Raw genomic sequence first — 56,102 nt, 5'->3', positions numbered from 1 at the left:
TATCAAAGGCGATGCCGCCGATACCATCAACCCCGGTCAGCATGCCCAGGGCAAGGAAGATCACCAGAATGGGGATGCCCAGTCTGGATGAGAAAGAGCTGAGCAGAATGCTCGATGCGACCAGCACGGAACCGATGATAAACAGACTGTAGACAATAGTGTGGTTCAAACCCGATCTCCTGAGATATGACAGTGCGGTGCAGCGACTGGTGACAAATATCCATGCTATCTCTGAAAGATAATGTTTTATCAAGGAGTTGTCATTGTGAAAATGATCATTATACGAATTGCTTAACAGCATATGGAATCAGATTAATGTGAAGAATGAGGGGGTTGGCAGGCAAGCGGCAGAAAACAGACTGTTTTAGCAGGTTATTCGGAAGATAAAAAAAGCCGGCGATGAGCCGGCTTAGTGCATCAGGCTTCCGTTGCCTGTTTATGGAACAGCGATCGGAACACCGGGTAGATATCTTCCGGCTCACGAATGTGTTCGATAGCAAAGTTATCGAACGTCGACTGCAGATGCTCATACTCGCGCCACAGCGTCTGATGCGCACGGCGGGTAATCTCGATATAACTGTAATAACGCACCACCGGCAGAATATGCTTCGCCAGAATCTCGTGACAGAGCGGTGAATCGTCGGCCCAGTTATCGCCATCCGACGCCTGCGCAGCATAGATGTTCCACTGCGCCGGGTCATAGCGCTCTTTCACCACCTCATCCATGAGTTTCAGCGCACTCGAAACGATGGTGCCACCGGTCTCCTGAGAGTAGAAGAACTCCTGTTCATCCACCTCTTTAGCCTGCGTGTGATGACGAATATAAACCACATCGACATTCTTGTAGGTGCGGCTCAGGAACAGGTAAAGCAGGATATAGAAGCGTTTCGCCATATCCTTGGTGGCCTGATCCATGGATCCGGATACATCCATCAGACAGAACATCACTGCCTGGCTGGAAGGCTCCGGCCGTTTCTCAAAGTTTTTGTAGCGCAGGTCGAAGGTGTCGATAAAAGGCACCCGATCGATACGCGCCCGCAACTCGGCGATCTCTTTGCGCAGCCGCTCCTCCTCCAGAAGCTGAGCCGGTTCAGAGTTCTCAATCTCCAGCAGCGTTTCTTCCAGTTCGTGCAGCATCCGGCGTTTACCCGCCGTCATCGCCGTACGACGCGCCAGCGAGTTCTGCAGCGAACGTACGACGCTGATATTGGCAGGCACACCGTTGGAGGTGAAGCCGGCACGGTGGGTCTTATACTCATTCAACTGGCGATGCTGGTTCCGGCGCAGGTTAGGCAGGGCGAGATCTTCAAACAGCAGGTCCAGGTACTCATCTTTCGATATCTGAAAGACAAACTCATCCTGACCTTCACCATCCTGACTGGCATTACCCTGGCCACTGCCGCCGCCACCGCCACCCTGCGGTCGCTCGACCCGGTCATTCTGCACAAAATGGTCGTTGCCCGGATGGACCCGATGGCGGTTGCCGCCGCGTCCCTGATGGAAAATTGGCTCATTGATGTCGTCAATCGGGATAGAGACAGACTCACCGCTGCTTACATCGGTCACCGAGCGTTTATTGATGGCCTCGGAGATCGACTGCTTAATTTGCGACTTATAACGGCGCAAGAAGCGCTGGCGGTTTACCGCGCTCTTGTTTTTGCCGTTGAGTCGGCGATCGATGAAATAGGCCATGGTATTCCCCCAAACTACATTGTAAGCAGGCCGGGCGAACCCGACCTTGTCAGACCGGTATCACTTACCGGCAAGCTTACAGACTCTTATCAGGACGATTTACGCACACGCAAATACCATTCACACAGCAGGCGAACCTGTTTGCGGGTATAGCCTTTTTCCATCATGCGATCGACAAAATCATCATGTTTTTTCTGCTCATCGGTAGAGGTCTTGGTATTAAACGAGATCACCGGCAGCAACTCTTCCGTATTCGAGAACATTTTCTTCTCGATCACGGTGCGTAATTTCTCGTAACTGGTCCAGTTCGGGTTGCGACCGTTATTGTGTGCCCTGGCGCGCAGCACGAAGTTGACGATCTCATTACGGAAATCTTTCGGGTTACTGATGCCAGCGGGCTTCTCGATTTTCTCCAGTTCCGCGTTGAGCGATTCACGATCAAACAGCTGTCCGGTATCGGGATCGCGATACTCCTGATCCTGAATCCAGAAGTCGGCATAGGTCACATAGCGGTCAAAGATGTTCTGACCATACTCAGAGTAAGACTCCAGATAGGCGGTCTGAATCTCTTTGCCGATAAACTCAGCATATTTGGGGATCAGATAGCCTTTGAGGTGCTCAAGGTATTTCTCAGCCTGATCCTGTGGGAACTGTTCGCGCTCAATCTGCTGCTCCAGTACATAGAACAGGTGCACCGGGTTGGCCGCCACTTCGGCGTGGTCAAAGTTAAATACCCGCGACAGAATCTTAAAGGCAAAGCGGGTTGAAAGGCCGTTCATCCCCTCATCCACACCGGCGTAATCATGATACTCCTGCCAGGACTTTGCCTTAGGGTCGGTATCTTTCAGGCTTTCACCATCGTAGACCCGCATTTTGGAATAGATGCTGGAGTTATCCGGATCCTTGAGACGTGACAGGATAGAGAAGCGTGCCAGGGTTTCCAGCGTACCCGGTGCGCAGGGCGAGGTCGCCAGCTCACTGTGATTAAGTAACTTGTCGTAGATTTTGATCTCTTCAGAGACCCGCAGGCAGTAGGGCACCTTGACGATATAGACACGGTCAAGGAACGCCTCATTATTCTTGTTATTACGGAACGTCACCCACTCTGATTCGTTGGAGTGCGCCAGAATAATGCCGTTAAACGGCAGCGCCGAAATCCCCTCGGTGCCATTGTAGTTACCTTCCTGCGTCGCCGTCAGTAACGGATGCAGCACCTTGATAGGCGCTTTGAACATCTCAACGAATTCCATGATCCCCTGGTTGGCACGGCAGAGTGCGCCGGAGTAACCGTAAGCATCAGGATCGTTTTGCGCGTGGTTTTCCAGTTTACGGATATCCACTTTACCCACCAGCGCGGAGATATCCTGGTTGTTCTCATCACCCGGTTCAGTTTTGGCAATCGCCAGCTGTTCCAGGATCGACGGCCAGACTTTCACCACTTTGAAACGCGAGATATCGCCGCCAAAATCGTGCAGTCGCTTAGCGGCCCACGGCGACATAATCGTGCCGAGATAACGGCGCGGCACGCCATACTCTTTTTCGAGAATATGCGCATCTTCCTGCGGATTAAACAGGCAGAGAGGGTGGTCATTAACCGGGCTGCGTTCCCCGTCGGCGCTCAGTACATAGATGGGCACCCGCTGCATCAGCGACTTAAGCCGTTCCGCCAGTGAGGATTTACCGCCACCTACCGGCCCCAGTAAATAGAGGATCTGTTTCTTCTCTTCCAGTCCCTGAGCGGCATGTTTCAGGTAGGAGACGATCTGTTCAATCGCTTCCTCCATGCCGTAAAACTCCTCGAACGCCGGATAGCGTCCCATCACACGATTGGAGAATATTCTGGAAAGGCGTGGCTCCTGAGCAGTATCGACCATTACTGGCTCTCCGATAGCCATTAACAGTCGCTCTGCAGCGTTGGCGTATGCACTGCGATCCTGCTTACAGATGGCAAGAAATTCCTGCAGTGTGAACTCTTCGTCCTTGGCAGCTTCATAACGCTGACGATAGTGATCGAATATATTCATAGCGATGCCCGTCCTTTCGTTTTTAGCACAGGTAAGGAGCGTAATTAGAGGCTTATAGCAGCTCCCGGAAGATATTCTCTGTTGAGTACAGCAACCCTTATGCCAACCTGATCTTTCTTATCGGGATACACAACTTTTATGGTTACTCTGCTCGTACAAAATGTCTGCTGTTACTTCTAACTGTAGATGGCTTCTAGGAAATTTCCTCCACGGGTTTGGGTTAATGAGGGGAAGATCAACTGTACAGCGGGTCTGTTGTGAGATGCGTTCTTATGGGTGATGCTTTAACTTAACGTGTTTTTAACCTTTAATGCCACTTTCATCGATCAGTCACTTAAAGGATTTCGATATAAGTTAATCCAGCCGTGAAAAAACGTTAGACTTCCTGTTTGATTGTTATATTTATGGAATGAATAAATTGTGAACCAATTCAAATTTAAGACGCTTGTTGCACTTCTGCCCTGTTATTTACTGGCCACGCACGCGAATGCCGCACCGCTTTCCATTGGCGCATCGGTCATCTATGCCGATTCACCTTATCGCGGCGGCCAGGACCGGTATATCCCGCTTCCGGTTATCAATTACGAGGGTGAAGACTTCTGGTTCCGCAGCCTGCAGGGCGGCTACTACCTGTGGAAAGATCCTCAGAACCAGCTGTCACTGACGCTGCTGGGGTCACCGCAGGAGTACAAACCCAGCGACAACGACCTGGGCGACATGAAAGGGCTGGATAAACGCCGCATGACGCTGATGGGTGGCGCAACCTATCGTCACACCGCTGACTGGGGGATTGTCCGTACCTCATTACTGGGTGATGTGCTCAATAACAGCAACGGGATGATCTGGGACCTGACATACCTCTATCGCTTCCAGATGGGTGACTTCAGCCTGACGCCGGGCATCGGGGCCACGTGGAACAGCGCCAATCAAAACCGTTATTACTATGGGGTATCCGGGCATGAAAGCGCCCGTACCGGCATCAGCCGTTACAACCCGGATGACAGCTGGTCACCTTATGTGGAACTGAGCGCCAGCTATCAGATTGCGCCGCAGTGGAATGCCAGCGTTATGGGGCGTTATATCCGTTTCGACAGCGAAATCAAAGACAGCCCGATGATTGATAAAAGCGGGCAGGCGTTAATCTGGACGGGTGTCAGCTATACCTTCTGACAACGCACCAAAAGAGGGCATTTATTGCCCTCTGTTCTTTTACAGGGCCTCAGAATGGGGCGGGAGAGCAGAATGCGTAACACGATTAACTTTGCCGGTTTTAGCGATCTGCCGGTGATCGGTCAGGGCACCTGGTATATGGGTGAAAACCCGGCGCAGCGGGCTGATGAAGTCGCTGCATTGCAGGCGGGTCTTGAGTACGGCTTACAGCTTATCGATACTGCAGAAATGTATGCAGATGGCGGAGCTGAAGAGGTGGTCGGACAGGCACTGCTGGGCCGTCGCGACCGGGCGCTGCTGGTCTCCAAAGTTTATCCGTGGAATGCGGGCGAAGTGGATGCCATTGCAGCCTGTGAGCGCAGCCTGCGCCGTCTGCAAACCGATTATCTCGATCTCTACCTGTTGCACTGGCGCGGCAATATTCCGCTGGAAGAGACACTGCGCGCCATGGAACGCCTGCAGCAGCAGGGCAAAATTCGGCACTGGGGCGTATCGAATTTTGACACCGATGATATGGCCGAACTGTGGGATGAAGAGAAGGGCGAGGCCTGCGCGACCAATCAGGTGCTCTATCATCTGGCTTCACGCGGCATTGAATTTGATCTGCTGCCGGCATGTCAGCAGCGTGGCGTACCGGTCATGGCCTACTGTCCGCTGGCCCAGGCCGGACGGCTACGTGACTCACTCTTCACCGATCCGCAGCTGACTCAGATTGCACAGCAGAAGGGCATCAGCGTGGCGCAATTACTGCTGGCCTGGGTGATTCGTCAGCCAGGGGTGATTGCCATTCCTAAAGCCAGTTCAGTGGCCCACGTTCAGGAAAATGCGGCGGCGCTGGAGGTGAAACTGACCGATGAGGATTTGCAGCTCATCGATCGCGCCTGGCCAGCGCCACAGCATAAGTCACCGCTGGATATTGTTTAGCCGTTAACGTTATCGCTGGCTGCGGCTTTCTTTTTGAGGCGGAACGTCGTAGCCAGTCGTGCCGGTTTCTCTCCCGCGCTGCGTAACGGTTTGCTGATACGCGCCGTCTCCACACAGACCATGGTCTTATAGCCCTCATTCGCCATATCCGTCATGCTGCAGGAGAGTTCCACACCCGGATTCCACGTGACAACGTCACTATGATGATGGTGGTACACCTCGATCTGCCGCTCGCCCGCAGTATCATTAATTACTGAGCAATCTTCTGCTGCGGTAAAGATACGGTCGATGCGTCCTGGATAACGCTGTTTGCCGTCGCTGCTGGCCACCTCGCCGTTGTTGACTTTGTCGATATAGCTATTGCCCAGACCCGAGACTTCCACACCGTTGATGTCGCTGACGGTAAAGTAGCTGTGCAGAGCCGCAGTCGCTTCAAAGTCACCATAGGCTTCCAGCTCAATCTCACAATGCTGGCCCAGCCGGAAGCGGGCAATCAGGGTGAATTCATGCGGCCAGAGCTTCAGCGTCTGAGGGTTGCTCTCCAGCACCAGCGTCAGCATGACGCCCTCTTCATTTTCATCATGCGCCGTGAGCTTCCACGGCTGAACCCGCGCAAAGCCGTGTGCCGGTTCGCCCGCCGGGCCGAACCACGGCCAGCAGATCGGAACGCCGCCACGAATCGCCTTACCCGGTGCAAAGAGACTCTTATCACTCAGCCAGAGTACCGGCTTTTCGCCGCTGGGTTGCCAGGCGATGAGGTGCGCGCCCTGAAGCGTAATGGCTGCCCGCACTTTAGGGTGACTCACAACAATGGCGGGGAGTTCACCTATCTGGCGCTGGGTGAGGTAAGGGGAGATCTGCGTGACCACCGGCAGAGAAAACAGTTTATCTTGCATGTTCGATTCCTTCCTGTGCGGATCAAAAAAAGGGCGACCGAAGTCGCCCTTATTCTCAATGATGTCTGACTGCCTTATTTAGCAGAAACCAGTGCAATCAGGTCGAGAACTTTGTTTGAGTAGCCAGTTTCGTTGTCGTACCAGGAAACCAGTTTCACAAAGTTGTCGTTCAGCGCGATACCGGCTTTAGCGTCAAACACTGAAGTCAGGATTTCGCCGTTGAAGTCGGTAGAAACCACGTCATCTTCAACGTAGCCCAGAACGTCTTTCATCTCACCTTCTGCAGCCGCTTTAATTGCAGCACAGATTTCTTTGTAAGAAGCCGCTTTTTCCAGACGCACGGTCAGGTCAACAACGGAAACGTTAGGGGTTGGTACGCGGAATGCCATACCGGTCAGTTTGCCGTTCAGCTCTGGCAGAACTTTACCAACGGCTTTAGCTGCGCCAGTTGATGAAGGAATGATGTTCTGCGATGCGCCGCGGCCGCCGCGCCAGTCTTTATGAGACGGGCCATCAACGGTTTTCTGAGTAGCAGTGGTGGCGTGAACGGTCGTCATCAGACCTTCAACGATGCCAAACTTGTCGTTGATCACTTTTGCCAGCGGTGCCAGGCAGTTAGTGGTACAGGATGCGTTAGACACGATATCCTGGCCATCATATTTGTCGAAGTTTGCACCACGAACAAACATTGGGGTGTCATCTTTAGATGGACCGGTCAGAACGACTTTCTTAGCACCTGCGGTGATGTGTTTACGCGCGGTTTCGTCGGTCAGGAAGATACCGGTTGCTTCAGCAACAACGTCAACGCCTACTTCATCCCACTTCAGGTTGGCCGGATCACGTTCAGCGGTAACACGGATTTTTTTACCGTTAACCACCAGTGCGCCATCCTGAACTTCTACTGTGCCGTCGAAACGACCGTGAGTAGAGTCATACTTCAGCATGTACGCCATGTAATCCGCGTCCAGCAGGTCGTTGATAGCAACGATTTCGATGTCAGAACGCTTTTGAGCAGCACGGAAAACGATGCGACCGATACGGCCGAAACCGTTGATACCTACTTTGATAGTCATATATTCCACCAGCTATTGGTTAGTGAATAAAAGGTTGCCTGTAAAATTACAAAAACCTTACCAGGCGTCAAGCGGAATCGTGTCAATTGTTGCGACAAATCAATTCGCCTGAGAGGAATTATTCGATGCGCAACCGCTTGCGCGCCGCCAATGATATCGCGCTTCGTTGAATCAATCGCCGAATATATAGGGATGCTCCGGATAAAAGGTGATCGATGTCACAAATCCGCTTAGCAGAGAGCAGGCTGAAAGGGTGAGCACAAAAAAAGACCCGGGTTATGTTGATCATTTGTTAGAATAATAGTCGAATTTTTCAGAATGGCACTGCCCGGAATCCTAAAATGGCTAAAGACACCGCACCCGAAGCAAAAATTGCACAGTTGACCGAAATGCAACGCTACGTCACTCAGCAACGCGGAACGGAACCGCCTTACAGCGGCGCACTGCTGCACAACAAGCAGGAAGGGATCTACCACTGTCTGATCTGTGAGGCGCCACTTTTTCTCTCTGAGACGAAGTATGACTCTGGCTGTGGCTGGCCCAGTTTCTACCAGCCGGTCAGTGATGATGCGATTCGCTATATTGAAGATGATTCACACGGTATGCAGCGTATTGAGATCCGCTGTGGCAGCTGCGATGCGCACCTGGGACATGTCTTCCCTGACGGCCCGCAGCCGACCGGCGAACGCTATTGTGTTAACTCCGCCTCGCTGAATTTCACCGACGAGCAGGGCGAACAGACCAAAGGGTAAAGGCGATGAAGGAACAGCTTGAAGCAATGCTTGCATCGATGACGCCTGAAGTCTATCAGCGTCTTGCCACGGCGGTTGAGATTGGTAAGTGGCCGGATGGCGTGGCACTGACTCAGGAGCAGCGCGACAATTGCCTGCAGCTGGTCATGATGTGGCAGGCGCGGCACAACGACGCGCCCCAGCACATGACCATCGGCAAAGGTGGCGAAATGGTGATGAAGTCGAAAAAAGAGCTCAAAGAAGAGTTTGGAATTGACCCTGACGTGACCCGCATCCATCTGCATTAAAAAAAAGCTGGCGTCATGCCAGCTCCATTTTAAATCAGAATCGCGCCCTGAGCGGTCATCTGGGCAAAGGCAATTTCGCTGTCCTCGGGATTCAGATTGACGCCCCGGCAGCCCTCTTTAACCACCTCAACGTGATAACCCAGCTCCAGCGCATCCAGCACGCTATATTTTACGCAGTAATCCGTCGCCAGTCCCAGCATCACCAGATGGGTGATCCCACGCTCACGCAGCCAGCTGTCCAGCTCGGTCTTACGGCGATGGCCATTGTCAAAAAAGGCGCTATAGCTGTCGACATCCTGATCCTGGCCCTTATGGAACGTCGCATCGAACAGTGAGCGATCGAGACCCGGATGAAAATCAGCGCCAGTCGAGCCCTGAATGCCGTGATCGGGCCACCAGATCTGGGCCAGACCATTTAACTCGCCCAGCGTGTAGACCGGCTCGCCGGAAACCGAGGCAAAGCTGCCGTGATTCGCCGGATGCCAGTCCTGCAGTGCCAGTACGCATTCACCGTTTTCACGGAACAGTCGCGCATAACGATTTGCCACCTCGACCGTATGGTCGCCCTCATGGACTGCCATCGGGCCGCCGGGGCAAAAATCGTTCTGAATATCAATAATGATGAGTGCCCGCTTCATTACATATCGCTCCGTTTCAGTCTTCAGTCAGTTCGCCGCGCAAATTCTGCTGCATTCTGGCTCGAATTTGATCGGCCGAAAGATCCTGGCTGAGTAAAAAGTGTAGCTTTGTCAGCGCCGCTTCCACGGTGAGGTCAAATCCGCTGATGACACCAGCATGTTCCAGCGCATTGCCGGTAGCGTATCCGCCCATATTCACTTTGCCGGAAATACACTGGGTGAGGTTTACCACCACGATGCCACGCTCGCTGGCCTGCTGCAATTCTGCCAGAAATTCCTTGTTCTGCGGTGCATTACCCACACCATAGGAGCGCAGGATCAATGCTTTGACTGGCTGACGCAGAAAGTTACGTACAACGTCGGCTGAAATGCCGGGATAGATGGTGACCACGCCAATGGGCTGAGGCGTAATGGTGTGAACCTTCAGTTCGCCCTGACCGGCTGGGGCTGGCGGTGTATTGAGGCGACGAATATGAATGCCCGCTTCCAGCAGCGCAGAGAGGTTGGGCGAAGCAAAGGCGTTGAAGCCGTCTGCATGTGCCTTGGTGGTCCGGTTACCGCGATAGAGCGTGTTATTGAAAAACAGCGACACTTCGCTGATCGGATAGTTGGCCGCCACATAGAGCGAATTTAAGAGATTCTGCTGACCATCTGAACGTAATTCCGCTAACGGAATCTGCGAGCCCGTGACGATAACCGGCTTGGCCAGATTTTCCAGCATAAAGGAGAGTGCTGAGGCGGTAAATGCCATGGTGTCAGTGCCATGCAGGATCACAAAACCATCATAGCGATCGTAGTTCTGACGGATATCTTCTGCGATAGACTGCCAGTCCTGCGGGGTCATGTCGGAAGAGTCGATCAGCGGCTGATACTCATGAATAGTGAAATCAGGCATCTCAGGGCGGTGGAACTCCGGCATGTTAGCCAGCTGTTGCTGCAGGTGTCCGGAGACCGGAATATAACCCTGCGCCGAACGCTGCATACCGATCGTCCCGCCGGTGTAGGCTACGTAGATGTTTTTCTTTTGCATTAGAGAACTCAGACTCGCCATAAAACGCGCAGTATAAGGGGAATAGCGGGGAAAAGCAGCCCGACCAGCGGCCGGGCTGCGAGGTTTATCGCACTTCGCCGCAGTTCAGGCAGAATGCATAACGGTTCTGAGGATCGTTCTGCTTGTCGAACAGACCAGGCTGGGCTTTCATAGCACTCATCACATCCAGCATCGGTGCTGGCAGCCAGGCTTTCAGCGTATCAGGCAGGACAGCCTGCACCGACGCGTTCATCTGGCTCAGCATCATATCCAGGAAGCTCGGGTCATCCTGATACCAGCTCAGCTGCGGATTACTGACTTTCGCCAGCTCGCCCGCCTTCTTCACGGCATCATCGAAGTCACCCAGTGCATCAACCAGACCATTGGCTTTCGCATCGCTGCCGGTCCAGACGTGGCCCTGTGCAATGGCATCAATCTGCTCTGGCGTTTTATGACGTGACTTCGCCACCAGACCGACAAAGTTGCGGTAGCCATTTTCGATGGTCAGCTGCATCAGTTGCTGAACTTCCGTTGGCAGCGCTTTGGTGGTTGAGATATCCGCCAGCGGTGAGGTCGCAACACCGTCGGTGTGCACGCCAATACTGTCCAGGCTGTTCTCCAGCGTATTGATCACGCCGAAGATGCCAATCGAGCCAGTCAGCGTGCTGGGGTTCGCCACAATGTAGCTGGCAGGGGTTGAGATCCAGTAACCGCCAGACGCCGCCATGCCTCCCATCGAGACCACAATCGGCTTACCGGCCGCCTGCGCTGCCGCCAGCTCTTCACGAATCGCTTCCGAGGCGGTGACGCTGCCACCCGGGCTGTTCACCCGCAGAATAATCGCTTTGATTTTCGGATCGAGACGCGCATCGCGGATCTGCGCCGCCGTCGTGTCGCCACCGACGTTGCCCGGCGTCTCTTCACCATCCATGATGGCACCGCTGGCCATGACTACCGCGATGTTGCCATCCTGCTGCGTGGAGGTGGTTTTCACGCTGTAGTCATAGATGCTGACGCTACGGTAATCGTTGCTCTGCTTATCCAGACCAAAGGTTTTTACCAGCTCCTGATCGGCTGCCGCACGTGAACCCAGGGCATCGACCAGCTTGTTATCCAGCGCATATTGCGCGGTATCGCCTTTAACGGCGTTTAATCCGGCAATAATCGCAGCAGCACCGGGGAAGAGTTGCTCCGGCGTAATCTGGCGGTTCGCTGCCACGGTGTTCAGGTAGTTCTGCCACAGCTGACCGACCCAGCGGCTGTCAGCATCCCGTGCGGCAGGGGACATGTCGTCACGCAGGAAGGGCTCAACCGCTGATTTGTAGGTCCCGACACGGAAGACGTGTGAGGTGACTTTCAGCTTCTCCAGCAGGGTTTTGTAATAGAGTCCGTTGGTGGCGAAACCATGCAGATCTACGGTGCCCTGTGGCGACAGATAGATTTTGGTGGCGTAGCTGGCAAGGTAATACTGCGCCTGGCTGTAGCTGTCGCCGAGTGCATAAATCGGCTTGCCGCTGTCGCGGAATTCGCGCAGCGCTTTACCCACATATTGCAGTGAAGGCTGATCGCCACCGGCAAATTCGCGTAAATCGAGCACCATGCCTTTAATGTTGCTGTCATCTTTTGCCTGACGAATAGCGTCGACCACATCAAACAGCGAATTTTCCTGTAAGCGGTCACTGCTGGCACCCAGCAGCTGGCGGCCAATTTTGCTCAGACGATTGCTTACCGACGGTTTATCCACCAGCACGCCGCTGAGATCCACTTTCAGTGCGCCTTGCTGAATCGGCGCTGAACTGCCGCCCGACCCGCTGACCTGCAGCCAGATCCCTACACCCACCACAATCAACAAAATCAGGAAAATATTCAGAATAAATTCCCTGATAAAATTCAGTACCCGCCAGCTCCAGCGGAACAGACCTGCAATTATTCGCCACAATGTGCGCATCAGACTCTCCATAAATATGTAGCAGGAAGTGGCCGCCGCGCGGACCAGACTTCCCCGACGAGCTCATCCTAAAGAGCAGCGTGTTAAAAGTCAGCAGGAAATCACTGCGCACTGTTACAAAAAATCTGCCTGTGCCAGGATAACTGCAACATTACAGAGATCGGGAGAGAAACATGGACGCACTGGAGTTACTGGTCAACCGACGTTCGGCCTCACGCCTGACTGAGCCGGCACCTGCGGGTGACGCACTGGAAAATATCCTGCGGGCTGGCATGCGCGCCCCGGATCACGGCACGCTGCAACCCTGGCGCTTTATCATTGTGGAAAATGAGGGGCGCGACCGGCTGAGCCAGCTGCTGGAGCAGGCAGCACGCGATAAACAGCTGGATGAAAAAGCGATTAACAAAGCGAGCCAGTCACCGTTTCGCGCACCGATGATCATTACGGTGGTGGCACATTGTGAAGCGCACCACAAAGTGCCGCGCTGGGAGCAGATCGCCTCGGCAAGCTGTGCAGTGATGGCCATGCAGATGGCGGCCGTCGCTCAGGGTTACAACGGTATCTGGCGCAGTGGTCCCTGGACCGATGACGAGCAGGTACGCCAGGGGTTTGGCTGCCGCGAACAGGATGCCATCGTCGGCTTTCTCTATCTGGGCACCCCGCAACTGAAATCCAGCACTACGGTGCTCCCACCTGACACGGCGCCTTTCGTCCGTTACTTCTGACTACAATGCTTGTCCGGTTCCGGCAGGGTGCATTTCAGCCCTGCTTTTTGCACGGTTCCTGTGCGAACGATCGCTAACGCCGCGCATCACACTTACGCCAGCGGGCCTGCCAGGCTAACATAGCCCCAGTATTCAAACCGACAGCGGACAACCGGTTATCACTGCGTTCCCCCTGATGTTAAGGATTACCTGATTCAATGCGTTTGTTTATTGCGGAAAAACCGAGCCTGGGGCGTGCTATCGCAGATGTGCTGCCGAAACCGCGTCGACGTGGTGATGGATTCATTGCCTGCGGCAACGATCAGATCGTCACCTGGTGTGTAGGCCATCTTCTGGAGCAGGCGCAACCCGACAGTTATGACAGCCGTTATGCGCGCTGGTCGCTGGCGGATTTACCCATCATTCCGGAAAAATGGCAGCTAAAGCCGCGTCCCTCGGTCGCTAAGCAACTGAAAGTGGTTGAGGGCTTGCTGGCGCAGGCGAATGAAGTGGTGCATGCCGGTGACCCGGATCGGGAAGGGCAGTTGCTGGTGGATGAGGTGCTCGACTACCTGAACCTGCCGGCTGAAAAACGCAGCAAGGTGCAGCGTTGTCTGATTAACGACCTCAATCCTCAGGCGGTGGATCGGGCAGTGAACCGCCTGCGTGAAAATCGCGAGTTTATTCCGTTGTGCGTCTCGGCGCTGGCCCGCGCCCGGGCGGACTGGCTCTATGGCATTAACATGACCCGCGCCTGGACGCTGCTGGGACGCAATGCAGGCTATGATGGCGTACTGTCGGTGGGCCGGGTGCAGACGCCGGTGCTTGGGCTGGTGGTCCGGCGCGATGAAGAGATCGAAAACTTCGTGCCGAAAGATTACTTCGAAGTGAAGGCGCACATCCTCACGCCCGACGGCGCCCGATTTATCGCCAGCTGGATCCCCAGTGAAGCCTGTGAACCATGGCAGGATGAAGAGGGCCGCCTGCTCAAACGCGCCCTGGCCGAGCATGTGGTGGCGCGTATTACGGGCCAGCCAGCGATCGTCACTGCTTACAGTGATAAGCGCGAAAATGAGGTGGCGCCGCTGCCCTTTTCCTTATCCAGCCTGCAGATCGAGGCCGCTAAACGTTACGGGCTGAGTGCGCAGACGGTGCTGGATACCTGCCAGCGGCTTTACGAAACCCACAAACTGATTACCTATCCCCGTTCGGACAGCCGCTATCTGCCTGAAGAGCATTTTGCCGGTCGTCATGCGGTGTTAAAGGCGATACAGGCGCATCAGTCACAGCTGACCCCACCGGCAGATTTCGATGCCGATCGCAGAAATCGCTGCTGGGATGATAAAAAAGTGGATGCCCACCACGCCATTATTCCAACGGCCCGTGCCAGCGCGGTGAAGCTCAGTGAAAACGAGCAGCATATCTATGAACTGGTAGCGCGCCAGTATCTGATGCAGTTCTGCCCGGATGCGGTATTCCGCAAATGTGTCATCGATCTTGATATTGCTGGCGGAAAATTCGTGGCGAAAGCGCGCTTCCTGGCGGAAGCGGGCTGGCGTGCGCTGCTGGGCAACAAAGAGCGTGATGAAGAGAACGACGGCATGCCGTTGCCGGTGGTAGCGAAAGGGGATGAGCTGCTGTGTGAGCGCGGAGAGGTGCTGGCGAAGCAAACCCAGCCGCCACGCCCGTTTACCGATGCCACCATTCTTTCTGCAATGACCGGCATTGCCCGTTTCGTTCAGGATAAAGAATTAAAGAAAGTACTGCGTGCGACCGATGGTTTAGGAACGGAAGCCACACGCGCCGGCATTATCGAATTACTGTTTCGTCGTGGCTTCCTGGTGAAGAAGGGCCGCTATATCAATTCTACAGATGCCGGACGCGCCCTGATTCACTCCCTGCCCGATCTGGCAGCACGCCCGGATATGACGGCGCAGTGGGAATCGACACTGACGCGTATCAGCGAAAAGGCCTGCCGTTATGATGAATTCATGCAGCCGCTGGTGCAGACCTTAACCGGTCTGATCCAGCAGGCGCGACAGCAGCCTGCGGCGCATGCATTTCGGGGATTACCGTCCACCGGACAGAAACGTCCGGTGCGCAAAACCAGGCGTAAAGTGAAGGAGACGGAATGAGGCGTTATTCAGTATTACTGCTCGTGGCCCTGTCGCTGGCGACCAGCGTGGCGCAGGCCAACAGTCGTTATCAGTCGATGCCACAGCAGGGCAGCAACGGTGGCAACACCGATGTCGTGGTGGATATGCCACCCGAAGCATGGACACAGGCAGAGAGACGTCAGCCAGACTGTCTCCGCTGCTGTATCTTTGAGAACCGTAACTACACGGAAGGCGCGGTGGTGAAATCAGAGGGGGTGTTGCTGCAATGTGCCCGTGATGAACACTCCATCGGCACCAATAACCTGATCTGGAAAATAGTGAAATAGCCGTCGCGTGGCGCTCTGCCACGCGACCGTCAGTTAAAAGCGGAAGGTTGACCAGATGGGTGCGTGGTCAGACGGTTTTTCCATGCCCCGGATCTCATAATCAATGCCGGTCTCAACGCAGTGCGACGCCAGGGTTTTGCTCGCCAGCACCAGATCGATGCGTAACCCGCGATTATCATCAAACCCTTTCGAACGGTAATCGAACCAGGAGAAGCGATCCGCCACCTCCGGATTGTGCTCACGCCAGGTATCAACCAGTCCCCAGCCCAGCAGGCGGTCCATCCACTCGCGCTCTTCCGGCAGGAAGGAGCATTTGCCGGTGCGCAGCCAGCGCTTGCGGCTCTCCTCACCAATACCAATATCCCGATCGGTGCTGCTGATATTCATGTCGCCCATAATCAGAACCGGCTTATCAGCAGGCAGATCCTCGGTCAGCAGACGTTGCAGATCGCGATAGAATTTCTCTTTAGCCGGAAACTTGGTGGGATGGTCGCGGCTCTCGCCCTGCGGAAAATAGCCGTTAATTACCGTGATGTCGCCAATAGGGCTGGGAAGTTCCGCGATGATCAGGCGGCGCTGGGATTCTTCGTCATCACCCGGGAAACCCCGGCTCACTGACACTGGCTCAGCTTTGGTTAACAGGGCAACGCCGTAGTGACCTTTCTGTCCATGATAGAAGACGTGATAGCCGAGCTTTGACACCTCTTCCAGCGGGAACATGTCGTCATGGACCTTGGTTTCCTGCAGACCGATAACATCGGGCTGATGCTGTTCGACAAGTGCCTGAAGCTGATGCGGGCGGGCACGCAACCCATTGATGTTAAATGAAACAAATTTCATGAGATCGACCGTTGTTCAGAAATGTCAGGCGGAGATGGTAGCGATTTTTGCTGAAAAAGTCATGGCGGAACAGGCTGAGATTGTGTGAAAGCGGGCAGGAGTGTGGGGGCGAACAGGAAGCTTAGGTATTATTTTGGGGATGATGTGCAACATGCGAGATGGTGGTGGGAGAAGGATTATTCGGCGCGTTGCGACTCACCCTGCGGGCCGCGCTGAAGCGCGTTGTCTCGCGATGCTCGACCCGAACCTTAATCGAAGGTTCTCATCCCTCTCCCCGCAGAACAGGAAGCTTAGGTATTATTTGGGGGATGGTGTGCAACATACGAGATGGTGGTGGGAGAAGGATTATTCGGCGCGTTGCGCCTCACCCAGCGGGCCGCGCTGAAGCGCGTTGTCTCGCGATGCTCGACCCGAACCTTAATCGAAGGTTCTCATCCCTCTCCCCGCAGAACAGGAAGATTAGGTATTATTTGGGGGATGGTGTGCAACATGCGAGATGGTGGTGGGAGAAGGATTCGAACCTTCGAAGTCTGTGACGGCAGATTTACAGTCTGCTCCCTTTGGCCGCTCGGGAATCCCACCTGGGATAGTGATGTGGCTTAAGATGATTCAGATTCAGATGGTGGTGGGAGAAGGATTCGAACCTTCGAAGTCTGTGACGGCAGATTTACAGTCTGCTCCCTTTGGCCGCTCGGGAATCCCACCATGGCCTGAATCTTTCTCTCTTAAAGCGGGGCGCATCATACCAAATGCGATAAGGGTGTAAAGCGCCCACTGGCAAAACCGCAACTGTTTGCCCACTTTTTACGCGTAGCGCTGAATCTGCAGACAATTCAGCGCACTGGCTGATTAAAGAATAATCGTGCGGTTGCCGTAAACGAACACGCGCTGACCCAGCACTTTGTAAAGTGCGTTGCTCAGGACATTCTTTTCTACGTCGCGACCGGCGCGCATCATCTCATCGGCGGTGTAGCTGTGATCAACGTTTATCACATCCTGCATGATGATTGGGCCTTCATCGAGATTGTCATTCACATAGTGCGCGGTGGCACCGATGATCTTCACGCCACGTTCATAAGCCTGATGATAGGGACGGGCACCGATAAAGGCGGGCAGGAAGGAGTGGTGAATATTGATAATCTGGTTCGGATAACGCTGCACAAAAGCAGGCGTCAGGACGCGCATATATTTCGCCAGCACCACGTAATCGGGCTGATAGCGGTCAATCTCTTCCACCATGCGGTTATCGTGCTCTTCCCGCGTCAGTCCCTCATGGCTCACCAGCACAAAGGGAATGTCAAAACGCTCAACCAGCGAACGCAGGGTGTCGTGGTTACCCACTACCGCCGCAATTTCCATATCCAGGCCGCCAAACGCGCTCTTCATTAACAGATCGCCCAGGCAATGCGCCTCTTTAGTGACCAGAATCACCACGCGGCGACGACCGGCGCTGTGCAGTTCCCGGACTGAACCCTGGGGCAGGGCGCTGTCGAGGTCGGCGAGCAGGGTGTTGTCGTTGAAGATCCCTTCCAGTTCGGTACGCATGAAAAAACGCCCGGTGCGATGATCAACAAACTCATTGTTCTGCACGATATTAAGTTCGTGCTTGTAACAAATATTGGTGATTTTGGCGATCAGACCTTTTGCATCGGGACAAATGGTTCGTAAAACTTTTCTTTGCATGGTTTGCGCTTGCATCTCAATCAGAGTCCTGTCAAAGCATTAGGGGTAAAACCGCTGGGGTAGCCGTCAGCTTAACCACAACATTTTTTGTATTTTTTTTCACTGCCGCACGGGCAGCGATCGTTACGCCCCACGGGCGGTGCTGTACCGTCAACATAGTACCAGCGTTGATCCTCGCGAAGAAAGCGTGAACATTCATGGATGGCCTGAATGTTGGTTTTCTCGCGGTATCGCGCAAAAAAGGTAACGAAAGCTTCGTTCTCATGGCTTCCATGATTACAACGGGTTACATTCAGGCTGAGCCAGTCGGTTCCTGGAAAACTTTCAGATAAAAGCCCTGACAGCGCCGGATGACGCTTATCAGGATGCCAGGTCGCAACCAGATAGTCCGCATTATGCTGCACATAAGCGCAATAACGGGATCGCATAAGTTGTTCAGCTGTAACAGGAATCTGGTTACCCTGAAGAAAGGGCTCGCAACATACGCTATACTGCTCTCCGCTACAACATGGGCAGGTTTCTGACACATTATCTCCCGGGAATGATGGGTCGGTTTTACAAGCGCGCTATGTTAGCTGACCCCGTGTTGTGATGCTACGTATTGACGGCAGGACCAGACAGAAATGAGAAAGGTAAAAATTGGATTGGCTCTGGGTTCTGGAGCGGCCAAAGGATGGGCGCATATCGGCGTGATCAACGCGCTGGAGCGTGCAGGTATTGAGATCGACGTCGTTGCGGGCTGCTCTGTCGGGGCATTAGTCGGATCTGCCTATGTGAATAACCGCCTGCCGCTGATGGAAAAATGGGTCAGTGCATTTCGCTACTGGGATGTTATTCGCCTGATGGATGTCTCCTGGCAGCGTGGCGGACTGCTGCGCGGTGAGCGGGTCTTTAGCCATGTTCGTCAGCTGATCCCCAATGACACGATAGAGCACTGTCATAAACCCTTTGGCGTGGTGGCGACTAACCTCAGTACCGGTCGTGAACTCTGGCTGACAGAGGGCGATCTGCATCAGGCAGTACGCGCTTCATGCAGTATGCCAGGTTTATTACCGCCGGTGGGCTACAATGGGTATTGGCTGGTGGATGGTGCCGTAGTCAACCCGGTGCCGATTTCACTTACCCGTGCCCTGGGGGCAGACATTGTTATCGCCGTTGACTTGCAGCATGACGCGCATTTAATGCAGCAGGATCTCTTTTCCGTGACACCACAGAATAGCGAAGAAGAAGCCGCCGCAGCGGCATTGAGTTGGGGTGGGAAGCTGCGTCAGCGTCTGGTGAATTTCAGCCAGCGCCGTGCGTCTCAGTCACCTGGCGCGATGGAGATTATGTCCACCTCTATCCAGGTGCTGGAAAATCGCCTGAAGCGGAATCGCATGGCAGGCGATCCGCCCGATGTTTTGATTCAGCCGGTTTGTCCGCAAATTTCGACGCTGGACTTTCATCGTGCTGAGGAAGCCATTGAAGCAGGCAAGGCCGCCGTAGAGAAGAAAATGGATGAACTATTACCACTGGTCCGTGGCAGATAATCAGGTTGTTCATTCAAAGCGGTGACTTCAGCCAATTCTTAAAGGCGCAACTGCGTTTTATGAACCACTATTGAAATATCTGGTACGCAGGGGGAAAGAATGGAAAAACCACTACTCGGCAAAAAGATACTCATTGTCGAAGATGAGGCTGTTTTCCGTTCGTTGCTGGACCAATTTTTGTTATCGATGGGTGCTGTGACGTTACAAGCGGAAGATGGTCTGGAAGCAATTGCACAACTACAACAGCATACTGTCGACCTGATTATCTGCGATCTGGAAATGCCCCGCATGAGCGGCATCCAGTTCGTTGAGCACATTCGTACCCGCGGCAACATCGTGCCGATTTTAATCATCTCAGCTACCGAGAACATGTCGGATATTGCGCATGTATTGCGTCTTGGGGTGCAGGATGTGCTGCTTAAACCACTTAAAAACTTTGAGCGCTTCCGTGAAGCGGTCTATGAGTGTCTCTATCCCTCTATGTTCACTTCGAAAGTGGAAGAGGATGAACAACTGTTCCAGGACTGGGATGCGCTGGTTCGTGATCCTAAAGCGGCTGCCAAGCTGCTCAAGCAACTCCAGCCACCGGTGCAGCAGACTATTGCCAACTGCCGGGTTAACTATCGTCAGCTGACGATGGCCGAGCAGCCTGGGCTGGTGCTTGATATCGCGGCGCTCTCCGACAAAGATCTGGCGTTCTACTGTCTGGACGTGACCCGTGCCGGTGATAATGGCGTGCTGGCAGCGCTGCTGCTGCGGGCGCTGTTCAATGGCCTGCTGCAGGAGCAACTGACCGGGCAGAAACAGCGTCTGCCGGAACTCAATGGGCTGCTCAGACAGGTCAATCTTTTACTGCGCCAGGCGAACCTGAGCGGCCAGTTCCCGTTACTGGTTGGGTACTATCATCGCGGATTAAAGAACTTAATTCTGGTTTCGGCCGGATTGAACGCCACACTCCATGTTCATGCCCATCAGATTCAGCTCAGCAATGGTGTCCCCCTTGGCACTATGGGCAGCACCCATCTTAACCAGATCAGTCAGCGCGCAGAAAACTGGCAATGCCACGTCTGGGGCGCGGGCGGGCGCATTCGGCTGATGCTATCGACGGAAGAATAAGCCGTAAAAACAGAGGAATTCTGGCGCTGAGGACAGGGCCAGAGTTTAGCTTTACAGTTGGGTAATAGTCTTAATTTCGACGGTTTGGTGCCTTCCAGGATAAATCCGTTCGATACTAACTGATATACTCATTTCCGATTTTAAACCGACATATCAAGTATTAACTTGAACGGCCTATAAGAGAGGTATCTTAATGTCTGCCAATAATACCAAAGTAAAAAAAGCGGTAATCCCGGTAGCGGGTTTGGGTACGCGTATGCTCCCGGCTACCAAAGCGATTCCTAAAGAAATGTTACCGCTGGTTGATAAGCCGTTAATCCAGTATGTCGTTAACGAGTGTATCGCTGCTGGCATCAACGAAATTGTGCTGGTAACGCATTCATCAAAAAATGCCATCGAAAACCACTTTGATACCAGCTTCGAACTGGAATCAATGCTGGAAAAACGCGTTAAGCGTCAGCTGCTGGATGAAATCCAGTCAATCTGCCCGCCACACGTCACCATCATGCAGGTTCGTCAGGGCATCGCTAAAGGTCTGGGTCACGCTGTAATGTGTGCACACCCACTGATCGGTGATGAGCCGTTTGCGGTTATCCTGCCAGACGTCATCATCGACGAATATGAATCTAACCCAACCAAAGATAACCTGGCAGAGATGCTGAGCCGTTATGAAGAGTCTGGCCGCAGCCAGATCATGGTTGAGCCGGTTGCCGATGTGACTGCATACGGTGTTGTCGATTGCCAGGGCGCAGAACTGAACCCAGGCGACAGCGCACCAATGGTCGGTGTGGTTGAGAAGCCTAAAGCGTCAGAATCCCCATCAAACCTGGCCGTTGTAGGTCGTTATGTTCTCTCTTCAGAGATCTGGCCACTGCTGGCTAAAACGCCTCCAGGTGCAGGCGGCGAAGTTCAGCTGACTGACTCCATTGCAATGCTGATGGAAAAAGAGACAGTTGAAGCATATCACCTGAAAGGCGTCAGCCATGACTGTGGTAACAAACTGGGCTACATGCAGGCTTTCGTTGAGTACGGTGTTCGTCATCCGGTATTGGGCAAAGATTTTTCTGAATGGCTCGATGGCGCAGTTGGCAACAAAAAGTAATTCATAAACACAGGATAACTCGATGAAAGTCACTGTATTTGGTATCGGCTATGTCGGTCTGGTTCAGGCTGCGGTGTTAGCCGAAGTCGGACATGACGTTCTCTGCATTGATGTCGACGAAAACAAAGTCGAAAATCTGAAAAAAGGCATCATTCCTATTTTCGAACCAGGTTTAACGCCGCTGGTAATGTCCAATTACGAAGCGGGTCGTCTGAAGTTCAGCACTGATGCTGAGATGGGCGTAAACCATGGTGTTATGCAGTTTATTGCAGTTGGTACTCCACCAGATGAAGACGGCTCTGCCGATCTGAAATATGTGACCGCCGTAGCGCGCACCATTGCGCAGCATATGAACGATCACAAAGTGGTTATCGACAAATCAACCGTTCCGGTTGGCACAGCAGACAAAGTTCGTGCGGTAATGACGGAAGCGCTGAAAGCGCGTGACGCCAACATCACTTTTGATGTGGTATCTAACCCGGAATTCCTCAAAGAAGGTGCTGCAGTCAATGACTGTATGCGTCCAGAACGTATCGTTGTCGGTACTGACAACGACGACGTGGTAGAACTGTTACGCGAGCTCTATGAGCCGTTTAACCGTAACCACGATCGTATGATCATGATGGATATCCGCAGCGCAGAGCTGACCAAGTATGCAGCAAACTGCATGCTGGCCACCAAAATCAGCTTTATGAATGAGATGTCTAACCTGGCTGAACGTTTAGGCGCGGATATTGAAAAAGTACGCCAGGGCATCGGTTCCGATCCCCGCATTGGCTACCACTTTATCTATCCTGGCTGTGGTTACGGCGGCTCCTGCTTCCCGAAAGATGTGCAGGCGTTAATCCGTACCGCTGAGTCAATTGGCTATCAGCCACGTCTGTTGCAGGCCGTGGAAGATGTGAATGACAACCAGAAAAACAAGCTGCCAACCTTTATCAAACGTCATTTTGGTGACGATCTGAAAGGTAAAACGTTTGCGCTCTGGGGCCTGTCATTTAAGCCGAACACTGACGACATGCGTGAAGCCTCCAGCCGTGTGCTGATGGAAACGCTGTGGGAAGCTGGCGCATCTGTTCAGGCGTTTGACCCTGAAGCGATGGATGAAGCACAGCGTATCTACGGTCACCGCAGCGATCTTAAGCTGATGGGTACCAAAGAAGCCGCATTGCAGGGCGCTGACGGCCTGGTCATCTGTACGGAGTGGCAAAACTTCCGTGCGCCTGACTTCGACATCATCAAAAATACACTGAAAGAAGCCGTGATTTTTGATGGTCGTAACCTGTATGATCCAGAGCGTATCAGCAAACGCGGTTTCGTTTATTATGCAATCGGCCGCGGAGCGTCTATTCAAACTGCATAATTAACGAGGGATTTATGAACTTTCTGGTCACCGGCGCCGCAGGTTTTATTGGTTTTCATGTCAGCCAGCGTCTGCTGGCCGCCGGTCACCAGGTTGTCGGTATCGACAACCTGAATGATTATTACGACGTAAATCTCAAGCATGCCCGTCTCAATTTAATTAAGGCCGATCCTGGTTTTACTTTTATTGAGATGGACCTGGCGGACCGTGACGCAATGGCGTCACTGTTCGATCAGCAAAAATTCCAGCGCGTTATCCATCTTGGCGCTCAGGCTGGTGTCCGGTATTCCATTGAAAATCCTCATGCCTACGCAGACTCCAATCTGACGGGTCACCTCAATATCCTTGAAGGTTGCCGTCATCATAAAATTGAACATCTGCTCTACGCCTCATCCAGTTCAGTCTATGGTCTGAATCGCAAGATGCCGTTCTCAACCGAAGATAGCGTTGATCATCCGGTTTCTTTATATGCAGCGACCAAAAAAGCCAACGAGTTAATGTCACACACTTACTCGCATCTCTATCAGCTGCCGACCACTGGATTGCGCTTCTTTACGGTCTATGGCCCGTGGGGCCGTCCGGATATGGCGTTATTCAAATTCACCCGTGCAATGATTGCCGGTGAAGCGATTGACGTTTATAACCAGGGCCAGATGAAACGCGACTTTACCTATATTGACGATATTGCTGAAGCCATTGTTCGCCTGCAGGATGTTATTCCACAACAGGACGACAACTGGACAGTTGAAACCGGATCGCCGGCAACCAGTTCAGCGCCTTATCGTGTTTATAATATTGGAAACAGTCAGCCTGTCACGTTGATGAACTATATCGAAGCGATTGAAAAAGCCCTGGGCATTACTGCGAAGAAAAATCTGATGCCAATGCAGCCTGGAGATGTACTGGAAACCAGTGCGGATACCGAAGCCTTGTTTAAGGCAATTGGATTCAAACCACAGACCGGGGTGGAAGAGGGCGTTAAAAACTTTGTGGACTGGTACCGCGACTTTTACCGCGTCTGAGTATCTGATTAAAAGAAAAAAGGAAGCTCCGGCTTCCTTTTTTATTGCGCATCAGGCTGCCAAAAAGGCAGTCACCCTGCGGGTCTTTACAGTAAAAAATCGTCCAGCTTTTTACCCTGTTCTTCCAGCGCTTTTTTAATCACGGCCGGTGTGCGGCCCTGACCGGTCCAGGTTCTGGACTCGCCTTTTTCATCGGTGTAACCATATTTAGCCGGACGTACTGAGCGTTTACCTTTTGCCGCAGTCCGTGTGTCGGTCAGCGTGTTAATCAGTTCATTCGGGTCAATACCATCAGCCAGTAGCATTTCACGATACTGATTAAGTTTACGCGTGCGTTCTTCATTTTCTGCCTGAAAATGAGACTCTTCTTCACGGCGCTCTTTTACTACTACGTCCAGCTTTTCCAGCATCTCTTCCAGTATTTCAACGGAATACTCTCTGGCCTGGGCGCGCAGCGTACGGATATTATTAAGAACTTTTAGTGCTTCGCTCATTGTCCTGGTCTCTGAATAAGGGAAAAGTTGTGTTGCCCGCTAATAGTAGTGGCGACATAAAATAACTGCAATCATAAAAATATGTATATCACTAATTACCCAGGTGACTAAAAATAATTTTCACCAGAAAATTGCACAGTTGTGCAGAATAAAAATATTTTCCTTTAGTCCGATATCAAATAAATTTAATGTATTCAGGTCAGCAACAAAAATGTCATTGCTTTTGTTGCGGGTAAAATAAGCAAAACTTATCCCGTTCGGCACTGTACATAACAGGCGCTGGAAACGGCATGCAGAGGAATAAACGGCCAGCCGTTACACTTTATTCACTCATCAACCGCAACGTATTGCCGCCGCTTTGTGGTAATATGCGCGCCATTCCATTCAGTCCTGATGAAGATACGCGCCGATGGCTCAACTCTATTTCTATTACTCTGCCATGAATGCAGGGAAATCAACCGCACTGCTACAATCCTCATATAACTATCATGAGCGCGGCATGCGTTCACTGGTTTACACCGCTGAAATCGATAATCGCTTTGGTGCCGGGCAGGTGAGTTCCCGTATCGGACTATCGTCACCGGCCTTGCTATACAACGCAGAGACATCACTCTACAGCGACATCGCTGCTGAACATGCCGTTCAGCCTGTCCACTGCGTGCTGGTTGATGAGAGTCAGTTCCTGACCCGTGAGCAGGTTAAAGCGCTGTCAGATGTCGTAGACGACCTTGATATTCCGGTGCTCTGTTATGGTCTGCGAACGGATTTTCGCGGTGAACTGTTTGTTGGCAGTCAGTATCTGCTGGCGTGGGCAGATAAGCTGGTTGAACTCAAAACTATTTGTCACTGTGGGCGCAAGGCCAGTATGGTTCTGCGACTGGATAGCGAGGGCAAACCTTTCAGTGAGGGTGAGCAGGTGGTGATTGGCGGTAACGAACGTTATATCTCAGTCTGCCGCAAGCATTATAAACAGGCGATAGAGCAGGGATCGTTGCAGGCGATTCATGGCGCTCAGACTCCGCTGAATTAACCCTATTTTTCAGGCAATAAAAAACCCGCCGGGGCGGGTTTTTTTATCAGACAGTCAGAACGGCACTATCAGACTTTTTTGGCTTTCTTCTCAAGCTTAATACCTTTTACCGGCTGCTCAGCAATGGCTTCGGCTACGCTTGAGAACGGTTCGACAAATTCACGACCGTAGTAGGTATCAAGCATAATCTGTTTCAGTTCAGCAATCAGCGGATAACGTGGGTTAGCGCCGGTACACTGGTCATCAAACGCATCATCGGCCAGTTTATCGACTTTCGCCAGGAAGTCCGCTTCCTGCACACCCGCCTCACGGATAGAGGTTGGAATACCAAGTTCAGTTTTAATCTCATCCAGCCAGGCGAGCAGCTTCTCAATTTTCTGCGCGGTGCGGTCGCCTGGTGCGCTCAGACCCAGATGGTCAGCAATCTCGGCGTAGCGACGGCGCGCCTGAGGGCGATCGTACTGGCTGAAAGCGGTCTGTTTAGTCGGGTTGTCATTCGCGTTGTAGCGAATAACGTTAGAGATTAACAGGGCGTTGGCCAGGCCGTGTGGGATATGGAACTCTGAACCCAGCTTATGCGCCATTGAGTGACAAACCCCGAGGAAGGCGTTGGCAAACGCAATACCGGCGATAGTGGCGGCATTGTGTACGCGCTCACGCGCCACCGGATTTTTGGCGCCTTCGGCATAGCTGGCTGGCAGATTCTCTTTCAGCAGTTTCAGCGCCTGCAGCGCCTGTCCGTCAGAGTATTCATTCGCCAGTACTGAAACATAAGCTTCCAGCGCGTGGGTCACGGCATCCAGACCGCCGAAGGCGCAGAGTGAACGCGGCATATCCATCACCAGGTTGGCATCGACAATCGCCATATCAGGCGTCAGTGCGTAGTCAGCGAGCGGATATTTCTGACCCGTCGCATCATCGGTCACTACAGCAAACGGCGTGACTTCAGAACCGGTACCGGATGTGGTGGTGATGGCAATCATGCGCGCTTTGACACCCATTTTAGGGAACTTGTAGATACGTTTACGGATATCCATGAAACGTAACGCCAGCTCCTCGAAGTGAGTTTCCGGATGTTCGTACATCACCCACATGATTTTCGCGGCATCCATCGGTGAGCCACCGCCCAGCGCGATGATGACATCCGGTTTGAAGCTGTTCATCTGCTCAGCACCTTTACGCACGATGCTCAGCGTTGGGTCAGCTTCAACTTCGAAGAACACTTCCGTTTCAATGCCGTGTGATTTCAGTACGCGGGTCACCTGGTCGGCATAGCCGTTATTGAACAGGAAGCGGTCAGTGACGATAAAGGCACGTTTCGCGCCATCCGTTGCCACTTCTTCCAGCGCAATTGGTAGTGAACCCCGACGGAAGTAGATGGATTTAGGAAGTTTATGCCACAACATATTCTCAGCTCGCTTGGCGACAGTTTTGGTATTGATCAGATGTTTTGGACCGACGTTCTCTGAAATAGAGTTTCCGCCCCACGAACCACAACCCAGCGTCAGAGACGGCGCCAGTTTAAAGTTGTAGAGGTCGCCGATACCGCCCTGCGAGGCGGGGGTGTTGATCAGAATACGCGCGGTTTTCATTTTGTCGCCGAAGTAGTGAACGCGTTCGGTCTGGTTGTCCTGATCGGTATAGAGACAGGAGGTGTGGCCGATACCGCCCATGGCGACCAGTTTTTCTGCTTTCGCGACCGCATCCTGGAAATCTTTCGCCCGATACATCGCAAGGGTTGGTGAGAGTTTTTCATGGGCGAACGGCTCAGACTCATCCACCAGCTTCACTTCGCCAATCAGAATCTTAGTGCTCGGTGGCACGCTGATACCGGCCATCTCCGCAATTTTGAACGCTGGCTGGCCTACGATAGCCGCATTCAGGCCGCCGTTTTTCAGAATAATATTCTGCACCGCACTCAGTTCGGCACCCTGCAGCATATAACCGCCGTGGCTGGCGAAACGTTCACGCACCGCGTCATAGACTGAATCAACCACAATCACCGATTGTTCAGAGGCGCAGATAACCCCGTTATCAAAGGTTTTCGACATCAGAATCGACGCAACCGCACGTTTCAGATCGGCGGTTTCATCAATCACGACCGGCGTATTACCCGCACCGACACCAATCGCAGGTTTACCGGAGCTGTAAGCCGCTTTCACCATGCCCGGACCGCCAGTGGCGAGAATCAGGTTGATGTCAGGGTGATGCATCAGTTGATTGGACAGCTCAACGGAAGGTGCGTCGATCCAGCCGATAATATCTTTTGGCGCACCGGCAGCCACCGCCGCCTGCAATACGATGTCTGCAGCTCTGTTGGTCGCATCTTTGGCGCGTGGATGGGGAGAGAAAATGATGCCGTTACGGGTTTTAAGGCTGATTAATGCTTTGAAGATGGCGGTTGAAGTGGGGTTGGTCGTCGGGACGATACCGCAAATCAGGCCAATAGGTTCGGCGATGGTAATGGTGCCGAAAGTATCATCCGTGGCTAACACACCACAGGTTTTTTCATCTTTATAAGCGTTGTAGATATATTCTGAAGCAAAATGGTTTTTGATCACTTTGTCTTCGACGATGCCCATACCGGATTCGGCAACGGCCATCTTGGCAAGCGGGATTCGGGCGTCTGCGGCGGCGAGGGCGGCGGCACGGAAGATAGCGTCGACCTGTTGTTGAGAAAAGTTGGCATATTCACGCTGGGCTTTTTTTACACGTTCAACCAGTGCATTAAGTTCGGCGACATTGGTTACGGCCATGGTGTTCTCCTGAAGGAAGTTAAACTTTTTTAGTAAACAATCCTGCGCCCTGAGTATAGTCACGTTGCCATAAGGCGCTGGACTGGATTAGAACGCCCGGATTTTCAACTGTTTACTGAACTAGTCTTCTGTTGCAGTCAGTGAGATTTTCTTCGCTGCCGCTAATACTTCCGTTGCGAAAAGATTACCTGGTTTGGGGTAGGGCAATTTTGATGCAGATCAATTTAACCGCAAGCTGACACCTTTCAGCTCCCCTTTATGCCCTTTGTTAATCAAATTGGTTACCTCTTCACGTCATCAGCCTGGTAGCGGCTAAATCCAGTCACTTTTTAATCTCTGGGGTAAAGCGCTGGATGCGCCGTCATTCAACAGTATAAATAGCTGAGTCAGCATCTGGCGTCCGTGCCTGTTTTCACATACATTAGGCGCGTTTTCCCCCCCCTGTGGTACGGAGTAAAGTCGTGAACCCTGCGCTGTTAGATTTATCAGGCTATATAAAATTTTTTGTCGGGCTCTTTGCGCTGGTCAATCCGGTGGGAATTATTCCGGTCTTCATCAGCATGACCCGTTATCAGGGGGTGGCTGAGCGTAACAAAACCAACCTCACTGCCAATCTGGCGGTTGCTATTATTCTCTGGACGTCACTGTTCCTTGGTGATGCGATTCTGCATGTGTTTGGTATCTCGATTGACTCCTTCCGCATCGCGGGTGGGATCCTGGTCGTCACCATTGCGATGTCGATGATCAGCGGCAAGCTGGGCGAAGATAAGCAGAATAAGCAGGAGAAGTCAGAAACGGCGATTCGTGAAAGTGTGGGGGTTGTGCCGCTGGCGTTGCCGCTGATGGCGGGTCCGGGTGCTATCAGCTCGACCATTGTCTGGAGCACCCGCTACCACAGCTGGATAAATCTGCTGGGGTTCACTCTGGCGATTGCGATCTTTGCATTCTGCTGCTGGTTACTCTTCCGGGCCGCGCCGTTAATGGTGCGTATTCTTGGCCAGACCGGTATCAACGTCATTACGCGTATTATGGGTCTGTTACTGATGGCACTGGGCATCGAATTTGTTGTCACCGGCATGAAGTCCATTTTTCCCGGCTTACTCAATTAAACGCTCACTTATTTCAGAGAGTGAAGTGAAATAATGATCCGTAATGGTGCAGTAGGGGCATTTTATGCACCATTACGATGCAATTATTCGTTGTGCTTAACAGAATCAGGCAATTATAAATTTCATTACTGCGCGCTGGCTCACAGACTTTTTTCTGCAAAATAATGTCACTATTTTCACACGATATTCTGCTCTCTATTTTCGTGTAAGCCTCACAAACTGCCAGAATAATCACGCTATCTTAAATTTCATCACGCTGAAGCCATATTATCCAATATAAGTGCCAAAAAAGAGGCTGTTTGTCGCTGCTTTCCGCTCTTAAGAGGGGTTTCCAGCTAAATAGTCTATTTTTCATATCGATATGATATTTTCAGGACGAAAATTAACACTTCCGCTGCCTGACTTCTCATGATAAAAGAGAATTAGTTAACATTTTAGCTATTTTACTTTGGCGCGCCTTCGCGGCTTCTGATAATTTTTGGCCCAACGTAAAATTTTTTCTCCGAAAGCCCAAAGTGAGAACGCTTTTTGCTTAAGCCTGTCGGGATACTTAATTTAAGGTTGGCGTTTCGCATGATTGGGATGAAGAATTTGCAGCAGCAGCGGTCAACACTCGCAGTCGTTTTGTTAATGGCTTTTTCGCCGGCCTATGCCGCCACGGTGCCGCCGGGTACAACACTGGCCGCGCAGCAACAGATTGTGATCAATAACGGCAGTGAAGTCTCCTCGCTGGATCCGCATAAAACCGAAGGCGTGCCGGAATCCAATATTATTCACAACCTGCTGGACGGCCTGGTCAATACCGATAACAGCGGGCAGGTGGTTCCTGGCGTCGCTAAAAGCTGGGAAAACCCGCAACCCACCGTCTGGATTTTTAATCTGCGGGAGGATGCGAAGTGGAGCAACGGTGAGCCGGTTACCGCCGCTGATTTCGTCTACAGCTGGCGCCGTCTGGTGGACCCGACAACCGCGTCGCCTTACTCCAGCTATCTGCAGGCAGCCCATTTTGCCAATATTGATGCCATCCTTGCCGGTAAAGCGTCACCCGATCAGCTGGGCGTGAAGGCGCTGGATGCCCATCGGCTGCAAATTACCCTGAGTGAGCCGGTGCCTTACCTGGTGGCGATGTTAGCGCATACGGCGATGAAGCCGGTTTATGCGCCAGCCATTAAGCAGTGGGGGGAAGCCTGGACCCGCCCGGGTCATTACATCGGCAACGGCGCCTACACGCTGAGCGACTGGGTAGTGAATGAAAAAATTGTCGTGAAGCGCAATCCTCGCTACTGGGATAATGCGCACACGGTGATTGAACAGGGGACATTCCTGCCGATCGCCTCTGAAAACAGCGATATCAATCGCTACCGCAGCGGCGGCACGGACATTACCAACAGTGCGGTGCCACCAGAGATGTTTGGCAAGCTGCGCAAAGAGCTGGGCGATGAAGTGAAGGTCAGCCCGCTGCTCTGCACCTTCTACTACGAGATTAATAACAAAAAGCCGCCGTTTACCGATGCGCGGGTGCGTGCCGCACTGAAGATGACCCTCGATCGCGAGGTCATTGCCAATAAGATCATGGCCCAGGGGCAGATTCCGGCTTACAGCCTGACGCCGCCTTTCACCGCCGGTATCAAACTCACTCCACCTGCCTGGTTCAGCTGGACGCAGGCGCAGCGTAATGAAGCCGCGAAGAAGCTGCTGGCAGAGGCCGGCTTTGATGCTGCCCATCCGCTGACCTTTACGCTGCTCTACAACACTTCCGATCAGAACAAACGGCAGGCGATTGCGGCCGCGTCGATGTGGCAGAAAAACCTGGGTGCTAAGGTGACGCTGCAGAATCAGGAGTGGAAAACCATGCTGGAGACCCGTCATCAGGCGCAGTATGACGTGGTGCGCGCCACCTGGTGTGCCGACTACAACGAACCCTCAACCTTCCTGAACATGCTGATCAGCAACGCCTCGATCAACACCGCGTTTTACAGCAGCGCGACCTTTGATCGTCTGATGGCGGAGACGCTGACGGCGGGCAGCGAGGCGCAGCGCGCCGGCCTGTATCAGCAGGCTGAAACACAACTTGACAAAGACTCACCAATTGTGCCAGTTTACTACCGCGTAAGTGTGCGCCTGGTGAAGCCCTGGGTTGGCGGCTTCACGGGCAAAGACCCGCAGGACATGACAGACCTGAAGTACTATTTCATCAAAAAACACTGATCTGATCGCCCGTTCGGCGAGACAGTCGGAAAGCGCATCAGCAAACAGACCTTTTTTTGGGGTCAATCTCCCTGGTAACAGGCCAGGGAGCCCGCAGACGGGGGACGCCGGGGCAGAGCATCGCCACGGTGACGATAATAAAACTGGAGTGTAATAATGAACAACATCACGAAAAAAAGCCTGATTGCAGCGGGCGTTTTCGCCGCAGTGAGTGCGCTGGCAGGGAATGCGGCTTTCGCAGCAACGGTGCCTGCGGGCGTTGAGCTGGCCGCAAAACAGGAGCTGGTTCGCGGCAATGGCGATGAAGTGCAGTCGCTCGATCCGCACAAAATTGAAGGTGTTCCGGAAGATAACGTGGCGCGTGATCTTTACGAAGGTCTGCTGGTCAATGACAGCAACGGTAAACCGATCCCGGCCGTAGCGGAAAGCTATGAAAATAAAGATTTCAAAGTGTGGACTTTCCACTTACGTAAAAATGCCAAATGGTCCAATGGCGAGCCGGTCACCGCGCAGGACTTCGTCTACAGCTGGGAGCGTCTGGTCGATCCTAAAACCGCCTCACCGTATGCCAGCTATCCGCAGTATGGTCATATCCTGAACGTCGATGACATCATCGCCGGTAAAAAACCAGTTACCGATCTGGGCGTCAAAGCCATTGATGACCACACGCTGGAAGTCACCCTGAGCGAGCCGGTTCCCTATTTTGATAAGCTGCTGATTAACTCCGTCATGTCACCGGTTTACAAACCGGCGATTGAGAAATTTGGCGATCAGTGGACGCAGCCGCAGAACTGGGTCGGCAACGGAGCCTTTAAGCTGGACGCGCACGTGATTAACGAGCGTATCACTCTGGTGCGTAACCCAAACTACTGGGACAACGAACACACCGTGCTGAACAAGGTCACCTTCCTGCCAATCAGTTCTGAAGTCAGCGACGTTAACCGTTACTTCTCCGAGAACGGCAGCGACATGACCTATAACAACCTGCCAATTGAGCTGTTTAAAAAGCTGCAGCGTGACAACGGTAAAGAGCTGCACGTCGATCCTTACCTCTGCACCTATTACTACGAAATCAACAACCAGAAAGCGCCATTCACCGATCCGCGCGTGCGCGCTGCCCTGAAGCTGGGTCTGGATCGTGACATCATGGTGAATAAAGTGCTGGCGCAGGGCCAGAAACCTGCCTATAGCTACACGCCACCAGCGACCGACGGCATGGACATTCTGCCGCCAGACTGGTTCAAATGGTCACAGGACAAGCGTAATGCCGAGGCGAAAAAGCTGCTGGCCGAAGCGGGCTACACTGCCGACAAACCGCTGACCTTTAACCTGCTCTATAACACCTCCGATCTGCACAAAAAGCTGGCGATTGCTGCCTCCTCGATCTGGAAGAAAAATATCGGCGTGAACATCAAGCTGGAAAACCAGGAGTGGAAAACCTTCCTGGATACCCGTCATCAGGGTAACTACGATGTTTCCCGTGCGGCATGGTGTGCGGACTACAATGAACCGACTTCCTTCCTGAACACCATGCTGTCCAACAGCAGCAGTAACACCTCGCACTATAAGAGCGATGCGTTTGACAAAGTGATTCGCGACGCGATTAAGGCCCCGGATGCTAAAGCCCGTGCAGCTGACTATCAGCAGGCCGAGCAGATCATGGATAAAGACAGCACCATCGTCCCGGTTTACTACTACGTGAACACCCGTCTGGTGAAACCTTATGTCGGCGGTTATACCGGTAAAGATCCACTGGATAAAACGCTCGATAAAAACTTCTACATCATCAAACACTAATAGCATTCAGGCTATCAGCAGTGGCGGCGCGTCTGGCGCCGCCTTTTATTTTTTTTTATATGTTGTGAAGCAACAGCCTGGTAGGTACGGCAATGTTAAAATTCATCCTGCGTCGCTTGCTTGAAGCGCTCCCGACGCTGTTCGTCCTGATTACCATCTCCTTCTTTATGATGCGACTGGCACCCGGCAGCCCGTTTACTGGCGAGCGCACCCTGGCACCGGAAGTGATGGCCAACATTGAGGCGAAATATCACCTCAACGATCCTATCGGTAAGCAGTATGTCGATTACCTGGTGCAGCTGGCGCACGGCGACTTCGGCCCATCCTTTAAATACAAAGATTATTCGGTCAACTACCTGGTCGCGCATGCGTTCCCGGTCTCGGCCAAACTTGGGCTGGCCGCGTTTCTGCTGGCGGTGGTACTTGGCGTCACGGCCGGAGTTATCGCTGCGCTCAAACAGAACAGCTTGTGGGATTTTGCGGTGATGGGGGTGGCAATGACCGGCGTGGTGATACCCAGCTTCGTGGTCGCGCCGTTGCTGGTTCTGCTGTTCGCCATCACCCTGAAGTGGCTGCCGGGCGGCGGCTGGAATGGTGGGCAGTGGAACTACATGCTGCTGCCGATGGTGGCGCTGTCGCTGGCTTACATCGCCAGTATCGCGCGTATCACCCGTGGATCGATGATTGAAGTGATGCACTCCAACTTTATCCGCACCGCGCGCGCCAAAGGCTTACCGCTGCGCCGCATTGTAATGCGTCATGCGCTGAAGCCCGCGTTGCTGCCGGTGATCTCCTACATGGGACCGGCATTTGTCGGCATCATCACTGGTTCGATGGTGATTGAGTCGATCTACGGTCTGCCGGGCATCGGTCAGCTGTTTGTGAACGGCGCGCTGAACCGTGACTACTCACTGGTGATGAGCCTGACCATTCTGGTGGGTTTGCTGACCATCGTATTCAACGCGATTGTTGACGTGCTCTATGCCGTTATCGATCCCAAAATTCGTTACTGATTGCGGAGTTCGCCATGATGTTAAGTAAGAAAAACAGCGAAGCTCTTGATGCGTTCAGTGAGAAGCTGGAAGTAGAAGGGCGTAGTCTCTGGCAGGACGCGCGTCGTCGTTTTATTCATAACCGCGCTGCCTCCATCAGCCTGCTGGTGCTGTTCCTGATCACCCTGTTCGTGATCTTTGCGCCGATGCTGGCGCAGTTCACTTACGACGATACCGACTGGGCTATGATGTCCTCGCCGCCCGATACCACCTCTGGTCACTGGTTCGGCACTGATTCTTCGGGTCGTGACCTGCTGGTACGTGTGGCTATCGGTGGCCGGATCTCGCTGATGGTGGGCGTGGCTTCTGCGCTGATCGCGGTGATTGTCGGGACGCTCTATGGCTCGATTGCTGGCTATCTCGGCGGCAAAACAGACTCGGTGATGATGCGTATTCTGGAAATCCTTAACTCCTTCCCGTTTATGTTCTTCGTGATCCTGCTGGTGACCTTCTTTGGTCGCAATATCCTGCTGATTTTTGCCGCCATCGGCATGGTTTCGTGGCTCGATATGGCGCGTATTGTGCGCGGCCAGACGCTGAGCCTGAAGCGCAAAGAGTTTATCGAAGCGGCCCATGTGGGCGGGGTATCGACCTGGAAAATCGTGGTGCGCCACATCGTGCCGAACGTGCTGGGCGTGGTAGTGGTTTACGCCTCGCTGCTGGTGCCGAGCATGATCCTGTTTGAATCCTTCCTGAGCTTCCTGGGACTGGGTACGCAGGAGCCGCTGAGCAGCTGGGGCGCACTCCTCAGCGACGGGGCAAACTCGATGGAAGTGTCGCCGTGGCTGCTGCTCTATCCGGCAGGCTTCCTGGTGGTCACGCTGTTCTGTTTCAACTTTATCGGCGATGGCCTGCGTGATGCCCTCGACCCGAAAGATCGTTAAGGAGTTTCCCGATGACTATTCATGAATTCCAGCCAGCAATGGCGGCCCGCGCGGGAAGCGAACAGCTACTTACGGTCAAAGATTTACGCGTTACCTTTGGCACGCACGATGGTGATGTTACCGCCGTTAACGACCTGAACTTCTCGCTGCGCGCCGGTGAGACGCTGGGCATTGTCGGTGAGTCCGGTTCCGGCAAGTCACAAACCGCCTTTGCCCTGATGGGGCTGCTGGCGAAAAATGGCCGCATTGGCGGTTCGGCGATGTTCAATGGCAAAGAGATCCTGAATCTGCCCGAGAACAAGCTCAATAAACTGCGCGCCGAACAGATTGCGATGATTTTCCAGGATCCGATGACCTCGCTGAACCCCTATATGCGGGTGGGCGAGCAGCTGATGGAAGTGCTTAAGCTGCATAAAGGGATGAACAACGCGCAGGCGTTTGAAGAGTCGGTGAGAATGCTGGATGCGGTGAAAATGCCGGAAGCGCGGAAGCGGATGAAGATGTATCCGCATGAGTTCTCCGGCGGTATGCGTCAGCGCGTCATGATCGCCATGGCGCTGCTGTGCCGTCCCAAACTGCTGATTGCCGACGAGCCGACCACTGCGCTGGATGTTACCGTCCAGGCGCAGATTATGACGCTGCTCAACGACCTCAAGCGCGAGTTCAACACCGCCATTATCATGATCACCCACGATCTGGGTGTGGTGGCGGGGATCTGCGACAAAGTGCTGGTGATGTATGCCGGACGCACCATGGAGTATGGCCGTGCCCGTGATGTCTTTTATCAGCCGTCACATCCTTACTCGATTGGTCTGCTTAATGCGGTGCCGCGTCTGGATGCGGAAGGGGAAAGTCTGACGACGATACCGGGTAATCCACCCAACCTGCTGCGTCTGCCGCAGGGCTGCCCGTTCCAGCCGCGTTGTCCGCACGCTATGGATATCTGCACCCAGGCACCACCGCTGGAACCCTTTGGCGAAGGCCGTCTGCGCGCCTGCTTTAAGCCGGTGGAGGAGTTAGTATGAGCACCGTAGCTGAAAAAAGAGTGTTACTGGAAATCGCCGACCTCAAGGTGCATTTCGACATCAAAGATGGCAGGCAGTGGTTCTGGCAGCCATCAAAAACCCTGAAAGCAGTCGATGGTGTCAGCCTGCGTCTGTATGAGGGGGAAACCCTGGGCGTGGTAGGCGAGTCTGGCTGTGGTAAATCGACCCTGGCGCGCGCCATTATCGGGCTGGTGAAGGCGACCGAAGGTCGGGTCGCCTGGTTAGGCCGTGATCTGCTGGGGCAAAGTGAAGAGGAGTGGCGCAAGGCGCGAAGCGATATCCAGATGATATTCCAGGATCCGCTGGCGTCGCTGAACCCGCGTATGACCATCGGCGATATTATCGCAGAGCCACTGCGTACCTATCATCCAAAAATGGCGCGTCAGGAAGTGAAAGACCGCGTTAAAAATATGATGATGAAGGTGGGGCTGCTGCCTAACCTGATTAACCGCTATCCGCACGAGTTCTCGGGCGGTCAGTGTCAGCGTATCGGTATCGCCCGCGCGCTGATTCTGGAGCCAAAGCTGATTATCTGTGATGAGCCGGTCTCCGCACTGGACGTCTCAATTCAGGCCCAGGTGGTTAACCTGTTGCAGCAGCTGCAGCGTGAAATGGGCTTATCGCTGATCTTCATTGCGCACGATCTGGCGGTGGTGAAACATATCTCTGACCGGGTGCTGGTAATGTATCTGGGGCATGCGGTGGAGCTGGGTACCTACCAAGAGGTCTACAGCAATCCTCAGCATCCTTATACCCGTGCGCTGATGTCCGCGGTGCCGATCCCCGATCCGGACAAGGAGAAGAACAAGCAGATTCAGCTGCTGGAAGGGGAGCTGCCGTCGCCGATCAATCCGCCATCAGGCTGCGTGTTCCGCACCCGTTGTCCGATTGCCGGTCCGGAGTGTGCGAAAACCCGGCCGCTGCTGGAAGGCAGCTTCAATCACGCGGTCTCCTGTCTGAAAGTCGACCCGCTATAATGCAAAACGCCGGGCAATCGCCCGGCGTTTTCTTATCAAATCTGACGCTTACTCACGCCACAGGATATGACAGAGTTTGTGGTCTTTCTCGCGGCACAGCAGCACGCGAGCAAAGACGTCGGTGATCGGTTCACCGTCCGCTTCACCCAGCCCAATCACCACCTCGGCGAAGAAGTCCGGGTTCAGATCGAAATCGACATGATCTTTCCAGTCTTCAGAGGGATCGAACAGCTCTGCGCCACCGCGCTCTTCGAACTGCAGATTGAAGAGAATGACGTCTGCCGGATCAAGATTGTCGACTGCCAGTTCGAGAAAAATATCGTAGGCTTGTTCCAGCGTTTCATCTTCGGTAAGGCGATTATTTAAATCCATAGTCTGTCCTGTCGGCCTGCGGCCATTTACACAATCTGGCTCGTTTTACAGTAAAGGACTGAAGAAGTAAAACAGTCGTTCGACGATGCGTTGCCACCAGGCACGTTTTGCCCAGCGCTTGCCATCCAGCAGGCGGGAACGGGCGATATAGTCATCCTGCACACAGGCGAGATCGCTGCCAAAACCCGCATCATCAACCACCAGCGTCACTTCAAAATTCAGCCATAAACTGCGCATATCGAGATTCACGGTTCCCACCAGGCTCAGTTGTCCGTCGACCAGCACGCTTTTGGTGTGCAGCAGGCCATCTTCAAACTGATAAATTTTCACGCCCGCTTCCAGCAACTCACTGAAGAAGGAGCGGCTGGCCCAGCCAACCAGCAGCGAGTCATTGTGACGAGGCACAATCACGCTGACATTGACGCCACGCTGCGCCGCCGTACAGATAGCATGCAGCAGATCGTCGCTCGGCACTAAGTAGGGCGTGGTCATGATCAACTGTTCACGCGCCGAATAGACCGCAGTCAGCAGCGCCTGATGGATCATATCTTCCGGGAAGCCGGGACCGGAGGCGATCACCTGCACGGTGTGGCCGCTCTCCTGTTCAAACGGCATAATGTTGCGATCGGGCGGCGGCGGTAAAATGCGTTTGCCGGTCTCTATCTCCCAGTCGCAGCTGAAAACAATCCCCATCGCGGTGGCAACCGGGCCTTCCATTCGCGCCATCAGGTCAATCCACTGACCGACACCCGCGCTCTGTTTAAAGAAGCGCGGATCGACCAGGTTCATGCTGCCGGTATAAGCGATGTAGTTATCAATGAGTACGATTTTGCGGTGCTGACGCAGATCCATCCGTCGCAGGAAGACGCGCAGCAGGCTGACCTGCAACGCTTCCACCACATCGATTCCGGCATTGCGCATCATGCCGACCCAGGGGCTGCGGAAAAAGGTAACACTGCCCGCAGAGTCGAGCAGCAGACGGCAATGAACGCCACGGCGTGATGCCGCCATCAGCGATTCCGCCACTTCATCCGCCAGACCGCCGGGATGCCATATATAGAACACCATCTCAATGTTGTGGCGGGCCAGCTGGATATCACGAATCAACGCCTGCATCACGTCGTCGGCGCTGGTGAGCAGCTGCAACTGGTTGCCCTTAACCCCGGCGATGCCCTGACGATGGTAGCAAAGCTCAAACAGCGAACGCGCAACGTCGCTGTGTTCGGTGGCAAAAATTTCACGGCACTGCTTAAGGTCAGTAAGCCAGCGGGCAGTGGATGGCCACATGGTGCGGGCGCGCTCCGCACGACGTTTACCCAGATGGAGTTCGCCAAAAGACAGATAAGCGATAATCCCTACCAGCGGCAGAATATAGATAACCAGTAGCCAGGCCATCGCGGATGTCACTGCCCGTCGCTTCATCAATACGCGCAGCGTAACCCCGGCGATCAGCAGCCAGTAACCAAACACCAGCAACCAGCTGATCAGGGTATAAAAAGTGGTCATAAAGTGGACATCCCGTTCGCGCTTTCGTCCGGCAAGTTTACGTGCAGATGACGGCTAACGGAACCCTTTATCCCGGACATCCTCGATGAAGGATCCGATTTGGCATTACCGCAGAGATCTCTATAATGCCCTCGCGTATATCTCGTGTGTATGACGTCAGAGAGGAAGTGATGAAACGAAGCAGAAATGAAGTGGCGCGCTGGAGAATGTTACGGCAGGTGCATCGCCGCCGCTCCCGCTGGCTGGAAGGGCAGTCGCGGCGGTATAAGCGTATCCACTGCATTCGCCATCAGCTTGCACAACAGCAGCGTCGTTCGATTCTGTTTATTACGCAGATAATATAGCGAAAGCCCGGTGAATTCAGCCTGTCGGACAAAGCAGGCTGTTCAGACTTCAAATCAGGCTTCAAAAAAAACCGATTCTGCCATCGCCCGTCGCGCTATCAGGTGCTCCTGATGCGACGCGCCACGATCGCTGACTTCGCGCATCAGACATTCCATTGAGCTGCCCAGCTCAGTCGGCCTGTGGTAACCCACACGATCGTACCATTCGTAAGACCACTGACGCGATTTACGCTGATAATAGACAGTGAGCCACACTGAGCAATTAGCAGGGTAACCACTCATTACTTCTATTTTGGGGTCAACAATAGAAAGGAGCCGGGATAACAGCGGGTCGAGCAATGTAAGGGACTGGCCAGAATAAGTTTTATGCATAATGTGCCCGCGACTGTGCTGTGCATCCATTCAGAGGTTCAACTCACAAGGGGTAAATGTAGACAGCTCTGCGAGATAATTCCTCTTTAATACTAAAAAAAGGACGGAAAGATCATTTTTTAATAGTAAAACAGGTCATGCAGGCGCGGACTAAAGAGGGAATATTAACAGGATAAAAACAGCAGGCTAAAAAGTTGTACAACTTTACAGTGTTGTAATGTGCTGTTATTTATGGGTTTATTGTCATTAAAACAAGACGATCTGATTTTTTAACCTAAATATCTGTACAGATAGCTCGTTGTTGTATAACTTTATCGCATCGGTTATTAATCTTAAATGAATCCTATGAGGGTCAACCATGCAGACTAACGTTCGTATTCCCGCTTCAGTCTCTGACATCTCCGCGTATTTACATAGCGCCGCGCAGCCCTCACAACAGGCCATTCTTGGCTCCGTCGTGACGGAAATTATCAGTTCGGGTCGTAGTCTGAATCGTAAAGCGATCTGCTCAAAACTGATCGGCCGCTTACAGCATGTCACCAGCCCGGAAGAAGAACAGCACTATCATGCGCTGATTGGCCTGATTCTGGATCGCGGTTAACTCATCGCTGAAAATAGCCAGTGGCGGGATAATAAAGAGAGCGTGTATTATTGAATGACCAGGCCGGTGTACTGCCGGTTTATTATCAATGTCGTTCAGAACAACGCTTTAATTTATTAAGATCAATTGGTCGCTGCGTTTATTCGCGAGTCAGAATATTCAGACCGGCCGGTTGCTGCGACAGAGAGTGATGTGCTGCTCTGTCGCAATGAAACCTCAGGTCTGATTAACCAGCGAGACGTTGTGTCGTCATCATCAGCGTTACGTTCACCAGCTGCAGTGCCGCCGCCAGCACGATCAGCATGACAATCCACTGCTTTTTATTACGCCAGCCCTGAGTTCGCCAGAGATAAACCGCGCTTCCGATCAGTAAAGCGATAATGGCCAGTAGCCCCAGAATGATTATCTGCATCTTTCCTCTCTTGAACGATCAAAATAAAAATGGCTTCTGTGCCTGGCACAGAAGCCATTTTCAATGCTGAGTCACGATCAGAAGACGCGTTTAAACGGCTTAACCGAAACCTGCTTATAGACGCCCGCGGCGAAGTAGGGATCATCCTGTGCCCAGGATTGTGCTTCTTCTAATGACGGGAATTCAGCAATCACGGTTGAGCCGGTAAAGCCCGCTACACCAGGATCGTTGCTGTCGACAGCAGGCATCGGGCCTGCAATGATCAGGCGTCCCTCTTCCTGCAGCAGTTTGAGCCGTGCCAGATGGGCAGGGCGCACGGCGTTACGTTTTTCCAGTGAATCTGCAGTATCTTCTGCATAAATGACGTAAAGCACTAAGGAACTCCCATTAACCAGAATTTCGCAACACGTTAAGGGATTGCCCCTCAGAGTGCAAACGAAACCTCAGAGTGGTGAAAGGCTCAGCATAAAGGGCTAAAAAGCGCTTTTCTTCAGGCGGGATGGCGGGAGTTATTGAAACTGATTGCTATTTGCATTTAAAATCGCTGCTTCATTCAATCACTGCGACTGTTATGACCACGCTGACTATGCCATTACCTAAACGCACGCCTGTCTCCATGTTGTTGTCTGTTGCTTTGCATGGGGCCGTGATAGCCGGAATTCTGTATGCTTCATTCCAGCAGGTGATTGAGGTGCCCAAAGCGTCGCAGCCCATCAGCGTTACCATGGTTGCCCCTGAAGTTCAGCCTGAGCCTGCACCGGCCATCGTGGAGCCGCCTGCACCACAGCCAGAACCTGAACCGGTGCCGGAACCTCAGCCCGTGCCCGAACCGCCGAAAGCGGAGCCGGTGCCGATTCCCAAACCTGAGCCTAAGCCAAAGCCCAAACCGAAACCAGAGCACAAGCGGGAGCAGCCTAAACGCGAGGTGAAGCCGCGTCAGGAGAGCAAACCGCAGGCCGATCCGTTTAAGCAGGAAGCCCCGGCGACGCAGAACAAACCGACCACGGCGCCAAAATCTACGCCGTCACCCACCTCATCGGCCTCAACCGGCCCAAAAGCACTGAACGTCAGTAAGCCTGGCTATCCACAACGCGCATTTGCACTGCGTGTAGAGGGGCGGGTCCGGGTGAAGTTTGATGTGGATAGTGAGGGACGGGTGGATAACATCCAGATCCTCTCTGCTGAGCCGCGCAATATGTTTGAGCGTGAAGTTAAGCAGGCGATGAAAAAGTGGCGCTATCAGAGCGGACGGCCAGGGCAGGGTCTGACCATGAATATCGTGTTTAAGATTAATGGTGGGGCCAGCCTGGAATAAAGCGTCAGGTCAGGCTGAAACAGCCTGACCTGTTTTTCATTCGCCGGGTTGCTGGTTAGCGCGACCGGCTGGCAGAGGACGGGAATTACCCTCATTGTCGACCGCCACATAAATAAACACCGCTTCCGTCGCAATGTAAGTTTGTCCAATTGGCTCAGACGACACTTTTTTGATCCACACTTCCACATTAATCGTCATGGAACTGTTGCCGGTACGAAGACAGCTCGCATGGCAGCTCACCACATCGCCCACCGCGACGGGCTTCATAAATGACATGCCGTCGACGCGAACCGTCACCACGCGTCCTTCAGCGATCTCTTTCGCCAGGATAGCGCCACCCATATCCATCTGTGACATCAGCCAGCCACCAAAAATATCGCCGTTGGCGTTGGTGTCTGCTGGCATGGCGAGCGTACGCAGCACCATTTCGCCTTTCGGCAATGTATGTTTTTCGCCCATTGCTTCCACTTCTATGCAGGTGAATGCTAAAAAAATGCCCGGCGGACCGGGCAGATGATTATTTTTGTTCCTGCTGCGGCATCTGTCGCCAGATGTAAAGCCCGCTGAGCAGGGTAAACAGTAAGGTCAGACCGGAGAGACCGAACACTTTAAAGTTAACCCAAAACGCCTGAGATAACCAAAAGGCGACATAGATGTTTACCAGGCCGCAGATAAAGAAGAACAGCGCCCAGGCAACGTTGAGCCGGCGCCAGACCGCGTCGGGCAGCTGCAGCTCTTTGCCCAGCATGCGCTGAATCAGCGTCTGCTCCATAAACCACTGGCTGTAGAGCAGGGCGGCGGCAAACAGGCTGTAGATAACCGTGACTTTCCACTTAATGAACTCATCGTTGTGGAACACCAGCGTCAGGGTGCCAAAAACCGCCACCAGCACAAAGGTGAAAATCGTCATCTTTTCCAGCTTGCGATAGAGCACCCAGCTGACAACCAGCGCCAGACCGGTCGCGACAATGAGCGCGCCCGAGGCGACAAAAATGTCATACAGCTTGTAGAAGATGAAAAAGACCACCAGGGGAAGAAAGTCGAGTAGCTGCTTCATAGTTTTTCCATTCAGAGTTGGCTGCAAATGTGCCCGAAGGCACATCGTCAATCAACGTAACAGCATATAGAGCCGATAAAGATAGATAATCAACATCGCCGAAACCACATTGCCTGCCGCGGTGAAAATCACCGACGAGACATTCAGCGGTAAAACCGTCAGCGAAGAGAAGAACAGCATCACCACCACTTTGGCCAGCAGCCAGAGCAGAATAGCGGGGGCAATCAGCTTCACATTCTTCCACGCCATCCGCATGCTGGCCCGCATGGCGGCAAAGACACCCATCTTCTCACTGGCCACCATCACCGGAGCCAGCGACAGCAGAATCGTCAGCAGAATGCCTGGCACCACCAGCACCATAAAGCCCAGTTGCGCCACCAGCGTCATCAGGAAGGTGAGCAGCAGCAGCTTTGGCAGCAGCGGCGCTGAAGCACCAATCGCCCGCAACGCACTGACACGCTGGCCGGAAGAGACCATCGGGATCAGATAGAGCATTCCGCCAAGCAGCAGCGTGTTCCCCATCAGCGCAGCGAAGGTGCTGGCCGCCGAGGCGCGCAGCAGCACCTGCTGCTGTTCCGGTGACATATTCTGCACCATCTCAAACAGCGAACCGGCGCTATCGTCACCCTGTTGCAGGAGGGCCATCTGATCGGCACCTGGCGTCAGCACATGCACCAGCATGACGGTGATAAAAGCGGCCAGCAGCGACATCAACAGCACCGTAGCCAGTTGATGGCGCGCGAAATTTCCTGTGTCACGGTATAACGAGCTTGCCGTGATAGACATGTACACTCCTTTGAGGAACCGGGTTAATTAACCCGGCGATTGTACATGTTCTGACAGCTCGCGGGCACCCGCTGCGGCATAACTTTCTGTCATGACAGGTAAAGATGGAGAAAAAAGGGCGGGAAGACCATACCGGGCGCGGGCGCGATCGCAGGCTTCATTGTGGATACCCGCTTCGCCCGACATCGAAAATTCCCGACAGGGCGTCGGACGTTGTTCGTAAATTCCGCAGGAGACACAGCCGCCAATGTCGCCTTCAAGGGCAACGCAGCGCGGCGCGCGATCGTTCGTTCCACGCATATTGCGCATTAACAGGCTGAGCGGTTCGGTTAATGCGGTCGGCACCGGGCCGCCTGCATCATCGGCTTCGGCCCAGTAAAATGAGACGCGGAAATGGGCGCAGCAGGCGCCACAGCTGACACAAGGGTTAGTTATTTCACTCATTTGATCACCCGCCCCTCCCAGGGCATCGAACCAAAATCACCAGAGAAGATAAGCAAAATAGGCCTGGCGAAATTATTCAGCAAGGGGAATTTTGCTGCGCCAGCCCGAGCCGAAATTGATCTAAATCAATTCATTGTTTTTTAAGTAATTTATCTGAAGGGTACAGAGTGCAATTTTCTGTAAATCACGTTAAATATTTGCCAGCAAAAAGCGATGACGTTCGCGACATTAACATTAAGCAAAGGAGTGATGATGAAACTGGCAAAATGCGCGATGCTGCTGGCTCTGGCTTTCCCTCAGCTGTCGATGGCCCACGAAGCAGGCGACTTCTTTATGCGTGCCGGTAGTGCCACCGTCCGGCCCACCGAAGGTTCCGATAATGTGTTAGGGATGGGCGAGTTCAGCGCATCCAACGACACGCAGCTGGGCCTGACCTTTACTTACATGGCAACGGACAACATTGGTGTCGAATTACTGGCCGCCACACCGTTCCGTCACAAGGTGGGCCTGGGCCCGACCGGAACACTGGCAACGGTACGCCAGTTACCGCCTACGCTGATGGCGCAGTACTACTTCTTTGATAGCAAGAGCAAAGCGCGTCCTTACGTTGGCGTAGGTATCAACTACACCACCTTTTACGATGCCGATTTCAACCAGACGGGCCGCGATGCGGGCCTGACCGATCTCAGCGTGAAGGATTCCTGGGGTGTGGCGGGTCAGGTCGGTCTGGATTATCAGATTAACCGTGACTGGATGCTGAATGCATCCGTGTGGTACATGGATATTGATACGGAAGTGAAGTTTAAAGCGGGTGGCGAGCAGCAGAATATCAATATGCGCATCGATCCCTGGGTCTTCTTCTTCGGAGCGGGTTACCGTTTCTGAGGATAAAGATAATAAAAAAGCCGCTGAATCAGCGGCCTTTTTTTTGTCTGTTAAGACGTTATTTGATCTGCATATTGTTAACAACGGACTTCACGCCCGCCACGCTGCGCGTAACCTGAACGGCACGGTTAGCCATCTGTGGTGATGAAACAAAACCGCTCAGCTGAACTTTACCTTTGAAGGTTTCTACGTTGATTTCAGTTGATTTCAGCGAGTCATCTTTCAGCAGTTCACCTTTAACTTTTGTGGTCACCACGGTGTCATCAATATAGCCACCGGTTCCCTCTTTGGTTGCGGTTGGCGCACAGGCGCTCAGTGTCAGCGCAACCACGCCCGCCAGTACAGCACCTGTCAGCAGTTTAACGAATTTCATTGCTTTCTCTCCCTGTCACAAAATGGATGCGACGTTACCGTAACGGCGCATTGTCATTGTGGTGCAGATTTTGCAAAAAGGGCAAATGGGGGAATGAAAAAAAAGGAAACAAATCATGCCTTATCGCGCGATAAGGCATGCTGGCAGGATTAACGGCTGGCGGCTTTAAGACGGCTGACAAAGTTCTTCAGCTCGCTCAGCATCACCTCAGGCTCTGAATGATGTTTTTCGATGATTCTGACAATCGCAGAGCCGGAGATCGCGCCCGCAGCGCCCGCGGCGATCGCTTCCTTAACCTGTTCAGGCTCAGAGATACCAAAGCCCTGCAGCGGCGGGGCTGCATGGTATTCACGCAGCTTGTCGATCAGATGCTGCAACGGCAGGCTGGCGCGGTTTTCAGCACCGGTCACGCCCGCGCGCGACAGCAGGTAGGTGTAACCCCGTCCGTGTGAAGCGATCTCGCGCAGCAGCTCATCGCTGGCGTTAGGCGGACAGATGAAGATGGGTGCTATGCCATGACGCAGCGCCGCCTGACGGAAGGGCGCGGACTCTTCAACGGGCACATCCGCCACCAGCACCGAATCCACACCCGCCTCTGCACAACGGGCATAGAACTCATCCACACCGTTGGTGAAGACCAGATTGGCGTACATCAGCAATCCAATCGGCAGATCCGGATACTTACGGCGGATAGTGGCCAGCATTTCAAAGCATTGGCTGGTGTTGGTGCCCGCCGCAAAGGCGCGTAACGTCGCATTCTGGATGGTCGGGCCATCTGCAAGGGGATCGGAGAAGGGAATACCCAGCTCCAGTGCATCCGCGCCTCCTTCAACCAGGGCATCAATTACACGCAGTGAAAGCTCCGGTGACGGATCGCCCAGCGTAACAAAAGGAACGAAAGCCCCTTCGTTATTCGCTGACAGACGCGTAAACAGTTGATTGTAACGTTCCATCAGATTTCTCCCTGCGCTGTCAAAATGTCATGAACGGTGAAAATATCTTTGTCGCCGCGGCCAGAGAGGTTGACCACAATCAACTGCTCTTTTTCCGGCTCGGCCTGAATCATCTTCATGGCGTGCGCCAGGGCGTGGGATGACTCCAGCGCCGGAATGATACCTTCATCGCGACAGAGCTGTTTAAAGGCGGCCAGCGCTTCGTTATCGGTGATGGAGACATATTCCGCACGACCGATGCTGTTCAGGTGCGCATGCTGCGGGCCTACCGACGGGAAGTCGAGGCCGGCAGAGATCGAGTAAGACTCCTCAATCTGGCCATCATGGGTCTGCATCATCGGCGATTTCATACCGAAGTAGATGCCGACGCGACCGTGCTTGAGCGGCGCGCCATGCTCGCCGGTCTCAATGCCGTGGCCCGCAGGCTCTACGCCGATCAGCTTCACGCTGGTCTCATCGATAAAGTCGGCAAACATGCCGATGGCGTTGGAGCCGCCGCCCACACAGGCGAGGATCGCATCGGGCAGGCGACCCTCTCTTTCCAGAATCTGCTTTTTAGTCTCTTCGCCAATCATGCGCTGGAACTCACGCACAATCGTCGGGAAGGGATGCGGACCCGCCGCGGTGCCGAGCATATAGTGTGATGTCTCGTAGCTGCCAGACCAGTCACGCAGCGCTTCATTACAGGCATCTTTCAGCGTGGCGGAGCCGCTGTGCACCGGGATCACTTCTGCGCCCATCAGACGCATACGGAAGACGTTGGGTGACTGACGCTCCACATCTTTTGCGCCCATATAGATGCGGCATTTCATGCCCAGCAGCGCACAGGCCAGCGCTGAAGCTACGCCGTGCTGACCCGCACCGGTTTCGGCAATAATTTCGTTTTTGCCCATGCGTTTGGCTAACAACGCCTGACCCAGCACCTGGTTGGTCTTGTGCGCGCCACCGTGCAGCAGATCTTCACGCTTAAGATAGAGGCGGGTTTTGGTGCCTTTAGTCAGGTTTTTGCACAGCGTCAGGGCGGTAGGCCGACCCGCATAGTTCTTCAGCAGGTCGGTAAACTCGGCCTGAAACTCAGGATCTTTCTGGGCGTCGACAAACGCCTGTTCCAGCTGGCGCAGGGCTGGCATCAGGATTTGCGGAACATACATTCCGCCAAATTCGCCAAAGTAGGGATTAAGTAACGTCATTTTTTATCTTCCTTTCTCGGGCCCGCCGTTGAGCAGGCCAGGCAAATCAGTAGGCTCGCAGTGTCTGAAACACAGCGGCAATTTTACGGGCATCTTTGATGCCAGGCGCGCTTTCCACGCCAGAGTTGAAGTCCAGGCCGGCACAGCCGAGCTGCGCGGCTTCAACACAGTTATCCGCGCTCAGGCCACCGGCCAGCAGAACATTGTTGAGCGTCTGTCCCTGCAACAGCGACCAGTCGAAACGCTGTCCGGTTCCACCGTCGCCATTATCAAACACATAACGGTCAACATGAGGCCAGTCGCGCGCCGGCAAGGTGCCTTCAATGCGCAACGCCTTCCAGATTTGAATCTCTGCTGGCAGAGCCGCACGCAGTTCAGCCACAAACGCCGGCGTCTCGTTGCCATGCAGCTGCACCGCAGAGAGAGAAAGCGCACCGGCTTGCGTGACAATGTCACTCATAGCGGCATTGCGGAACACGCCGACGTAGCGCAGCGGGGCCGCAGCGATAACGGTCTGCGCCGTAGCGGTGTCAATCTGGCGCGGGGAACCTTCCGCGAAGATCAGCCCACCATAGATTGCCCCGGCTTCATAGGCGGCGCGCGCATCTTCGGCACGGGTCAGGCCGCACACTTTATTGCTGCCCAGCGTGACCCGACGCACCGCTGCGGTCAGGTCGGCTTCTTCCATCAGTGCAGAACCAATCAGGAAGCCGTTGGCAAAATGGCTCAGCTCGCGAATATCGGCATAGCTGTTAATGCCTGATTCGCTGATTACCGTGACGCCGTGTGACAGGCGCGGTGCCAGCTGACGGGTGCGGTTAAGATCGATAGAGAGGTCACGCAGATCGCGGTTGTTGATACCCACGACTTTGGCCTGCAGCGCGATAGCCCGCTCCAGTTCCTCTTCATTACTCACTTCAGTCAGAATGCCCATCTTCAGGCTGTGCGCCACAGCGGCCAGCTGACGATACTGCTCATCATCCAGCACTGACAGCATCAGCAGAATCGCATCCGCCTGGTAGTAACGTGCCAGATAGATCTGATAGGGGTCGATGATAAAATCTTTGCACAGCACCGGCTGGGTGATGGCCGCGCTGACAATCGGCAGAAAGGCGAAGTCGCCCTGAAAATATTTCTCATCGGTCAGCACAGACACCGCGGAAGCGTAGTGGCGGTAGACTCCGGCAATGGCGGCTGGATCGAAATCCTCACGAATAATGCCTTTCGAGGGAGAGGCCTTTTTACACTCCAGGATAAACGCGGTTCTTGCACCCTGCAGCGCGTCGTAGAAATGACGGCTGGCGGGTTCAATGCTGTTCTGAAAGGTAGAGAGAGGCTGCTGCTGCTGACGGGCTTCAACCCAAATCGCTTTGTCCTGAACAATTTTTTCTAACACGGTGCCTTTCATGATTATCCTCTTGCTGCCAGTGCGACGACACGCTCATAAGCCTGTCCGCTGCGGATGGCGTTAAGCGCCTGCTGTGCGTTTTCACGCAGATCTTCCTGACCGAATACTTTAAGCAACATCGCCACGTTGACGGCGACGGCCTCCTCATGGGCCTGCTGGCCATTACCCTGGAGTAAAGAGGTCAGAATGTCACGATTTTCTTCCGGCGTGCCGCCCGCCAGCGCCTCTTTGGGATGGAAGCCAAAACCAAAGTCCTCTGGCGAGAGCTGATAGCGCGTAATTTCACCTTCACGCAGTTCGGCCACATGAGTCACGTCGTGCAGCGCCACCTCATCCATTCCGCCACCGTGAACCACCGCCGCGCGCTGATAACCCAGCACTTTCAGCGTCTGGGCAATCGGCATCACCAGTTCCGGGCTGTAGACGCCAATCACCGCCAGTGGCGGGCGTGCCGGATTGATCAGCGGGCCCAGCACGTTAAACAGCGTACGGGTCTTAAGCTGCTGGCGGACCGGCATCGCGTGGCGAAAACCGGTGTGATACTGCGGCGCAAACAGGAAGCAGACATTCAGATCGTCCAGCGCCTGGCGCGCCCGGTCAGCGGGCATATCGAGATTGATGCCAAAGGCGGCCAGCAGATCGGAGGAGCCCGATTTGCTGGAGACGCTGCGGTTGCCGTGCTTCGCCACTTTCAGACCGCAGGTCGCAGCGACAAAGGCGCTGGCAGTCGAGATATTAATGCTGTTACTGCCATCGCCGCCGGTGCCCACAATGTCGGCAAACGCATAATCAGGGCGGGGAAAAGGTTTGGCATCTTCCAGCAGCGCGGTGGCGGCTCCGGCGATCTCTTCCGGCGTTTCACCGCGCACCTTCATGGCGATCAGCGCGGCAGCGAGCTGCGTTGGCTCCAGCTGTCCGGTAATGATGGCGCTGAACAGCTGATGACTCTCAGCCTGATTCAGCGTCTGCGCCTGGTAAAGTTTTTCCAGTGTCTGTTGCATGTTTATTCTCCCTGTTACTTCGCCAGCGCCCAGGCCAGCGTCTGCTCAAGCAGGCGCGCGCCCTGAGAAGTCAAAATCGATTCAGGATGGAACTGAAACCCGCATACGCGATCGGTTTCATGGCGAACGGCCATCACCATCCCGTTGTAACTGGCGTTCACCGTCAGCTCTTCCGGCGTGTTGCTGCCCACCAGCGAGTGATAGCGCGCCACCGGCAGCGGATTGCTCAGACCGGCAAACATCGCCTCGCCGTCATGGTCGATTGAAGAGGCTTTGCCGTGCAGGATCTCGCCTGCCTGGCCCACATGGCCGCCATAAGCTTCGACAATCGCCTGGTGACCCAGACAGATACCGATAATTGGCAGACGACCGCGCAGCACCCGCAGCAGCTCCGGCATACAGCCAGCATCTTTTGGCGCGCCGGGACCGGGAGAGAGCATCAGCACCGGGTTCTCCATCCGCTGCAGCTGTTCAATAAGCAGTTCGGCAGGCAGATTGTTGCGGTAAATCACCACGTTGTGACCAAAGGTCCGCAGCTGATCAACCAGGTTATAGGTAAAAGAGTCGATGTTATCGAGCAGCAGAATATCGGCCATCAGAAGATCTCCTTGCAGTGATGGGCAGTCGCGATAGCGCGCAGTACGGCGCGCGCTTTGTTGCGGCTTTCATCAGCTTCAGCCTGCGGATTAGAATCCAGCACCACACCGGCGCCCGCCTGAACGGTGGCGACGCCATCTTCTACATAGGCGGAGCGGATAACGATACAGGTATCGAGATCGCCCTGGGCGGTGAAGTAGCCCACCGCGCCGCCGTAGCTGCCGCGACGGGTGCGTTCAGCCCCGGCAATCAACTGCATGGCGCGAACTTTTGGTGCTCCGCTCAGCGTGCCCATGTTCATACAGGCACGATACGCGTGCAGCACATCGAGATCCGCGCGCAGCGTACCCACCACGCGGGAAACCAGATGCATCACAAACGAGTAGCGGTCGACTTTGGTCAGGTCAGCCACGTAACGGCTGCCGGGCACGCAGATACGTGCCAGATCGTTACGCGCCAGATCCACCAGCATCAGATGCTCAGCCAGCTCTTTATGGTCGGTACGCATCTCCAGCTCAATGCGGCTGTCGAGATCGCGGTCCAGTGAGCCATCAGCATGGCGGCCACGCGGGCGGGTACCGGCAATCGGGTAGATCTCAATCTGACGGGAGGTGGCGTCATACTTCAGCGAACTCTCCGGCGACGCGCCAAACAGGGAGAAATCCTGATCCTGCATGAAAAACATATAGGGGCTGGGATTGCTGTTTTTCAGTGTCTCATAAGCAGCCAGCGGCGACGGGCACGGCAGCGAGAAGCGACGTGACGGCACGACCTGGAAAATTTCGCCGATGCGAACCGCCTGCTGAAGGGTGCGTACTACGTCGCAATACTCTTCATCACTCTGGCTGGTGGTCAGCGTCATCTGTTCAACCGGCTGGACCGGCAGAGCCGGTGCCGGCTGAAGCATCTGGCCGTGCAACTGCTCGATGCGACGCTGCAGGCGCTGGAACTCGCTGGTGGACGGGCAGAACAGGCTGGCCTGAAGACGCGCACTGCGGGTCTGGTGATCGATCACCAGTAAGGTTTCTGCCAGGTAAAAACAGTAGTCGGGGCAGCGTTGCTGATTATCCAGCTCCGGCAGGGTTTCAAAACCGGCAACCAGATCATAAGCAAACAGGCCACCCAGCAGTACGGCTTCGCGCTCATCGGCAGGGGAGTTGACCAGTTGTGGAATCAGACGCAAAGCATCAAACACCGACAGTGCCTTGAGGCGGGAATCTTCATCCTGCTGATGGTCGGTGCTTTGCGGAAAAGTCAGCTCGCGTCCATCGGGACGAACCTGATTGCTGACCGACGCAGGCAGGGCCTCATCCAGCAGCGGCAGCAGGGCGCGGCCATTTTCTGACAACGCCTGAACGGTGACATTGTTGCCCATTGCGCTGACGCGCAGCGCGCTGTCGACAATCAGCAGGCTTTTTAAGTTGCGCTTGCTGTCGATGTCAGCGGATTCAAGCAGCAGGGTTGCCGGACGTGCGCCGCACAGCTGGTGAAACACTGCGGCCGGATCTTCGCGGTAGGGTGCGGTGCCGGTAATCAACTTCACTGTAGGTTTCGCATTTGGCATGATGATTTCTCTGAATTTCGCTCAAAAAAAAGCCCGCTCGGTGGCGGGCTCAGGTATTAGCACAGCGTTTACGCAAAGTGTGCACGACCCTGTCGCCCGTTTTCGGGAACATCGCGCCAACCGTTTAAATGCGTGATTACAACAGCCATGATTGAATACCCGTTACGTGTGAACTTGTGTACTAGTTAACGGGTTCAGGGCGGAAATGTCAATACACTTTTTCACTGACCGTGAAAATCGTTATCATGCTGGCCGGTTTAGTTTTTGCAGGAGTTCTCTTGAGCGATATCGCCCGTTTCCCGGTTTATGATTTACACAGCCACACGCGTGCCTCTGACGGCTTACTGACGCCAGCCGCCCTGGTGCAGCGAGCGGTTGAGATGCGCGTCGGCGTACTGGCGATCACCGATCACGACAGCGTTGCAGGGGTTGATGAAGCGCAGCAAACGGCAATCGATTACGATTTACCGATAAAAGTGCTGGCGGGCGCAGAAATCTCCACCCTGTGGGAAAACCATGAGATTCACATCGTGGGACTGAACATTGATATCCGCCATCCGGCGATGGTGGCGTTTCTGGCCGGACAACATGCCTGTCGGCAAGCACGTGCAGAAGAGATTGGTGAGCGACTGGCGAAGGCACGTATCCCGGATGCGCTGGCGGGAGCCACGCAACTGGCTGATGGCGGCATCATTACCCGCGGTCACTTTGCCCGCTTCCTGATTGAGCAGGGTAAAGCAGAGAATATGGCGCAGGTGTTCAAAAATTATCTGGCGCGTGGCAAAACCGGTTACGTGCCGCCACAATGGTGTACAATTAAACAAGCTATTGATGCTATTCATCATTCTGGTGGCTGCGCCGTGCTGGCGCATCCTGGCCGTTACGGTTTATCGGCAAAGTGGCTCAAACGGCTGGTCGCCCATTTCCGCGAAGCGGGCGGCGATGCGATGGAAGTCGCGCAGTGCCAGCAGCCGCCTAATGAGCGCACGACGCTGGCGCAATACGCCAGAGATAATGAACTGGCCGCATCACAAGGTTCTGATTTTCATCAACCCTGTCCGTGGATTGAACTGGGCCGCAAACTCTGGCTGCCCGCGGCGGTTGAGCCGGTCTGGGAACGCTTCCCGGATCTGGCTCCCAGCCTGGCAATCACGGAAAGGTGACACGAGGTTTCTATGAGTCAATTGTTTCATATTCATCCGGACAACCCGCAGCCCCGCCTGATTAATCAGGCGGTTGACTACCTGAACAAAGGCAGCGTCATTGTTTATCCAACCGATTCCGGCTATGCGCTGGGCTGTCGGCTGGAGGAGAAGGGCGCGATGGAGCGTATCTGTCGTATCCGTCAGCTCGACGGGCACCACAACTTTACCCTGATGTGCCGGGATCTCTCTGAGCTGTCGGTCTATTCGCAGGTGGGCAACTCAGCGTTTCGCCTGCTGAAAAACAACACGCCAGGCAACTACACCTTTATTCTCAAGGCGACCAAAGAGGTGCCGCGCCGCCTGATGAATGAAAAACGTAAGACCATTGGTCTGCGCGTGCCCTCTAATCCCGTGGCGCTGGCGCTGCTGGAAGCACTGAATCAGCCGATGATGTCGACCTCATTAATTCTGCCGGGCAACGATTTCACCGAGTCCGATCCGGAAGAGATCCAGCACAGCATCGGCAAGCTGGTCGATCTGATTATCGACGGCGGCACGCTGGGCCAGCAGCCGACCACGGTGGTCGATCTGACCACCGATGCGCCGGAAATTGTGCGTGAAGGGGTGGGCGATACCCGCCCGTTCCTGTAAGCCCTCAGGCTCAGGCACCGCGTGTCGGTGTCTGGGCCAGATTCGACTCTAACCAGCTTTTGAACTGGCCGTAAGGAATATAAAGTGACACATCTTTCAGGATCACTTTGTTATTACGCCCATTTTTAATCGAGTCAGAATAGCCAACAATCACGCCGCCCAGCGTATCATCACGGTTATAAACGCCGCCGCCCGACATCCCCTGAACAACACCTGCATTGGAAGCCATGGCTATACAGGGACTTTTATTCCAGTTATTCCGAATAGCCGTACGGGCTAAATTAACTCCGGTGGATTCAACCGGCATCGCTGAAATAAAACTGTAGCCATACATTTTAACCGGATCGCCGATGTCGCTGCTGCGGAACTTAGTCAGCGTGCTGGCGTCATTCTTGTGATAAATAATCGCAAGGTCGCAATAAGGGTGATAAGACTTGACGCGCTGCACGGCAGTTTTGGCAACGTGCGCAGCTGTCAGGCTATATTCAGGCGTCAGAGGAATGCTGGTGCCCAGTGTGCCGAGACCGAGGATCGTCGGAATGCCAGTTACGCTCATATCTACGTGCTGCATCGCCGTACGACTGTACTCAGTATGGCCCACAGAACACCCGCTCAGCACCAGTGCAGCAAGCACCGGGCACAGCAACAGGTTTTTCATGATGGGTTTCTTTATTCAGGCATGTCGGGAAATCCCTGGTGAAGATTTTTGACATGCAAGCAAGGTTCATCACTGAACCGTATTAACGCAACAACTCCGGATGCGCCGGTTTATTGGATTAATCTAAAAAGACTATTTTTATAAACGAATAACAAAAGCCGGACTTCATTGTTGCAGGACCCCTCTATCGTGAGTCCTGCTTTTTATTGTGCTTCAGGAATAAATTATATCAGCTTAATAGTGTCGTACAATTTATTAAAGCTAATAAGAATCAAATATCCTTGAAAATAAGGCCTTAAATAAATCTTCGTTAAGAAAAATCTGACTTTTTTGTATTTACCTGGCGGTTATAATGGATTAAATCATTAAAACAGTTGTTTGTGCTGACTTTAATGTTTTTTTAAGAAGAATAAAAGCAAGGGAAAACCAGCGAAAGTGTAAGATAGTGTTAAGGTTTTTATCACCAGAACATTACGTTGATGAAACTGAAGTGGTTAGAAAATTTAATTGTCATCAGCTATAAAGTTTTTAATACATGCATTTTATTAATCTTATTCCTGTCAGATGCACGGGGATTATTTAAATCAGCGTCAGATATTATCAGATCTAAAACTATCAGAGGCTGACCCTTCTTAATTCGCTTCAGACCCACTCATAAAGCGCGTTACTTCAGGGGTAAATGCCTGTATAATGGGGCCGAATTAATAGGTTAACCTGTTGATTCAGAAAGAATTATCACCCTACCGTGACGCCTGGGAAGGCGACAAAGAGGAAGCTCAATGAGCGAAAAGTTACAGAAAGTCTTAGCGCGTGCCGGTCATGGCTCGCGTCGTGAAATCGAATCAATGATTGCCGCTGGCCGTGTCAGCGTCGACGGCA

Annotated in this window: 55 protein-coding genes, 2 tRNA genes, 2 other RNA genes, 1 pseudogene and 1 other annotated feature (2 of these 61 only partly in view); of the genes and pseudogenes, 27 read left to right on the top strand and 33 right to left on the bottom strand. The window is 53.6% G+C overall.

All coding sequences use genetic code 11. The features are described from left to right. From PAG01S_RS04130 to yeaG, 3 genes are all read right to left on the bottom strand, one after another. Positions 1–169 carry the 5' end (the start) of a potassium/proton antiporter gene (locus PAG01S_RS04130; RefSeq protein WP_010670274.1) on the bottom strand. 1,559 nt of this gene lie to the left of the window's left edge, so the window shows 169 of its 1,728 coding nt (coding positions 1–169); its start codon is at positions 167–169; the stop codon falls past the left edge of the window. Between the two features lie 248 nt (positions 170–417). Then, complete coding sequence (locus PAG01S_RS04125) at positions 418–1,692, bottom strand: YeaH/YhbH family protein (RefSeq protein WP_061901390.1); 1,275 nt, start codon at positions 1,690–1,692, stop codon at positions 418–420. A gap of 89 nt (positions 1,693–1,781) precedes the next feature. Then, on the bottom strand, positions 1,782–3,716 hold the full coding sequence (yeaG, locus tag PAG01S_RS04120) for a protein kinase YeaG (protein ID WP_010260606.1): 1,935 nt from the start codon (positions 3,714–3,716) through the stop codon (positions 1,782–1,784). Between the two features lie 420 nt (positions 3,717–4,136). Here yeaG and PAG01S_RS04115 point away from each other — a divergent pair, with 420 nt between their 5' ends. Continuing rightward, entirely contained in the window at positions 4,137–4,886 is a 750-nt protein-coding gene (locus PAG01S_RS04115) for a MipA/OmpV family protein (RefSeq protein WP_010260609.1), read from the top strand. A gap of 72 nt (positions 4,887–4,958) precedes the next feature. Beyond that, complete coding sequence (locus PAG01S_RS04110; protein WP_062757782.1) at positions 4,959–5,810, top strand: aldo/keto reductase; 852 nt, start codon at positions 4,959–4,961, stop codon at positions 5,808–5,810. Here the strand turns inward: PAG01S_RS04110 and PAG01S_RS04105 are convergent. Next, positions 5,807–6,706 (bottom strand): D-hexose-6-phosphate mutarotase, encoded by a 900-nt coding sequence (locus tag PAG01S_RS04105; protein ID WP_062757780.1) that lies wholly within the window; start codon positions 6,704–6,706, stop codon positions 5,807–5,809. The two genes, PAG01S_RS04110 and PAG01S_RS04105, sit on opposite strands and share 4 nt — an antisense overlap. Positions 6,707–6,780: 74 nt before the next feature. Beyond that, the gene (gapA, locus tag PAG01S_RS04100) at positions 6,781–7,779 is read right to left on the bottom strand and encodes a glyceraldehyde-3-phosphate dehydrogenase (RefSeq protein ID WP_003852747.1); all 999 of its coding nucleotides are present in this window, start codon (positions 7,777–7,779) and stop codon (positions 6,781–6,783) included. A 341-nt stretch (positions 7,780–8,120) separates the two neighbouring features. Here gapA and msrB point away from each other — a divergent pair, with 341 nt between their 5' ends. Together msrB and PAG01S_RS04090 are read left to right on the top strand one after the other, a co-directional pair. Continuing rightward, positions 8,121–8,531, top strand: a complete 411-nt coding sequence (gene msrB, locus PAG01S_RS04095; protein WP_010670269.1) for a peptide-methionine (R)-S-oxide reductase MsrB — start codon at positions 8,121–8,123, stop codon at positions 8,529–8,531. Between the two features lie 5 nt (positions 8,532–8,536). Further along, positions 8,537–8,818, top strand: a complete 282-nt coding sequence (locus tag PAG01S_RS04090) for a YeaC family protein (protein WP_003852750.1) — start codon at positions 8,537–8,539, stop codon at positions 8,816–8,818. A gap of 29 nt (positions 8,819–8,847) precedes the next feature. Here the strand turns inward: PAG01S_RS04090 and pncA are convergent, their stop codons facing one another. From pncA to sppA, 3 genes are all read right to left on the bottom strand, one after another. Beyond that, on the bottom strand, positions 8,848–9,456 hold the full coding sequence (pncA, locus tag PAG01S_RS04085) for a bifunctional nicotinamidase/pyrazinamidase (protein WP_010670268.1): 609 nt from the start codon (positions 9,454–9,456) through the stop codon (positions 8,848–8,850). Between the two features lie 16 nt (positions 9,457–9,472). Then, positions 9,473–10,486, bottom strand: a complete 1,014-nt coding sequence (gene ansA / locus PAG01S_RS04080) for an asparaginase (protein WP_010260629.1) — start codon at positions 10,484–10,486, stop codon at positions 9,473–9,475. Between the two features lie 85 nt (positions 10,487–10,571). After that, a complete protein-coding gene (gene sppA, locus PAG01S_RS04075) occupies positions 10,572–12,434 on the bottom strand; it encodes a signal peptide peptidase SppA (RefSeq protein ID WP_010260631.1) in 1,863 nt (620 codons plus the stop codon). Between the two features lie 173 nt (positions 12,435–12,607). Between sppA and PAG01S_RS04070 the strand changes: the two genes are divergently transcribed. From PAG01S_RS04070 to PAG01S_RS04060, 3 genes are all read left to right on the top strand, one after another. Then, a complete protein-coding gene (locus tag PAG01S_RS04070) occupies positions 12,608–13,159 on the top strand; it encodes an NAD(P)H nitroreductase (protein ID WP_010260634.1) in 552 nt (183 codons plus the stop codon). A gap of 197 nt (positions 13,160–13,356) precedes the next feature. Then, the gene (locus PAG01S_RS04065; RefSeq protein WP_062757778.1) at positions 13,357–15,273 is read left to right on the top strand and encodes a DNA topoisomerase III; all 1,917 of its coding nucleotides are present in this window, start codon (positions 13,357–13,359) and stop codon (positions 15,271–15,273) included. After that, entirely contained in the window at positions 15,270–15,581 is a 312-nt protein-coding gene (locus PAG01S_RS04060) for a DUF1496 domain-containing protein (protein ID WP_062757776.1), read from the top strand. The genes PAG01S_RS04065 and PAG01S_RS04060 overlap by 4 nt, the downstream gene beginning before the upstream one ends. Before the next feature lie 33 nt (positions 15,582–15,614). Here the strand turns inward: PAG01S_RS04060 and xthA are convergent, their stop codons facing one another. The 7 genes from xthA to PAG01S_RS04025 form a co-directional block, all read right to left on the bottom strand. Beyond that, entirely contained in the window at positions 15,615–16,421 is an 807-nt protein-coding gene (xthA, locus tag PAG01S_RS04055) for an exodeoxyribonuclease III (RefSeq protein WP_010260640.1), read from the bottom strand. 159 nt (positions 16,422–16,580) lie between these two features. After that, a non-coding RNA gene (locus tag PAG01S_RS04050) (RtT sRNA) lies at positions 16,581–16,708 on the bottom strand. A 41-nt stretch (positions 16,709–16,749) separates the two neighbouring features. Further along, a non-coding RNA gene (locus PAG01S_RS04045) (RtT sRNA) lies at positions 16,750–16,877 on the bottom strand. A 41-nt stretch (positions 16,878–16,918) separates the two neighbouring features. After that, a tRNA-Tyr gene (locus PAG01S_RS04040) sits at positions 16,919–17,003 on the bottom strand. 38 nt (positions 17,004–17,041) lie between these two features. Beyond that, positions 17,042–17,126, bottom strand: a tRNA-Tyr gene (locus tag PAG01S_RS04035). A 144-nt stretch (positions 17,127–17,270) separates the two neighbouring features. Then, positions 17,271–18,119: a formyltetrahydrofolate deformylase gene (purU, locus tag PAG01S_RS04030; protein WP_003852258.1), complete on the bottom strand. Its 849-nt coding sequence runs from the start codon at positions 18,117–18,119 to the stop codon at positions 17,271–17,273. Positions 18,120–18,175: 56 nt separating this feature from the next. Then, positions 18,176–18,631 carry a YchJ family protein gene (locus PAG01S_RS04025; protein WP_062757774.1) on the bottom strand — a complete coding sequence of 152 codons (456 nt, stop codon included), beginning with the start codon at positions 18,629–18,631 and terminating at the stop codon, positions 18,176–18,178. 96 nt (positions 18,632–18,727) lie between these two features. On the opposite strand from PAG01S_RS04025, the gene rssA reads away from it, so the two are divergent. The 5 genes from rssA (at position 18,728) to PAG01S_RS04000 (ending at position 24,236) form a co-directional block, all read left to right on the top strand. After that, a complete protein-coding gene (gene rssA / locus PAG01S_RS04020) occupies positions 18,728–19,633 on the top strand; it encodes a patatin-like phospholipase RssA (protein WP_010244341.1) in 906 nt (301 codons plus the stop codon). A 99-nt stretch (positions 19,634–19,732) separates the two neighbouring features. Next, positions 19,733–20,749, top strand: a complete 1,017-nt coding sequence (gene rssB, locus PAG01S_RS04015) for a two-component system response regulator RssB (protein WP_010244345.1) — start codon at positions 19,733–19,735, stop codon at positions 20,747–20,749. A 193-nt stretch (positions 20,750–20,942) separates the two neighbouring features. Then, the gene (galU, locus tag PAG01S_RS04010) at positions 20,943–21,851 is read left to right on the top strand and encodes a UTP--glucose-1-phosphate uridylyltransferase GalU (protein ID WP_008925296.1); all 909 of its coding nucleotides are present in this window, start codon (positions 20,943–20,945) and stop codon (positions 21,849–21,851) included. 22 nt (positions 21,852–21,873) lie between these two features. After that, positions 21,874–23,214, top strand: coding sequence for a UDP-glucose dehydrogenase family protein (locus PAG01S_RS04005; protein ID WP_062757772.1), 1,341 nt, complete (start codon positions 21,874–21,876; stop codon positions 23,212–23,214). A gap of 14 nt (positions 23,215–23,228) precedes the next feature. Then, positions 23,229–24,236, top strand: a complete 1,008-nt coding sequence (locus tag PAG01S_RS04000) for an NAD-dependent epimerase (RefSeq protein ID WP_010244357.1) — start codon at positions 23,229–23,231, stop codon at positions 24,234–24,236. 86 nt (positions 24,237–24,322) lie between these two features. Here PAG01S_RS04000 and hns read toward each other — a convergent pair whose 3' ends face one another. Continuing rightward, complete coding sequence (gene hns / locus PAG01S_RS03995; RefSeq protein ID WP_010244359.1) at positions 24,323–24,730, bottom strand: histone-like nucleoid-structuring protein H-NS; 408 nt, start codon at positions 24,728–24,730, stop codon at positions 24,323–24,325. Positions 24,731–25,139: 409 nt separating this feature from the next. Here hns and tdk point away from each other — a divergent pair, with 409 nt between their 5' ends. Then, positions 25,140–25,760 carry a thymidine kinase gene (gene tdk / locus PAG01S_RS03990; protein WP_010244362.1) on the top strand — a complete coding sequence of 207 codons (621 nt, stop codon included), beginning with the start codon at positions 25,140–25,142 and terminating at the stop codon, positions 25,758–25,760. 68 nt (positions 25,761–25,828) lie between these two features. Here the strand turns inward: tdk and adhE are convergent, their stop codons facing one another. Next, positions 25,829–28,516: a bifunctional acetaldehyde-CoA/alcohol dehydrogenase gene (adhE, locus tag PAG01S_RS03985; protein WP_010670264.1), complete on the bottom strand. Its 2,688-nt coding sequence runs from the start codon at positions 28,514–28,516 to the stop codon at positions 25,829–25,831. A gap of 461 nt (positions 28,517–28,977) precedes the next feature. Here adhE and PAG01S_RS03980 point away from each other — a divergent pair, with 461 nt between their 5' ends. The 7 genes from PAG01S_RS03980 (at position 28,978) to oppF (ending at position 37,589) form a co-directional block, all read left to right on the top strand. Further along, on the top strand, positions 28,978–29,625 hold the full coding sequence (locus tag PAG01S_RS03980) for a YchE family NAAT transporter (protein ID WP_010244367.1): 648 nt from the start codon (positions 28,978–28,980) through the stop codon (positions 29,623–29,625). A 582-nt stretch (positions 29,626–30,207) separates the two neighbouring features. Further along, positions 30,208–31,833 (top strand): ABC transporter substrate-binding protein, encoded by a 1,626-nt coding sequence (locus PAG01S_RS03975; protein ID WP_062758064.1) that lies wholly within the window; start codon positions 30,208–30,210, stop codon positions 31,831–31,833. Between the two features lie 156 nt (positions 31,834–31,989). After that, positions 31,990–33,630, top strand: coding sequence for an oligopeptide ABC transporter substrate-binding protein OppA (oppA, locus tag PAG01S_RS03970; RefSeq protein ID WP_060680334.1), 1,641 nt, complete (start codon positions 31,990–31,992; stop codon positions 33,628–33,630). 92 nt (positions 33,631–33,722) lie between these two features. After that, positions 33,723–34,643, top strand: coding sequence for an oligopeptide ABC transporter permease OppB (oppB, locus tag PAG01S_RS03965; RefSeq protein ID WP_010244379.1), 921 nt, complete (start codon positions 33,723–33,725; stop codon positions 34,641–34,643). A gap of 14 nt (positions 34,644–34,657) precedes the next feature. Beyond that, positions 34,658–35,566, top strand: coding sequence for an oligopeptide ABC transporter permease OppC (oppC, locus tag PAG01S_RS03960; protein ID WP_010244382.1), 909 nt, complete (start codon positions 34,658–34,660; stop codon positions 35,564–35,566). Between the two features lie 11 nt (positions 35,567–35,577). After that, entirely contained in the window at positions 35,578–36,591 is a 1,014-nt protein-coding gene (locus tag PAG01S_RS03955; RefSeq protein ID WP_010244386.1) for an ABC transporter ATP-binding protein, read from the top strand. Continuing rightward, a complete protein-coding gene (gene oppF / locus PAG01S_RS03950) occupies positions 36,588–37,589 on the top strand; it encodes a murein tripeptide/oligopeptide ABC transporter ATP binding protein OppF (protein WP_061703887.1) in 1,002 nt (333 codons plus the stop codon). The genes PAG01S_RS03955 and oppF overlap by 4 nt, the downstream gene beginning before the upstream one ends. Positions 37,590–37,637: 48 nt before the next feature. Here the strand turns inward: oppF and PAG01S_RS03945 are convergent, their stop codons facing one another. Further along, positions 37,638–37,961 carry an HI1450 family dsDNA-mimic protein gene (locus PAG01S_RS03945; protein WP_003853921.1) on the bottom strand — a complete coding sequence of 108 codons (324 nt, stop codon included), beginning with the start codon at positions 37,959–37,961 and terminating at the stop codon, positions 37,638–37,640. A 45-nt stretch (positions 37,962–38,006) separates the two neighbouring features. Beyond that, entirely contained in the window at positions 38,007–39,467 is a 1,461-nt protein-coding gene (gene cls / locus PAG01S_RS03940; RefSeq protein WP_010244396.1) for a cardiolipin synthase, read from the bottom strand. Positions 39,468–39,637: 170 nt separating this feature from the next. On the opposite strand from cls, the gene PAG01S_RS22190 reads away from it, so the two are divergent. After that, on the top strand, positions 39,638–39,811 hold the full coding sequence (locus PAG01S_RS22190; protein WP_003853917.1) for a YciY family protein: 174 nt from the start codon (positions 39,638–39,640) through the stop codon (positions 39,809–39,811). A gap of 54 nt (positions 39,812–39,865) precedes the next feature. On the opposite strand, the gene PAG01S_RS22185 is transcribed toward PAG01S_RS22190, so the two are convergent. Then, complete coding sequence (locus tag PAG01S_RS22185; RefSeq protein WP_228312651.1) at positions 39,866–40,093, bottom strand: hypothetical protein; 228 nt, start codon at positions 40,091–40,093, stop codon at positions 39,866–39,868. A 448-nt stretch (positions 40,094–40,541) separates the two neighbouring features. Between PAG01S_RS22185 and ycgZ the strand changes: the two genes are divergently transcribed. Further along, positions 40,542–40,784 carry a regulatory protein YcgZ gene (gene ycgZ, locus PAG01S_RS03935; RefSeq protein WP_010244401.1) on the top strand — a complete coding sequence of 81 codons (243 nt, stop codon included), beginning with the start codon at positions 40,542–40,544 and terminating at the stop codon, positions 40,782–40,784. 226 nt (positions 40,785–41,010) lie between these two features. Here the strand turns inward: ycgZ and PAG01S_RS03930 are convergent, their stop codons facing one another. Both PAG01S_RS03930 and PAG01S_RS03925 read right to left on the bottom strand, forming a co-directional pair. Further along, complete coding sequence (locus PAG01S_RS03930; protein WP_010670260.1) at positions 41,011–41,196, bottom strand: hypothetical protein; 186 nt, start codon at positions 41,194–41,196, stop codon at positions 41,011–41,013. Between the two features lie 77 nt (positions 41,197–41,273). Then, positions 41,274–41,570, bottom strand: a complete 297-nt coding sequence (locus PAG01S_RS03925) for a YciI family protein (protein WP_010244407.1) — start codon at positions 41,568–41,570, stop codon at positions 41,274–41,276. Between the two features lie 197 nt (positions 41,571–41,767). Here PAG01S_RS03925 and tonB point away from each other — a divergent pair, with 197 nt between their 5' ends. Then, positions 41,768–42,511 (top strand): TonB system transport protein TonB, encoded by a 744-nt coding sequence (tonB, locus tag PAG01S_RS03920; RefSeq protein ID WP_062757770.1) that lies wholly within the window; start codon positions 41,768–41,770, stop codon positions 42,509–42,511. A 36-nt stretch (positions 42,512–42,547) separates the two neighbouring features. Here the strand turns inward: tonB and yciA are convergent, their stop codons facing one another. Genes yciA through PAG01S_RS03900 form a run of 4 tightly spaced genes read right to left on the bottom strand, consistent with a single transcriptional unit; the run spans position 42,548 to position 44,798 of the window. Then, positions 42,548–42,970 carry an acyl-CoA thioester hydrolase YciA gene (gene yciA / locus PAG01S_RS03915; RefSeq protein WP_010244413.1) on the bottom strand — a complete coding sequence of 141 codons (423 nt, stop codon included), beginning with the start codon at positions 42,968–42,970 and terminating at the stop codon, positions 42,548–42,550. A gap of 58 nt (positions 42,971–43,028) precedes the next feature. Further along, positions 43,029–43,568 (bottom strand): septation protein A, encoded by a 540-nt coding sequence (locus tag PAG01S_RS03910; protein ID WP_010244416.1) that lies wholly within the window; start codon positions 43,566–43,568, stop codon positions 43,029–43,031. Positions 43,569–43,619: 51 nt separating this feature from the next. Beyond that, entirely contained in the window at positions 43,620–44,354 is a 735-nt protein-coding gene (locus PAG01S_RS03905; protein WP_010244420.1) for a YciC family protein, read from the bottom strand. A 27-nt stretch (positions 44,355–44,381) separates the two neighbouring features. Beyond that, on the bottom strand, positions 44,382–44,798 hold the full coding sequence (locus PAG01S_RS03900) for a YkgJ family cysteine cluster protein (protein WP_010670256.1): 417 nt from the start codon (positions 44,796–44,798) through the stop codon (positions 44,382–44,384). Between the two features lie 249 nt (positions 44,799–45,047). Between PAG01S_RS03900 and ompW the strand changes: the two genes are divergently transcribed. Next, on the top strand, positions 45,048–45,683 hold the full coding sequence (gene ompW / locus PAG01S_RS03895; protein WP_029519099.1) for an outer membrane protein OmpW: 636 nt from the start codon (positions 45,048–45,050) through the stop codon (positions 45,681–45,683). 58 nt (positions 45,684–45,741) lie between these two features. Here the strand turns inward: ompW and PAG01S_RS03890 are convergent, their stop codons facing one another. The 6 genes and pseudogenes from PAG01S_RS03890 to PAG01S_RS03860 all read right to left on the bottom strand — a co-directional run bounded on the left by PAG01S_RS03890 (position 45,742) and on the right by PAG01S_RS03860 (position 52,769). Then, on the bottom strand, positions 45,742–46,056 hold the full coding sequence (locus tag PAG01S_RS03890; protein ID WP_010244430.1) for a BON domain-containing protein: 315 nt from the start codon (positions 46,054–46,056) through the stop codon (positions 45,742–45,744). Between the two features lie 149 nt (positions 46,057–46,205). Beyond that, positions 46,206–47,009, bottom strand: coding sequence for a tryptophan synthase subunit alpha (trpA, locus tag PAG01S_RS03885; RefSeq protein WP_010244433.1), 804 nt, complete (start codon positions 47,007–47,009; stop codon positions 46,206–46,208). Beyond that, the gene (trpB, locus tag PAG01S_RS03880) at positions 47,009–48,199 is read right to left on the bottom strand and encodes a tryptophan synthase subunit beta (protein WP_010244436.1); all 1,191 of its coding nucleotides are present in this window, start codon (positions 48,197–48,199) and stop codon (positions 47,009–47,011) included. Before trpB ends, trpA begins: the two co-directional genes overlap by 1 nt. 46 nt (positions 48,200–48,245) lie before the next feature. Beyond that, positions 48,246–49,607 (bottom strand): bifunctional indole-3-glycerol-phosphate synthase TrpC/phosphoribosylanthranilate isomerase TrpF, encoded by a 1,362-nt coding sequence (gene trpCF, locus PAG01S_RS03875; protein ID WP_010244438.1) that lies wholly within the window; start codon positions 49,605–49,607, stop codon positions 48,246–48,248. Positions 49,608–49,609: 2 nt separating this feature from the next. Then, positions 49,610–51,204 (bottom strand): annotated as a pseudogene (gene trpD, locus PAG01S_RS22555) (bifunctional anthranilate synthase glutamate amidotransferase component TrpG/anthranilate phosphoribosyltransferase TrpD). After that, positions 51,204–52,769 carry an anthranilate synthase component 1 gene (locus PAG01S_RS03860; RefSeq protein ID WP_010670253.1) on the bottom strand — a complete coding sequence of 522 codons (1,566 nt, stop codon included), beginning with the start codon at positions 52,767–52,769 and terminating at the stop codon, positions 51,204–51,206. Before PAG01S_RS03860 ends, trpD begins: the two are co-directional and overlap by 1 nt. 23 nt (positions 52,770–52,792) lie before the next feature. Beyond that, positions 52,793–52,894 (bottom strand) — a sequence feature (Trp leader region). 153 nt (positions 52,895–53,047) lie between these two features. Between PAG01S_RS03860 and rnm the strand changes: the two genes are divergently transcribed. Continuing rightward, complete coding sequence (gene rnm / locus PAG01S_RS03855; RefSeq protein WP_062757768.1) at positions 53,048–53,932, top strand: RNase RNM; 885 nt, start codon at positions 53,048–53,050, stop codon at positions 53,930–53,932. A 12-nt stretch (positions 53,933–53,944) separates the two neighbouring features. Then, positions 53,945–54,565, top strand: a complete 621-nt coding sequence (locus PAG01S_RS03850; protein WP_003853883.1) for an L-threonylcarbamoyladenylate synthase — start codon at positions 53,945–53,947, stop codon at positions 54,563–54,565. 10 nt (positions 54,566–54,575) lie between these two features. Here the strand turns inward: PAG01S_RS03850 and PAG01S_RS03845 are convergent, their stop codons facing one another. Continuing rightward, positions 54,576–55,223, bottom strand: a complete 648-nt coding sequence (locus PAG01S_RS03845; RefSeq protein ID WP_010244455.1) for a hypothetical protein — start codon at positions 55,221–55,223, stop codon at positions 54,576–54,578. A gap of 779 nt (positions 55,224–56,002) precedes the next feature. On the opposite strand from PAG01S_RS03845, the gene rluB reads away from it, so the two are divergent. Continuing rightward, positions 56,003–56,102: the 5' end (the start) of a 23S rRNA pseudouridine(2605) synthase RluB gene (rluB, locus tag PAG01S_RS03840; RefSeq protein WP_010670251.1), read on the top strand. It continues 791 nt past the right edge of the window; 100 of the gene's 891 nt are visible here — the first part of the coding sequence; it begins with the start codon at positions 56,003–56,005; its stop codon lies beyond the right edge, outside the window.

It is taken from the genome of Pantoea agglomerans NBRC 102470 (genome assembly GCF_001598475.1).
Lineage (GTDB): Bacteria > Pseudomonadota > Gammaproteobacteria > Enterobacterales > Enterobacteriaceae > Pantoea > Pantoea agglomerans.
This window is presented reverse-complemented; position numbering and strand designations above follow the sequence as displayed.

What these genes read in the sequence shown, in the direction of transcription:
- PAG01S_RS04125 (WP_061901390.1), bottom strand. Translation starts at nt 1,692, where the DNA reads ATGGCCTATTTCATCGATCGCCGACTCAACGGCAAAAACAAGAGCGCG.
- yeaG (WP_010260606.1), bottom strand. Translation starts at nt 3,716, where the DNA reads ATGAATATATTCGATCACTATCGTCAGCGTTATGAAGCTGCCAAGGAC.
- PAG01S_RS04110 (WP_062757782.1), top strand. Translation starts at nt 4,959, where the DNA reads ATGCGTAACACGATTAACTTTGCCGGTTTTAGCGATCTGCCGGTGATC.
- PAG01S_RS04105 (WP_062757780.1), bottom strand. Translation starts at nt 6,706, where the DNA reads ATGCAAGATAAACTGTTTTCTCTGCCGGTGGTCACGCAGATCTCCCCT.
- gapA (WP_003852747.1), bottom strand. Translation starts at nt 7,779, where the DNA reads ATGACTATCAAAGTAGGTATCAACGGTTTCGGCCGTATCGGTCGCATC.
- msrB (WP_010670269.1), top strand. Translation starts at nt 8,121, where the DNA reads ATGGCTAAAGACACCGCACCCGAAGCAAAAATTGCACAGTTGACCGAA.
- PAG01S_RS04090 (WP_003852750.1), top strand. Translation starts at nt 8,537, where the DNA reads ATGAAGGAACAGCTTGAAGCAATGCTTGCATCGATGACGCCTGAAGTC.
- pncA (WP_010670268.1), bottom strand. Translation starts at nt 9,456, where the DNA reads ATGAAGCGGGCACTCATCATTATTGATATTCAGAACGATTTTTGCCCC.
- ansA (WP_010260629.1), bottom strand. Translation starts at nt 10,486, where the DNA reads ATGCAAAAGAAAAACATCTACGTAGCCTACACCGGCGGGACGATCGGT.
- sppA (WP_010260631.1), bottom strand. Translation starts at nt 12,434, where the DNA reads ATGCGCACATTGTGGCGAATAATTGCAGGTCTGTTCCGCTGGAGCTGG.
- PAG01S_RS04070 (WP_010260634.1), top strand. Translation starts at nt 12,608, where the DNA reads ATGGACGCACTGGAGTTACTGGTCAACCGACGTTCGGCCTCACGCCTG.
- PAG01S_RS04065 (WP_062757778.1), top strand. Translation starts at nt 13,357, where the DNA reads ATGCGTTTGTTTATTGCGGAAAAACCGAGCCTGGGGCGTGCTATCGCA.
- PAG01S_RS04060 (WP_062757776.1), top strand. Translation starts at nt 15,270, where the DNA reads ATGAGGCGTTATTCAGTATTACTGCTCGTGGCCCTGTCGCTGGCGACC.
- xthA (WP_010260640.1), bottom strand. Translation starts at nt 16,421, where the DNA reads ATGAAATTTGTTTCATTTAACATCAATGGGTTGCGTGCCCGCCCGCAT.
- purU (WP_003852258.1), bottom strand. Translation starts at nt 18,119, where the DNA reads ATGCAAGCGCAAACCATGCAAAGAAAAGTTTTACGAACCATTTGTCCC.
- rssA (WP_010244341.1), top strand. Translation starts at nt 18,728, where the DNA reads ATGAGAAAGGTAAAAATTGGATTGGCTCTGGGTTCTGGAGCGGCCAAA.
- rssB (WP_010244345.1), top strand. Translation starts at nt 19,733, where the DNA reads ATGGAAAAACCACTACTCGGCAAAAAGATACTCATTGTCGAAGATGAG.
- galU (WP_008925296.1), top strand. Translation starts at nt 20,943, where the DNA reads ATGTCTGCCAATAATACCAAAGTAAAAAAAGCGGTAATCCCGGTAGCG.
- PAG01S_RS04005 (WP_062757772.1), top strand. Translation starts at nt 21,874, where the DNA reads ATGAAAGTCACTGTATTTGGTATCGGCTATGTCGGTCTGGTTCAGGCT.
- PAG01S_RS04000 (WP_010244357.1), top strand. Translation starts at nt 23,229, where the DNA reads ATGAACTTTCTGGTCACCGGCGCCGCAGGTTTTATTGGTTTTCATGTC.
- hns (WP_010244359.1), bottom strand. Translation starts at nt 24,730, where the DNA reads ATGAGCGAAGCACTAAAAGTTCTTAATAATATCCGTACGCTGCGCGCC.
- tdk (WP_010244362.1), top strand. Translation starts at nt 25,140, where the DNA reads ATGGCTCAACTCTATTTCTATTACTCTGCCATGAATGCAGGGAAATCA.
- adhE (WP_010670264.1), bottom strand. Translation starts at nt 28,516, where the DNA reads ATGGCCGTAACCAATGTCGCCGAACTTAATGCACTGGTTGAACGTGTA.
- PAG01S_RS03975 (WP_062758064.1), top strand. Translation starts at nt 30,208, where the DNA reads ATGAAGAATTTGCAGCAGCAGCGGTCAACACTCGCAGTCGTTTTGTTA.
- oppA (WP_060680334.1), top strand. Translation starts at nt 31,990, where the DNA reads ATGAACAACATCACGAAAAAAAGCCTGATTGCAGCGGGCGTTTTCGCC.
- oppB (WP_010244379.1), top strand. Translation starts at nt 33,723, where the DNA reads ATGTTAAAATTCATCCTGCGTCGCTTGCTTGAAGCGCTCCCGACGCTG.
- oppC (WP_010244382.1), top strand. Translation starts at nt 34,658, where the DNA reads ATGATGTTAAGTAAGAAAAACAGCGAAGCTCTTGATGCGTTCAGTGAG.
- PAG01S_RS03955 (WP_010244386.1), top strand. Translation starts at nt 35,578, where the DNA reads ATGACTATTCATGAATTCCAGCCAGCAATGGCGGCCCGCGCGGGAAGC.
- oppF (WP_061703887.1), top strand. Translation starts at nt 36,588, where the DNA reads ATGAGCACCGTAGCTGAAAAAAGAGTGTTACTGGAAATCGCCGACCTC.
- PAG01S_RS03945 (WP_003853921.1), bottom strand. Translation starts at nt 37,961, where the DNA reads ATGGATTTAAATAATCGCCTTACCGAAGATGAAACGCTGGAACAAGCC.
- cls (WP_010244396.1), bottom strand. Translation starts at nt 39,467, where the DNA reads ATGACCACTTTTTATACCCTGATCAGCTGGTTGCTGGTGTTTGGTTAC.
- PAG01S_RS22190 (WP_003853917.1), top strand. Translation starts at nt 39,638, where the DNA reads ATGAAACGAAGCAGAAATGAAGTGGCGCGCTGGAGAATGTTACGGCAG.
- PAG01S_RS22185 (WP_228312651.1), bottom strand. Translation starts at nt 40,093, where the DNA reads ATGAGTGGTTACCCTGCTAATTGCTCAGTGTGGCTCACTGTCTATTAT.
- ycgZ (WP_010244401.1), top strand. Translation starts at nt 40,542, where the DNA reads ATGCAGACTAACGTTCGTATTCCCGCTTCAGTCTCTGACATCTCCGCG.
- PAG01S_RS03930 (WP_010670260.1), bottom strand. Translation starts at nt 41,196, where the DNA reads ATGCAGATAATCATTCTGGGGCTACTGGCCATTATCGCTTTACTGATC.
- tonB (WP_062757770.1), top strand. Translation starts at nt 41,768, where the DNA reads ATGACCACGCTGACTATGCCATTACCTAAACGCACGCCTGTCTCCATG.
- yciA (WP_010244413.1), bottom strand. Translation starts at nt 42,970, where the DNA reads ATGGGCGAAAAACATACATTGCCGAAAGGCGAAATGGTGCTGCGTACG.
- PAG01S_RS03910 (WP_010244416.1), bottom strand. Translation starts at nt 43,568, where the DNA reads ATGAAGCAGCTACTCGACTTTCTTCCCCTGGTGGTCTTTTTCATCTTC.
- PAG01S_RS03905 (WP_010244420.1), bottom strand. Translation starts at nt 44,354, where the DNA reads ATGTCTATCACGGCAAGCTCGTTATACCGTGACACAGGAAATTTCGCG.
- PAG01S_RS03900 (WP_010670256.1), bottom strand. Translation starts at nt 44,798, where the DNA reads ATGAGTGAAATAACTAACCCTTGTGTCAGCTGTGGCGCCTGCTGCGCC.
- ompW (WP_029519099.1), top strand. Translation starts at nt 45,048, where the DNA reads ATGATGAAACTGGCAAAATGCGCGATGCTGCTGGCTCTGGCTTTCCCT.
- PAG01S_RS03890 (WP_010244430.1), bottom strand. Translation starts at nt 46,056, where the DNA reads ATGAAATTCGTTAAACTGCTGACAGGTGCTGTACTGGCGGGCGTGGTT.
- trpA (WP_010244433.1), bottom strand. Translation starts at nt 47,009, where the DNA reads ATGGAACGTTACAATCAACTGTTTACGCGTCTGTCAGCGAATAACGAA.
- trpB (WP_010244436.1), bottom strand. Translation starts at nt 48,199, where the DNA reads ATGACGTTACTTAATCCCTACTTTGGCGAATTTGGCGGAATGTATGTT.
- trpCF (WP_010244438.1), bottom strand. Translation starts at nt 49,607, where the DNA reads ATGAAAGGCACCGTGTTAGAAAAAATTGTTCAGGACAAAGCGATTTGG.
- PAG01S_RS03860 (WP_010670253.1), bottom strand. Translation starts at nt 52,769, where the DNA reads ATGCCAAATGCGAAACCTACAGTGAAGTTGATTACCGGCACCGCACCC.
- PAG01S_RS03850 (WP_003853883.1), top strand. Translation starts at nt 53,945, where the DNA reads ATGAGTCAATTGTTTCATATTCATCCGGACAACCCGCAGCCCCGCCTG.
- PAG01S_RS03845 (WP_010244455.1), bottom strand. Translation starts at nt 55,223, where the DNA reads ATGAAAAACCTGTTGCTGTGCCCGGTGCTTGCTGCACTGGTGCTGAGC.